Genomic DNA, 57,671 nt, shown 5'->3' on the forward strand with positions numbered 1-57,671 from the left:
CGATCTGCTCCCTTCTCCCTTGAGGGAGAAGGGCTGGGGATGAGGGTGGTGGGTGTGGCACAGTCTCGACTAAATCAAGAATACCGTCCATCACACCCTGTATATTTTTAAAAACCTCATGGCTCCATAGCCGCAAAACTCGATATCCACAGCTTTCCAAATGAATGCAAGTGTCTCATTTCCCCAACCGGCTTTTTTGCGTAATGCTTTCAATGCAATATTTTCAGGATCATTTAACACACCAAAATGAGACTAAAATGAGCTGGAAACATCATTATTCACTTTGCTGTATCCATCGATTAGTTAATAAAAACAGACAGACGGATAAACCAATTAAGTACCGTATGTTAATGTATTTAATCAGGCCGTGCCACACCCACCACCCTCATCCCCAGCCCTTCTCCCTCAAGGGAGAAGGGAGCAGAACGTACCACGGATTAACTTCAGTTCAAATTAAGATGGGACAGCCCTGACGGCCACAGTTTTGTTTATATATTGAACTTTTCATTAGTCTGAGGTGCTTTGTTGATAAAGAGGGATTGTATCTGGCTGCGAGCTCTTTCATAATTCACCAAAAATTTCCTGGTGAACACGTCATGACCGCTTTAATTCTCGATGGAAAACTCGCTGCTGCAAAAATAAAGGAATCGGTGCGTGAAACAAGCCGTTCACTGAACAAAGAGCTGGGTCTCGCTGTTGTGCTGGTGGGCCAGGATCCGGCCTCTGAGATTTACGTGGCCAATAAACGCAAGGCCTGCCAGGAAGTGGGTATCGTTTCGCATGCTTTTGATTTGCCGGAATCGACCAGCGAGCAGGAGCTGCTTACGCTGATTGATCAATTGAATCAGGATGAAGCCATTCACGGCATACTGGTGCAACTGCCTCTGCCGGCCGCCATGAATGCCAGCCGGGTCATTGAACGCATTTCACCGCAAAAAGACGTCGATGGCTTCCATCCGTATAACCTCGGTCGACTGGCGCAGCGTTCACCTTTGCTGCGCCCCTGTACGCCCTATGGAATCATGCATCTGCTGAATTTTTATAACCTGGATGTGCGCGGCATGCATGCGGTTGTTGTTGGGGCCTCTAATATTGTCGGCAGGCCAATGGCGTTTGAGTTTCTGCTCGCTGGCGCTACGGTTACGATTTGCCATCGCTTCACACAAAAGCTGGAACAGCACGTTCGCATGGCGGATATCGTAGTGTCGGCAACCGGTGTCCGTGATGTTGTATCGGCAGACTGGCTGCAGAGTGGGCAAATCGTTATTGATGTAGGAATGCACCGCCAGAAAAACGGCAGACTGCACGGCGACATCGATTTCGATAAGGCCAGGCAGAAAGTAGCCTGGATAACGCCCGTACCCGGCGGTGTCGGCCCCATGACCATTGCTACCCTGCTGCAAAACACCTGTTTCGCAGCAGGTCTGGGTCAGGACGTTTTTTAACGGTCCAGCTCATCCCAGTCAAACTCGCCGTCCAGTTCATCCATGTCTTCCTTCATGCGCTTTCTTTCCAGCCTGTCTTCCAGCATCTTGCGAATACGACGCTTGTGACTCAGGTCTTCCTTGTCAGACTCCATCGGCATATCAGAAAAAAAATGAGCGTCATCATACTCTTTGTGCAGGCTCATGAACGTCTCCATTTGATGGTTACCTGATTCAAGTATAGTGCAGATTATATTAAGGATTTATTAAGCGGATAATTTGTATATAATAAATACATACATTTCAAATTTTGGTGTATAATGCCGGCACCTTGTCCGGAGACCGCAATGCCAAAATTAACCAAAACTCATATACTGCTTTCTAAATACCGTGAAATTTTAATCAGCGGTCTGGCCAGCGATAACGATCTAATCGCTCTGCTTCAGATTGATAATTTTACAAAATCACCCGGTATGTTGGATATTTCGGCACCGATCAGCGATAGCAATCACAACAAAATTGACGCAATGATTGACTTTGTTGAGGCAGTGACCGAGCTGATGCCATTTGAGGCTCAGCACAGGCTCACAGGAAGACTGCTCCGTCTATCCGTCAATACAACGTCCTCTTTGTTTATGCAGAAAGCGAGTCTTGAAAAAGTTTTTTTATATCACGAACTGGCGACCAACCCTACTCTGGCCGGAGATCATTTTGACTCCGAGCCGTTTACCAGCATGTATCCCAAACCTGAGGACAGAGCCGCGTTCACATCCAGTATGATTGCCCGGGCCCAGGAATATTTCAAATTAACCACAGCACAGACTTCGTCTCCGGCCTCCAGCAGCCATGCAGTAGCAAAACGTCCTCTTGCTCTGCTGGATGTGGATCATACCTTGTTGTTTGATAAAAGACTAAACACTGATCTACTCGATTCGCTGAAAAATCATGATATAAAGGATGTCTACCTGTTTACCGATATGGTGTTTCAATCAGGCTGTATAAACGATCGAAAGGCACTGATCACTACGCTTCAGGAAATGGGGTTTAGCGTTCATGGCACTATCAGCACCAGTGATCTTTTCTGGAAAGCCATGGATGATGACCTTGTCGCATTCATCTACCGCAAACTGCATGAAGTGAAAGTAAGCTTTCGTTCCGCGATATTTGCCGAGCACTTTGCACAAATGAAAATCGAACGCCCAATAATAGAAACACTGCTGGCCTCAGGCACTTTAAGTGGAACGCTTGGTCATGCCTTCCCTGAGGCCTGTCTGGCTGATGAGGCGTGCGCCATGTCGGCCTACCCTAAAAGCTATGTCATCAAATTTCTCGCGGAAATGATTCAAAGCCAACGCGCCCTCGTTGATCCCAAAGGACTGATGTTCGAACTTTTTTTAAACCATATACCCGAGTGGGTCGGCAGCCTGGTGATTGCCGATGACAAACCCAAGGTATTTGAATCCATTGAGCAATACCTGGCGTCTGCTACGTCAACAACTGGCCGTCGCCCCACCAGTCTGCCGATCACGAATATCCATGTAACCGATCTCTCCATGGGACTGGAACACTATAATCGTCTACTGCAAAATGAATACAGACTCATCAGTCAGGACATAGAGAGCCTGGAGCTGCCGCATGCCGGCCCATCTTCAAGCTTTCCCAGCTCACATTCATCCTCCATGTCCTCATTATCCTCAAGCCCGGTTTACGCTCACGTGGCGAGGATTTCTCCCCAAAATCCGCAGTTCCGTGACTCGTTGCTGGAGGCACTGAAGCCTCAGGCGTCAGGCTCCCGAATTTCATCATTCTTTTCTTCCCGTATCAGCAGAGCAAAAACCCTGTTCGAGCGCCTGAGTCAGGCATCTTCGGATGATTTAATTCCAATACTCCAGCAACATTTCCGAGCCAACAAAAAAATAGAGACAGAGTCTCCCGAGCACAGGCTGTTGAGAACCATACAATCGTCTGGGCTGCTGAAAGATTCGGACTGGCAGGCACTTGATCTGGACATACATGAAAACCGCCAGCTGTTTCGTGGCGCATTTCTGGACTATTCCAGCCAGCACGTGAGCGCCATGTCCGGCTTGAAATAACCCGCTCTTGCCACCCTCCCCAGCAAAGGCATCGACAGCCTGTCACTCAGGCTCTGAATATTTTCATCCAGAGCCTGCATATCAGGATCAAGGCAATTAGCAATCCAGCCAAGGCAGGGGATATTCTGCATACGCAGGACAGCATCAGTTAACAAGGCATGATTAATACAGCCGAGCCGGATCCCAACAACAAGAATAACCGGCATGGCTGTCATGGCGAGCAGATCAAGCCAGGTTTCACTCTCATTCAAGGGAACCATTAATCCACCCGCCCCTTCAATCAACACGCAGTCGTAACCAGAGAAGTGCTCGTCGTTGCAAAATTCAGCCACCTCACTCGCTGACAGTCGTTCTCCTCGACGTTGAGCGGCGAGATGAGGAGAGATGGGGTCTGCATAAAGCCAGGCGTTAATAGCGGGAGACGATTGGGGGTTGTGTTTTCGCAGACGCTCTATATCATCATTGATCCATTGTCCCTGCCTCTCAACGGCGCCGCTGGCGACCGGCTTAAGGGCTAATGCACGTTTGCCTGACTGATGCAGGTAATCCAAAAGCTGACAGCACACATACGTTTTTCCGCAATCGGTATCGGTACCAGTAATAAAAATACCCGTCATGCCCGGCTCTCACAGGGAATGAAGCGCTCAAGCTCTTTAATGAATTTTTTCTGATGCGTCATAAATGGCATGTGAGCGGCCTTTGGAAAGGAAACATAATTAAAATGCGGGTAGCGACTTTGCATATTCGTCATGGTTGCTTTCGGTGTGATTGTATCCAGATGACCGAACATGTAACAAACCGGTATATTCAGCTTGTGCAGCGCTTCGCGCAGATCCCATTCTGCCAATACGTCCAGCCCCGCTTTTAGCCCCTCTGCCGAGGGCAGGTAGTCCGGATTTGACTGAGGAGTCTGGTGCTGTGACTGCATGGCTATGAATTTTGCCCGGACGGAAACCGGATCGCGTTTCAATTCACGAAAAACCATGTTTAACAGGCGTTGATCAACACCCGGCCAGTTGTCATCGCGAGTGAACCGGGGTGATGAAGCAATGTTGATCAGATGGGTGACGCGTGCTGAGGTTTCAAGCGCAAGACGCGTGGCATATAGCCCACCCAGAGACCAGCCGGCAATGGCAAACTGCTGCGGTAAATGCTCAAGGATACGGGCCTTAAACGCAGCCCAGGACATCACCGGACTTTGACCAAAGCCCGGAAGATCAACCGCGACTACCGTGTAGCGCCTTGCAATCTCTCGTGTGAGGGATTCCCAAATCAACTGATCAAAACCCCAGCCATGAAATAAAACCAATGGATATCCAGTACCTGTGATATTAATCTTCATCGCTACACCTGCTTCTACGAGGGCGTGCCTTGCCTTATGAGCCTGCCATGTCATAACGGCAATAACCTTGCAGTTTCATCCAATAACCGGTCGATATCCTCCACCTGATGATGTGAATTCAATACGACACGTAAGCCTGTATCAACACGGGATAAGGTTGGTACTCTTATAGCCTGGCACAAGATCCCCTGTTTTCCCAATTTATTGGACAAATTTTGTGCTTTATGTGGGCAACCAAGGCGCAGCTGCTGTATCGGGCTGTTCGACGGGCGAAAAGGCAAGGCCCGCAGCGACACAGCGCCCTGAAAATAAGCCACCAGGCCGGCCAGTTTTTGACGTGCCTCATCGGCCTGGATCAGTAAATACAGACTCTCGAGCAAACCATGACTCATCGCCGGGCTGATGGCAGTTGAATAAATACAGGAGCGCGCGTTTTGGTACAGGGCATCAACCCAGTCAGCCTGCCCCACCACGGCCGCCCCCTGTCCACCGAGTGCCTTGCCAAAAGCAATCATGCGCAAAGGAACCTGGGTCTGTGATAATCCATAATGAGCCACAGCCCCCATGCCGCCGGGACCGATAACTCCAAAGGCATGCGCCTCATCCACTACAAAGGGCAGGCCATGCGAAGCACACAAGCGACCTAATTCAGCGAGGTCCGGTTGCTGCCCGCTCATGCTGAAAATACCCTCCGTGATTAAGAGGCTGGCCGGCGTGCCCTGACTGAGCTTTTTCTGCAAATCCTCGTGATCATTATGGAGATAACGGCAAAAGCCGGCCTTTGCGAGAGACAGTCCATCATAAATGGATGCATGCACCGCTTTGTCTACGATAAAATGGCAGCCTAAGCGCGCCAGCGTCGTAACAATGGCCAGATTGGCGGCATAACCAGAAGAAAACAGCAGGGCTTTGTCCGTTTGCAACTGTCGGGCCAGTTCCTGTTCCAGCTCCTGATGAATGGGCTGATAACCGCTGACGAGCATCGAGCCGCCGCTGCCGCTGTCGTAACGCGCAAACCCCTGTTGATAGGCGCGTTTCACCCGGGCATCCCGGCGCAAAGACAAATAATCGTTGCTGCTGAAATCGAGAGGATAATCGGTGGATGTGACTATCACCCGCTGGCGATACAGGCCCTTGTGTTTTCGCTCGCTTATCTGCTGCTGAATCAGTTCAGAAATCATGCCGGTAAAGCTTCCAGTCCCAGTTTGTCAAAGAGGCTTTTATCTTTTTCGCGCTGCGGATTTTCCTCAGTCAACAGCCTGTCGCCCGCAAAGACGGAATTGGCTCCTGCGAAATAGCACAGTGCCTGGAGCTCGTCACTCATTTCCGTACGACCGGCGGTGAGGCGAATCACGCTGCCAGGCATCAGCAGGCGCGCCGTAGCGATTGTTCTTACCAGTTCCAGACCGTCGACCTGAGGTGCGTTGGCCAGTGGCGTTCCCGGCACAGGAATCAGACGGTTGATTGGCACACTCTCGGGCGGTACCGGCAGATTGGCGAGCGTCAGTAAAAACTCTATGCGATCCTCACGGCTTTCTCCCAGGCCCAAAATGCCGCCACAGCACACATTAATGCCGGCTTCGCGAACATGAGCCAGCGTGTCGAGACGATCAGTGAATTTTCGGGTGCTGACCACTTTATCGTAATACGACGGCGAGGTATCGATATTATGATTGTAATAATCCAGTCCGGCTTCCTTTAACTGCTGAGCCTGATTGGCATCAAGCATGCCCAGGGTCATGCAGGTTTCCAGCCCCATCGCCTTGACCCCTGCGATCATGGCATTTATCTCCGGCATGGCATTCTCCGGCGGGCATCGCCACGCGGCGCCCATGCAGAAACGTGTCGCACCACCGTCTTTGGCCTCCTGAGCCTTAATCAACACGTTCTCAACGGACATCAAACGCTCTTTCTGAACGTGGGTTTTATGATGCCCGCTCTGTGAGCAATAACCGCAATCCTCCGGACAGGCGCCGGTTTTGATGCTCAGCAAGGTAGCAATCTGCAGGCGGTTCGCCGCGTGATGCTCGCGATGTATCGTGTGCGCCTGGTAAATCAGGTCATTGAAGGGCTGCGAATAAATAGCCGCAACCTCGTCCTGCGTCCAGGTGGATGCGTTTTTTTTCATGGTTCATCTCGTAGGAAAAAAGTGATTTACATGATAGAGTGCCTGCCATTCTTGTCAACCTTAAAATTTAACATGGTTAACAACCACGCTGTCATTGAAAAAGATTTACGTCATATCTGGCATCCCTGCACGCAGATGAAGGATTTTGAACAATGCCCGCCCATCATCGTGTATCAGGCCCAGGGAAGTTACCTGGAAACCTGTCGTGGCTCTTTGATTGATGCGCAATCCAGCTGGTGGTGCAAATCGCTGGGTCATGGTCATCCGGCTGTTCTCGCTGCCATTAAGGCGCAGCTTGATTCGTTTGAACACGTCATTGCCGCCAATACTACGCATCCGGCCATGGCCTCTCTGGGAGAAAAGCTGGCGGAGATCTGCGGTCGGGAGCATGCCTTTTTCGCCAGCGATGGATCCAGCGCCGTAGAAATTGCCATGAAGCTCGCTCTGCAGGCGAAGCAGATACAAGGCCAGACAGAGCGCCGGGACTTTATCGCTTTAAAAAACGGCTACCATGGCGAAACACTGGGCACCCTCAGCGTCAGTGATCTTGGCCTGTATAAGAAGCCCTGGGAAGGGTTTGGGGTAAACTGCCATATGTTAGAGGATATCCCCTTGGTCAGTGGCCCCCAGGATCCCCTGTGGACAAACGCCGAAGGACACTGGCAACGCATATTGCCAGCGCTTGAGCAGCTCAAATCGCGTGTCTGCGCATTGATTCTGGAACCTCTGGTGCAGGGAGCAGGCGGCATGCGGTGCTACAGTGCTGACTTTCTGTACCGGCTGGCTGCCTGGGCCAAAAGCAACGACATATACCTTATTGCCGATGAAATCATGACAGGGATGGGGCGAACCGGAACCTGGCTGGCCTGTCAGCACGCTGGCGTTGAAGCCGATTTGATCTGCCTGTCCAAAGGTCTGACCTCAGGAACCATACCCCTGAGCTGCGTCATGATCGATCAGTCAATCTATTCGCTGTTTTATGACGACTACAGCAAAGGTAAATCCTTCCTGCATTCGCATACACACAGCGGTAACTCACTGGCTATCAGTGCTGCACTGGCTACGATTACGGCCATGCAGACTGAAAGCATCAATCAACAGGCTGCCGAACTGGGTCTGTTCATGCTGGAACAGTTTCAGGCGATAGCCAGAAGCTGCGGAAAACTAAGCAACATCCGCAGCCTCGGCGCCATGGTTGCCGCAGATATGGTGGATTCCGGTCGCCCTCGGACGGATTTTGCCTTTTATCAGGAAGCACTGAAACAGGGCGCTCTGATTCGCCCCCTGGGAAATACGCTGTATTGGCTGCCTCCTTTGAATACCGACACAAAAACGATTGTTAAATTGGCGGAAATCACCCTAAACTCTATACATGCTGTGTACCAATAAAAAGCACCCATGATAAACAGGCTGCAATCAGAACATGTGCGACTGAAAAACAAATTCGGGATTGGCTGGCTGGCCTTTACCCTGATATTTTTGTTTGGGATGATTTTTTTTGGCTGGAAACATTTTCAACTGCAAAAACTTCAGCTTTTTCAACAGCATGCCAATTATCTTGCCTTTAAAATCGATGGATTGATCGAGCATATTCTGGAAACTGGCCAATCACTGCCCTATTACAAAAGCAGTAACGGAACCTGCGAAGACGAACTGTTTGACAAACTGGGCAGTACTGTCTTTAATCACACCGACATTTCCGGAATTGTTATCAGCGACGATAAAAACAAAGTTTTGTGTGCCTCGCCTGAAATAAATACTCCCCTGCCCCCGCCTGGCGATGCCAGCCCGGTTCTTCTCGGCCCCATGAAAATGTCTCAGGGCAGCAACGAGGTCTTTCTTCTGCAACAGCGGCTGGGACAATACCATGTCGGCATCTATTTAATCAGGCCTCTGATTGAAGAGTATATGCGTAAACACAGTACCGGCATCGATTCGGCCGGACTTTATGACAACAGCACAAGGAAGATGCTGGTACAGACTGGCAGGCCTGTCAGCACCAACAGACTGTCTGACAGAGAGTCGGTTATCACACTGCCCCTGCAGAACCTCGACAATTTATCGCTGGTGGTACGCAGTCATCCGCTGGGTTTTATGAAACAGCTCATTGGCACAATTGCCATGATGACCATTCCTTTTCTGCTGTTGTCATGGGCTTTTTATTTGTGGTGCAGCCGCCTGATCAATCGTCGCTTTTCCCTCCAGTTTGCCTTGAAAAACGCCATGAAAAATGGCGAATTTCAACCCACCTATCAAGCGATTCGTGACGAATTACAGCAACGCTTCTGTGGTGCCGAGGTCTTAATCCGCTGGCATACCAGCCAGAACGAAGTGATTATGCCGGATTATTTCATTGGTGAAGCAGAAAAAACCGGACTTATTGTTCCGATGATGCTGCAGTTAATCGAAAAATCCTTTGAAGAATGCCAGCAGCTCCTGCAAACCAGACCTTACATGTACCTGGCATTCAACCTCTCGCCCTGCCATTTTCGCGATGCGCATTTTTTTGCAACGTTTTATGATCTGTGTTCGCGATTTCACATACAGCCTGAGCAGGTCATGCTGGAGTTGACGGAACGCGAACTCTTTAACGAACAGGACGAGGCTGTAGTAGAAAAAATGAACGAGCTTCGTCAACGCGGCTATCTGCTGGCCATTGATGATTTTGGTACGGGACAATCCAACATACATTACCTGCAGCATTTTCCATTTAACTACCTGAAAATTGATAAATTGTTTATCAGCTCTATTGGCACAGGGGCTATCACCGAAACACTGAATCACTCCATCATCAACATGGCACGTTCCCTGCAGCTTAAAATCATTGCCGAAGGAGTGGAAACACAGACTCAGCTTGATTACCTGCGCAGCAACCAGGTTTTTCTCATTCAAGGCTGGTATTATACGCGGGCACTGCCTTATGATGCCTTCGCAAGATTAATGTGAAGAGATACGAACATTGGCATGAGTTAAAATTGGTTGAATTGTCAACCGCCCCTGGTAAAAGGAGCCTACTGTGAATCGATATATGACATGCTGTTGTCTTGCTCTGGCGTTAATCAGTACCTCTTCCGCAGCGCGTGACGACTGGCAATGCCGCTCACACGATGGGCTGAACAAGGAGTGGACAGGTCGCAGCGACTACGAGCGCGCAGCACTCAACAAGGCCTTTGACGCCTGCCGGAAAGCCAGTGACGATCCGGCTTCCTGCAAGGTTGCGAAGGTAGACTGCGAATTTTTTGTCAATGGCCAGACAACGCAGGCCATGTGGCAGTGCGTTGCCATGGATCAAATGGCTAAGGTCTGGCCCAGTAATCCCTACCCACAACGTGACGATGCGGCTATTGCTGCCAGAGAATACTGCCAGTCCAAAAGTGGTTATCCTGATACCTGTTACACCAATCTGATGACCTGTAAAAATCTTAATGAGCGGGAGTAAAGCATGTTTAGCGTTGGACTGACCGGTAACCTTGCCAGTGGTAAATCAACAGCGATTAAGTGCTTTGAATCGCTGGGCATACCCGTGGTCAGCGCCGATGTTATCGCCAGGGATTTAACCGCACCAGGTCAGCCGGCGCTTGCGGCCATTCAACAGCACCTGGGTGATGCCTGTATTCTCGACTCCGGTCAACTGAACCGCGCAGCAGTCAGGGAACTCATTTTTACAGAACCCAGGCAGCGTATCTGGCTGGAAGGCCTGCTGCATCCTCTGATTAAAGATGAAATAAAGCGGCAGATTCAAAACAGCCAGGGTCCATACTGTGTTGTTGAAATACCGTTATTAAAGGACCGCCAGTCCTATCCTTATTTAAACCGCATCCTTGTGATTCTGGCCGAAAAGGAACAGCAGATAGCCCGGGTCATGGCCCGCGATCATTGCAGCAAAGAGCAGGCGCAGGCCATTCTTGCGACACAGCCAGACGATCAGGCCCGTCGGGAACTGGCCGACGATCTGATTATAAACCGTGGTTCTATAAGGCAATTAGAGCAGCAGATTAAAATTTTACATACAAACTATTTACATTTGGCCGCTGAAAACGAATCATAGAATCACGGATATTATTAAGGATTGCGCCATGGACCATATCACCACCAGTCTGCATATCATTTTTCCAATCATCAATCTCTTTCTTTTAATCATCGGCATCAAAAAACAAGGTAATAAATGGGTTATTGCGGCACTGTGGCTGAGCCTCGGCGCTATTCTTATCCATTATCAGACCGCAGGCGGAGAAATTCTTGGCAGTTATTTTGACTACAAGGAAAGCTTTCTTTACAGTGCCAGCCTGTTGATCATTCTGGTCGCGGTGGTTTATCTGCTGCGAGGCTTTACCCGGGAGCATCCTTCCCGTGGCCTGCGCACCCTCATCTCCCTTATGCTGGCGATCATGACAACCGGCGTGGTTCTGCTCCTGGCTAATCTATGGATCAACGCTCGATTTATTGAAAACAGAATGCCTGGCAGCCCTGTCCTGCAGGTCGGTACCTTTCAAAAACTGGATTACTGTCATTATCAGTACCTGTTTTACACGGTTAACAAAGCCGGCCAGGCCGCCTATCTCTGTCCCAATTATTATGGTCTGCTGCCCTCCGTTGGTACCCTCGAAAGCGTTCCGGATTACGTCCTGAGACTCTTGCCGGCTGATGTTCAAAAGCAGGTACAAATCAAAAAAAACTGATTATCAAATCATAACGGAGAAAATATTAAATGGATCTTAAAAAAGCTCTGATGTGCGTCCCTCTGCTGCTTGGGATTGGACTGGATAACTCACTGGCCTGTTCGCGCGTGCTACGCGTGGATCAGGACAATGCGGTCATGGTCGGTCGAACCATGGACTGGAAAGAAGACATGAAAACCAATCTGGTCGTCTACCCCCGTGGCATGAAGCGCAGCGGTGGCATGGACAGCAACCCAGTGCAATGGACATCGCTTTATGGCAGTCTTGTGGCAACAGTTTATGAACACATCAGCAGCGACGGCATGAACGAAGCCGGACTGGGCGCGCACATGCTCTGGCTGAAGGAAGCCGATTTCGGCACGCGGGATCCAAAGACGCCAGGTCTGTCCGTTGCATTGTGGGTACAATATTACCTTGATAATTTTAAAACAGTGGCCGATGCGGTGCGTTTCAGTGAGTCGGGACAAATGCAGCTGACGCCTATGTTCCACCCCGGCACCAAACGCTGGATCAATGTTCACCTGGCGCTCGAGGATGAATCCGGCGACTCCGCAATACTCGAATACGTGGATGGCAAACTCAAGGTGTATCACGACAAAAAATATCTGACGCTGACCAACGACCCATCCTACGACAGACAAATCGTGAATCTGAGCAGCTACCAGGCCTTTGGCGGCGACAAACCTCTTCCGGGAACCAACAGTCCATCGGATCGTTTCGTACGGGCAACCTATTACGTGGGCACCCTGCCCAAAGCCAGTTCGGCCAAAGAGGAAATGACTCAGATGCTGAGTATTCTGAATAATGTGTCGCAACCCTATTCTACGCCCTCGGAACTCAACCCCTACGACGCAAAAACGATCTGGCGCGTTGTAACCGATTTAACAGACAGGACATATTACTACCAGTCCATGGATTCGCAGAATCTGCTCATGGTCAGTCTGGAGAGGTTTAATCTCGCTCCCAATGCGCCGGTTATGCAGCTGGATCTGGTTCGTCATCCTGAATACACCGGTGATGTGTCTGATAAATTTGAACCGCTGGAGATGAAAGCCACGGCCTGATTCCGTGACGGGATCAGGCTCTCCCTTCGAACCGCGACCGTCAGGAAGCGGTTGGGTCAGATTGCTTGTACACAGAAAAGGTTTTTTGATAGTATGTTGATTCCGTTCCTTGCCTTATATTCTATGCCCAGAATTCTACTTTGCCTGCTATTGTGTTGTTGCGGACCTTTGTTTGCCATGGCTCCTAAACTCAATTGGGACAAGGCTGTAGAACACGCCATCAAAAAATACGGCCTGCGTACCGAGCCGGAATTAATCAAATTCTTTGCCAACGCTCAAGTCGCCTACCCACCCAAAGACATAGCGCTGCTGGCCTTTAAAAAAGAACGTAAGGTCGAGTTATGGGCTAAAAATGATAATCAGTCCTGGCGTTATATTCACAGCTATCCCTTAACAGCCATGAGCGGGCGTCTTGGCCCCAAGCTGAAAGAGCGCGATGGTCAGATTCCGGAAGGAATTTACCGCCTGACAACCTTTAATCCGTTCAGCTCCATGCACCTGTCCATGATGATTGACTACCCCAACCATTATGATCGACTGCAGGCCAGTAAAGATGGCCGCAAGCAACTGGGTAATAATATTTTTCTGCATGGCAAGGATATGTCGGTCGGCTGTCTGGCGGTTGGCGACCGGGCTATTGATCAGTTGTTTCTGCTGGCAAGGCGCGTTGGTCTGAGCCATGTGAAGGTTATTATCTCCCCCAACGATTTACGCAAGGAAAAACCAGCCACATCTAACTTTGCGCAACCACGCTGGCTGCCGGATCTTTATAAGCAGATAAACGAAGCACTGAATCAGTTTCCAAGTCATCACATCACCGCCTGACCGTCACGAGAGATCCCCCGGATTACGGCTTCGCCTAATCCGGGCTACATTTTCGTGGAACACAGCCATCGTAGCCCGGATTAGGCGAAGCCGTAATCCGGGAATCACACTTTATTCGTGCTCGGGTGCAACCACAAAAATGCCCGGGGCATTACGAAGGTATTCGTTGTAATCCATGCCATAGCCAAATATGTAGTGATCATCAACGCGCAGGCCAACAAAGTCCGCTTCGGCGAGACCGCCTTCGTCGCGGGTATGATACTTATCGACCAGAACCGCACTCAGCACCTCTGCGGCACCCATCTTTTTCACGTCATCAATTATGGCAGCCAGCGTTAACCCACCATCAAGAATGTCATCAACAATCAATACGGTACGATTGGTTAAATCCTGCGTTGGCCTCGCCTTCCAGACCAGTTCACCCGCGCGGATATCGCCTTTATAGCGCGTGGCATGGATATAACCGACTTCCAGGGGAAAATCGAGTCGTGGCAGCAGATTACCCATAGGCACCAGACCACCAATCATTACGCACAACAGGACAGGATTTTTGTCCTGCAGTTTTTCGTGGATCTGACTGGCCATTCTATCCAGAGCAGCCTCCACTTCCTGCGTAGTAAACAGACAACGCGATTTTTCGTAAACCTCTTCTATATTATGTGGAATTGACATGAAATTTCCTGAATAATGAATATTACAACGTTTCCCTATCGCCTGTCCGGAACCGGAAACATCGACACCTTACCATCATCCTTTGACTTGTCCCTGATCTTGCCGGCGCCTTCTTTACTCACCTCGTCAATACGATATACGGAATGCATGGGAATAAACGTGCGTTTAACGTGCTTAAATTCTGTTTTTAAACGCTCTTCTGAAGGATCCACAACAAGGGACGTATTTTCTCCAAAAACAAATTCTTCAACTTCCAGAAAACCAAACATCTCACTTTCGCACACCTTGCGCGCAAAAAGCTCGTAGATGCTTTCCTGATTGGCAAACGTCACACGATAGATCATTTTTCCTGACATGGGTCTTACCGAAAATAAAGTTGCGCATAGTATAACTCATTCTGCCTGAAGAGGTTCATACTGCTCATCAAAAATCCGTTTTTTTTCTATTTTCTGGCATGCAGTCCAGGACTGGCAGCCTGCAACACGGGAATATGGTATTTTTCACGCCTCCTCAAGGGGGGAACAAGAATCCCGCATTCCTGATATTTTTGTAGCACAAGGCAAAAAAATCCCGCCGGCATTGGCGAAATCATGCGGCCAATGACATTAAAAATTTCCATTTTTTTTATCAGCGCAGCTGATGAAAAGGGGGGGATATAATAGAAGCCAGACAGCGAGGCTTGAACGTAGCCCCGTTGCAGCATGGCGCGCTTGACCGAAAAAACAGAATGCAAAGCCCCTCGTTCCTCACCAAAACAGGTTCTTCGCGCGTATCGAAGCCAGCAACCCCAAAGGCTGAACGGATTAATACCCAGATAGACCATATAACCGCCTGGCTTGAGGATACGATCAATCTCGCCCAGCGGATTTTTTTCGTGGGTGAAGGCGTTGAGGGTCAAGGGCGCTATCACACAGTCTACGCTGTGGCAGGCTATCGGCAATTGCATAAACGAAGAAAGCAGATGACTGGCCGGAGAGCCACCAGGTGTCACCAGCGTTTTATGTACATATCTCAGTGAGCGAAACAGTTCATTATGCCCACAACTGCCCAGCTGCACGAGGGTATCGCCATACAAGAGCGATTTCAGAGGGGACACTTCCGCCAGAAAAGCATGTGCCACACGTCTACCCTGTTCTGAAACAAACCATTCGTCCAAAGCATGGAACATGGATTTTTGTTGTGCAATTGGCAAAATAGTGACCTGAATTTAAAATTACTCTCCTTTTTTAACATAGAGATGCGCCCGACAGCAAGCGGTTCCGCACTCCGGGAGCGGTATATCGTGCACTCAACCCAATTATTGTCTATAGTATCCATCATGTAAGGATAATTTTGCGTAGCCAGGCCATGGCCAATACTGAAGTACAACATCTACAAGGCATTGCCCAGCTGATGGTGCATGAAAATCTGATGGACAAAGCCAAGGCACTGGAATACCAGGCCCTGGCACAATCAAACAAACAGACTCTGTTGCAGTACCTTGTTGAAAACCATGTGCTTGATGCCGAACGTCTAGCGTTGATTATTGCTCATAATTTTGGTGTTCCCCTGATTGATCTGGACAGCATCGATCCGGGCAGCATACCCATTTCCCTGGTCAACCAAAAGCTGATTGGCCGCCATTCGATAGTTCCGCTTTACTCGCGCGGCAATCATTTGTTTCTGGCTACTGACGATCCCAGTAACCAGGCCGCCTTAAAGGAAATTCAGTTTCATACCGGTCTGAACACCAGCCCCATCGTAGTTGAAACCAACAAGCTGACCAGATTGATTGACAAACTGATGCACGAGCAGGAAAGCCAGGGGCTCAGTGATTATGTTGAGGGATCTTCTGACCTGGAAGGTCTGGAAATCAGCAGCGAAGAAGAGGAAAGCGATACCGCCAGCGCCTCCAGCGATGACGCCCCCGTGGTAAAATTTGTCAACAAAATCCTCGTCGATGCGATCAAGCGCGGGGTTTCAGACATACACTTCGAACCCTATGAACGCGAATATCGCATCCGGTATCGCCAGGATGGTATCCTCGACGAAATTGCGGCGCCACCTGTCAGCCTGTCCAGCCGTATTACCTCACGTATCAAAATCATGTCCAACCTGGACATCTCTGAACGCCGCGTTCCACAGGATGGTCGCTTCAAGTTAAAACTATCGAAAAGCCGCAACATCGACTTCCGCGTCAGCACATGCCCCACGGTGGGGGGTGAAAAAGTGGTCATGCGTATCCTCGATCCGGGTTCGACCCGGCTGGGTATCGAGGCCCTGGGTTTTTCGCCCATGCAGCAAGAGCATTTTTTACACTGCATCCAGAAGCCGCAAGGCATGATTTTAGTAACCGGGCCAACAGGAAGTGGTAAAACGGTAACGCTGTATACTGCCCTGAATATTCTGAATACGGAAGAAGTCAATATTTCCACCGCTGAAGATCCGGTTGAAATCAAGGTTCCCGGCATCAATCAGGTAAACATCAACCCCAAAGCCGGCCTGACGTTTTCAGGTACCCTGCGCTCTTTTTTACGTCAGGATCCTGATATCATCATGGTGGGAGAGATAAGGGATCTGGAAACGGCTGAGATTTCTGTTAAAGCTGCGCAGACAGGGCATCTGGTATTATCGACCCTGCACACCAACAGTGCCGCAGAAACTCTGACCCGTCTGATCAATATGGGCGTTCCTTCATTTAACATTGCCAGCTCAGTCAGCCTGATCATCGCTCAGCGTCTGACCCGTAAGCTCTGTGATAACTGCAAGACTGTTCACACGGAAGTGACCCCTCAAAGCCTGATTGAGCTTGGCTTTACCGAAGAAGAGTCTCAAAGCATCAAGCTATATAAAGCCGTTGGCTGCAATCACTGTACACAGGGATATCGCGGACGTATCGGACTATTTGAGGTCATGCTGATTTCCAAAACCATTGGCCAGATGATTATGTCAGGCAGCAACTCTCTCGACATTCTGAAACAGGCACAGGCCGAGGGAATGCTGACTATTTATCAATCAGGTCTTGTGAAGGTCAAGGAAGGCGTTACCACCATGGAGGAAGTCAATCGGGTAACCGTTGAATAGCGATTATGAGCAACGACAATAAAAATAAAAAAACGCTGTTCTTCGAATGGCAGGGTGTGAACCAGTCCGGCGAAAAAATAAATGGCGTAATCGAAGCGGCAAGCCTCGTAACAGCAAAGGTCAGTCTGCGTAAAAAAGGCATTACCGTTAATAAAGTCATCAAAAAGCGCACCTCCCTTTTCAGCAAGAGCAAAAAAATAAAATCGCAGGACATTACCTCGTTCAGCCGGCAGCTGGCAACCATGCTGCAAGCCGGTCTTCCCTTGATTCAGTCATTTGATATTGTCGCGAAGGGTCAGAAAAATGAGAGTATGCAGCGCCTGATTGAGGCGGTTAAGAAGGATGTTGAGTCAGGCCTGACTCTTGGCGAAGCTCTGGCAAAACATCCCACCTGTTTTAACGATTTATTCTGCAACCTTGTCGATGCTGGCGAAAAATCAGGCTCGCTGGACATCATGCTGGACAAAGTTGCAACCTATAAGGAAAAAATTGAAACCATCAAAAAGAAAATCAAAAAAGCGCTGACCTATCCTACCGCCGTGATGGTCATTGCTTTTCTGGTTACAGCGGGCCTGCTGATTTTCGTCGTGCCTCAGTTTGAAGCCCTGTTCAAGGGCTTTGGTGCCGATCTTCCAGCGCTGACGCGAGTAGTGGTTGATATGTCAAAGGTTTTTCAATCCTACTGGTATCTTATTTTCGGCATTCTGGGCGGCCTGATATACAGCTTCATCTACGCGAAAAACCACTCTCCTTCATTTGCACGAAAAATTGATATGGCCATGCTGAAATCACCGGTGATAGGCAGTATTCTCGAAAAGGCCGCCATTGCCCGCTTCTCCCGCACCCTCTCCATTACCTTCGCGGCCGGTCTGCCTCTGGTTGAGGCCCTGCAATCGGTATCGGGTGCCACGGGTAACATCATTTATGCCAGGGCCACTGACAGCATACGCGAAGAAGTATCCAACGGTCTGCAAATGCAGCAGGCAATGGATAACACAAAACTGTTCCCCAACATGGTTATCCAGATGGTAGCCATCGGTGAAGAATCCGGTACGCTGGAAAAAATGCTCAGTAAGATTGCCGATTTCTACGAAGAGGAGGTGGACAATGCCGTGGATGCCTTAAGCAGTCTTATTGAACCCATTATCATGTCTATTCTGGGTATTCTGGTTGGCGGCCTGGTTGTCGCCATGTATCTTCCCATTTTCAAACTAGGTTCGGTGGTATGATTGATCCTCTTATCTTTGAAATGAACAGCGGTCTTTTTTATGTGGCCGTAGCCATTCTCTCTCTGGCTGTTGGCAGCCTGCTCAATGTGGTGATTTATCGCCTGCCAATCATGCTGCATGCCGAAATGGCTCAGGAGTGCCACAGCCTGCTTAATCTGGGAGAGGCGTCAACCAGCAAGGTTAATCTGTTTTTTCCACGCTCATTTTGTCCATCGTGTAAAAACACGCTTAAAGTCTGGCATAACATTCCAATACTGAGTTATCTACTGCTGCGTGGTCGCTGCCAATACTGCAGGCATCCCGTCTCGCTGCGCTACCCACTCATTGAGGCCTTGACCTGCGCTTTATCCGTCTTTGCCTGCTGGCACTTTGGCTTCCATCTGACTCTTGTCTTTGCGCTGCTGTTTATCTGGCTTATCATTCCCCTGATATTTATTGATATTGATCAGCAGTTACTGCCAGACTGCCTGACCTTGAGTCTGTTGTGGCTGGGACTGATTGCCAATACCCAGAGCCTGTTTACCAGCCTTCCCAATGGCGTGTTGTCAGCGGCAGGGGCGTGGTTGAGTCTGTGGCTGCTGATTAAACTGTTCTATCTGCTGACCGGTAAAATTGGGATGGGAAATGGCGATTTTAAACTGTTTGCCGCGTTTGGTGCGTGGTTTGGCTGGACCCTGCTGCCGCTGATATTGCTCTTTTCTTCGTTAACAGGAGCCATTTTCGGTTTGATTTACCTAAAAGCGCAAAACAAATCAAAGGACACGCCCATGCCCTTTGGTCCGTTTCTGTGTCTGGCTGGCCTGGTGTCTCTGTTTTATGGCCCTCAGATCCTGCATTGGTATTTAGGGCGACTGGCTTAAACGCCCTTCTCCCGATGCTTGACCAGAGCCGAGAAAAACTCTGGCTTGTTCAGGCCGATGGAGGCAAATATCTGAGGAACCTTGTCCCAGCTGTTTTCCTGACCAATGCTGGCAACCACCAGATCGAAACCTTTGTCTTTATCCACGTCGAGCCCCCAGCCATTGATATAGCAGAGGCCATGCAGACGTCTGGCCAGCACATGCCCCAGGGTCTCGGCGCGCGTCAGGTAAGCCAGTGCCTCGGCATACAGCATGGCCGCCTGTTTTTCATTACTGGCGCTCGCCAGCAGTGCTTCATTTTCAAGCCCTTCACGAAAGCGCGCTTCCTCCAGCAGGCTTTTGCCTAAGTTGTAATTGGCCTCAGCCGAATCAATACTGGCAGCGGCGCGCCAGCATTCCTTAACGGCGATATCGGCATAAGGGTATTTTTTGTTTTTTCGCAGCGAATGATAAATGCTGGCCAGAGCCATATACAACGATACTTCTTTTGCCAGTATCTCGTCCGAAGGCTGATTGTGCTGCCGTGTCTGTTTCATGGACTTCAGCTTTTTCACCAGCGCTCTCATCTGCAGGCGTTTAAATAGCATGATGACTACCTCTAAAGTGTTATGGAAAAGAACCATTCAGCAAAAAACATGGCTGCTATCACGAAACCAATCAGCAGGAACATTTTCATGATAAGGCCCAGGGACTCCTCTCCGCTGTCCATAGCCGCTTCCTCTGGCTCTTCCTGCTCGGTTTCGTCCATATTGTCTGACTTGTCCAGTGTATTGGTAATTATATACGTAATTAGCGCTGCCAGCAGGCCTGGTATGAAAAAAACAAAAAAAATCAGCCAGATAGCCTGGGATTGCGTGTAGTTGTAATAATCCTTCAGCCACTCACGCCAGTCACTGATAAATTCTGGAACGTCATAATGAATATTCCACACCAGATAAGGGAGGATATAGATGGAAAAGGCCAGCAGCAACAGCGCCAGAACCAGAGAGATCATGCAGATAATGAATAAGGTATTACTTTGCCGATTGTTTTCTTCACGCATCGTTCAATGACCTCGTCTTGCGCTGATGTAATGGGGTATAGTATGGTACGGTATGGCCTGTTGGCCAAACACATAACCAGACGCATAAGCTGCTCTGTACTGGACAAAACTCCGGCCTGTCATTCCCGCGCAGGGAGGACAAATAATATAAAGATTAAAAAAATATCCAGTACAGAGCATAAGCTGTTGATCAACATAGCAGAAGCTCAGCAACTTTCCAAGCGTTCAACACAGAGGCACACTATGAAACGTCGCGTATTTATGATTTCAGATGGGACAGGGATTACGGCCGAAAACCTCGGCAACAGCCTGACCACGCAGTTCGAAAACATTGAATTTGAAAAAACCACCCTGCCCTATATCGATACCCGGCAAAAAGCCGAAGCCGTTGTTGAGCAATTGAATAAATCGTATAAGGAGACGGGCGTAAAACCCCTGGTGTTCATGACCTTGATTAATTCGGAAGTGGCGGCAACGATTCGCGATTCACATGCCAGTGCCTTTGATCTTTTTAATACCTTTCTGGGCCCGCTGGAAGCTGAACTGGGGGTCAAATCCTCTTATACTGTCGGGCGGACACACGGAGTGGCTGACAATAAAGCCTATACCAACCGCATAGAAGCGGTTGATTACGCTCTGATGCACGATGATGGTGTCCAGATTCGCGGGTATGATAAGGCCGACATTATTCTGATTGGGGTATCCCGCTGTGGAAAAACACCCAGTTGCCTGTACATGGCTCTGCATTTTGGCGTCATGGCAGCCAATTACCCTTTTACCGAAGATGATTTGACTTCTTTTCGCCTGCCTGAGCTGCTGCGGCCTTACAAAAGCAAGCTGTTCGGCCTGACCATTGATCCGGAGCGATTGCAGCACATCCGTACCGAACGGCGCCCCAACAGTCAGTATGCCTCGGCTGAGCAATGCCGTATGGAAGTGGCAGAAGTTGAATCCATGTACCGTCATGAAAACATCCCCTATTTAAATTCAACCCGGTTTTCGATTGAAGAAATCGCAACGAAAATACTGTCGACCGCCGGTATCAAGCGTAGATTTTAATGCCCTCCGTGTGTAGACCGTATTAATGATTCGATTCGGTCTACATAGCGCAACAACGCACCCTTGTTTGATTCCAGCACCGACATTGCCTGTTCGATAAGACGCGTGCGCCGGGCCTCATCCCTGTGCAAGGCATCAATCTGATTTACCAGATCAGAGGCATCGTCCACCATGACAATGGCATCAGCCGCTATTAAATCACGTACGATCGCCTTGAAATTATGCACCTTCGGTCCAGTCAGTACAGGCACGCGCATGGCAATCGCTTCCAGCATATTGTGACCGCCAACCGGCACAAAACTGCCGCCAAGAAAGGCATAATCGCTAAGCGAATAAAAACCCAGTAACTCGCCCATGCAATCAAGAATAATCACGTCACAGTCTTTTGTCATGCTGTCTGCTTCGCTGCGTTTTCCTGTGCTGAAACCGAGAGCCTGTGCCAGGTTAAACACAGTCTGAAACCGCTCGGGATGTCGAGGAGCAATCAAAATCAGCACGCCGGGCATACGACGCTGCAGCTCCTTTGCCTGCATCAATACCTGAGCTTCCTCATCCTCATGCGTGCTGGCCAGGATCACAACCGGCCGCTCGGCTCCCCATGTGGCCTTAATCAGGCTGTATTTTTCACGATCGATATCATGAGTGTTTAAATCAAATTTTACGTTTCCCGCGACCTGAACGATCTCAGACCTGGCGCCAATACTTATGAATCGTTCTGCATCGACAGTGCTTTGAGTGAGAATGGCGTGAAAATCATTCAAAACCGGCTTGATGAGCCAGCTTAGCCTGCGATATCCACGGCAGGAGCGCTCAGAAAGGCGCGCGTTTACCAGCAGCATGGGCACGTTATTTTGTTTGGATTCGCGAATAAGGTTTGGCCATAATTCGGTTTCCATAATCACGGCGACCCGCATTTGATTCATCTTAAAAAAACGTCGAACCACATCGGGCAGGTCATAGGGTAAATGACGATGCATTACCCGACTCGAGAACTGAACCTGAACGCGCCCGGCACCTGTAGCAGTTGTTGTGGTGACTAATAAACGATACTGTTTAGCCAGCAAAGCCTCTATCAACGGTGTGGCGGCAATCACCTCCCCCAGAGAAACGGCATGAACCCAGACATCATAGTCCTTAGCATCCGCGCCATCGAGACAAAAACGCTCCGCGATACGCTCACGGTAAGCGGGTGACGCCAGCCCCTTCCACCATAAACGCAGCAGAATCAGAGGACTCAGAATATAGAGAAGAAAGGAATAAATCTGGCGCATGCTACCTCAGATGATCACAGTCTGGATCAACATGAATCGTTAGTAATCAAGTCATATGATACCAGAAGTTAAAACAAAAAATTCACTCATGATGATTTTACAGTATACTTTACTAAATACATTACTGTTACCGAACTCAGCGGACCCCGAATGAACCTTCGTCAATTCTTTACCACCAACCAATGGTGGGGAAAACTAATCGGTTGTTGTCTCGGCTATCTTATGACGCGCTCTCCGATTGGCGCGTTGGTGGGGATACTGATTGGTAACGCCTTTGATCGCGGTCTGGCTAATCATTTCTCACAACTGCATGGCTCCTATTACGATGAAAAGCGCGAGCTGGTACAAAAGATTTTTTTTGAAGCGACCTTCTCGGTCATGGGGCATGTGGCCAAGGCAGATGGCAGGGTAACAGAAAACGAAATCCAGATGGCTCGCCAGATGATGAATGAGCTGCGCCTCACACGTGAACAGAAACAACTGGCCAAGGCGTATTTCAGTGCCGGTAAAGCGGCTGACTTTGATCTGTCAGGTCTGTTGAATCTGTTGCAGAATGCCTGTCGCAACAACCCCGACCTGCTTAAGCTTTTTATGGATATCCAATATCGTTACGCTCAGGTTGACGGGCTTTCTGCCAATAAGGTACGCCTGCTCGATACCATATTTCGTACCATGGGCTTCGCACCACTGCATCAGCAATACCGCTACCATGAGGATTTTCATAACACGTATGAAAGAAAGCAGGAATCTCAGGGCCAGACTAACGCACAAAATACAAGCTATGGCCTTGCCCAGGCCTATGCCCTGCTTGAAGTTAATCCGGCAGCGAGCAAACAAGAGGTCAAACGCGCCTGGCGTAAGATGATCAGCAAAAATCATCCCGACAAACTGATTGCCCAGGGACTACCGGAAAAAATGATCAAACTGGCTAATGACAAAACTCAGAAAATCACCAAAGCCTACGAAGATATCTGCGCGGCCAAAGGCTGGTAATCACGGTTTTATTATTCGGCCGGTTCCAGCCCACCTGCTTTCAACAGGTCATGTACCTGATGAGCCACCACGTCATGAGTCACTGTTGTGACATGCACTGGATCAAAAAACAGATAACCCTGGCAGGCATCATCAAGATTTCGTTGTCCACGTTTAGCCGCCATTTTCACTAACATGGTCTTTGATGGCTCATCCAGGCTGACATCGTAGCAGGTATCCTGGGTATTGCTGAGCCCAAATTTTTCTGGGGTAGAAAAAATACCGTCAAAAGAAGTAAAAACATCATACTGAAACCATTGAACACCCGGTGTACGCTCTTTCATATCCTGAATCAAATCAGCCAGCGCTGCATTATGGTTCAGAGACAGGGCTGTCAGACGCTCTACGGAATCAAAATCACGGGCTGCGGGTGTTTTGCCTAAATCCGGCAGATTCAAGACAAGGATATGTCTGGCACCCATGTCCAGCAGACGCTGCAGCTCAATCCGGGTTCCACCAATAACATCGCGGACACTGGCTTCATCATCTTCGGGCATGGCGAGGTAGTTATTGGCACCAATCCATACCACAAACAGCGTATTCGGATCAGCCTTGTTTTCATGTGACAGGGCATATACATCTACTTCGTGATGCAGAGAAAACAGCACGTCCTCGTCAACATCCATTGAAACACCGGCACCACCAAATGCGTAATCCAGCAGATGTCTGCTGCCATTCTGTGGGAACATCAGATCAGCAAGACGCTCAATCCAGACCGGGCCATTGCTGAAATGCCCTTCAAAGTAAGGCGGTGACTGCGGCACGCGATGCTGCATGTATTCATAGAGATTGCCATTATCGGACAGGCTGTCACCAAAAACAGCAATGGTATTGATGGGACTGGCAGCAACAGCGGACGAAAATAACAGGGAAAGCAGGCTTGTTTTTAATTTCATGAAACACCTTGGTCAACGTCGATACGACTAAGCGCGGGATTATAGTCTCTGCGGCTGCTCTGGATCAATGAAAATGTCCAGAATAGCAGTTTACAGCCCCCCCTTCCGAACCCTGACCATCAGGGAGCGGAAATTTGCAGATTGCATCCATGAACCATAGAGCATATTCTCATAGTCAAACCACAAAGAATAAGGATGTTTGTATGACCCCATTCCAACAGTTGTTTGTAAGAACCTTTTACGGCAGGCTTCTGTCGCTTGCCCGGGACAGCAAAGGCATTGAAGACGCAAAAAAGAACTACCAGAGCATTGCCTGCCAGGACAATCCGGGACGATACCAGGGGAAACAGACTTTTGGGATGACTGGCTGGCCAGATGAACCGGCCACGCTGTTGACCGCTCTGGTCGCAGAAGCATTAGCCCGAACCTGCGAGCACTACGTCCGTCTGCATGAACATATGCACGCCGTTGACGTAGCAAAAAGTGTTGAATTGATTAAAAGCGATATTATACCAAACACCCTGTTGCCAAAAATAAGACCCGCTCACTTGGTTGAGGATCTGTGCCGGGCGCTTACGAGCGACACTCGCGCCGAAAAGCCAGCAAGGACATCCATAAGCCACTTTAGCCTGTTTGGAGGTTTTGCCTTATTGGCAATTACCGCTGCCACGGCATTTGTGTGTCGAGAGTATTCAGGCCCTGGAGCCTGACGTGTTGCTCAGCGCATCACATACTCGCCCCGCGCATGATTAGCCTTCCCCGCACGTCATTTGTCTTCCCCGCGCAGGCGGGGAACCACGGCAAAGCAGGCTCGGAGCTGGCCTGGATTTTTTGTCCAGTACAGAGGATTAGCCGATGACGGTAAGCTTAAGTTGTCGACCACATACCCACGCTTTGTGCAGGCCCTGGAATACTTCTTTCGACAGGCCTTTTGGCAGTTTAACCGTAGAATGATCATCGTGGATTTTAAGCCCGGTAATGAAGCGGCTTTGCAGGCCGGCCTCATTGGCAATAGCGCCAACGATATTACCTGGTTTCACGCCGTGCACACGGCCAACATCAAGACGGAACAGTTCCTGCTGTGAATCGTCACGAAAGCCTTTTGGTGACGCATCGTCGCGGAAAGGCTTTTTATCGCGGTCAAAAGCAGGCCGTGCGCGATCAAAGGTTCCCTTGGCTGATTTGAAATCACCGCCGCGGGCGCCGTCACGAGCCGGGCGTGCCGGTGTTTTCATGGCTGGCATTTCACGTTTCCAGGGCATGTCTTTGTTCATCAGCAAAGCCAGTGCCGCCGCTGCGTCAAGCGCAGAAACCTCTGGATTCTGTTTCAGATACTCTTCGACAATATGGCGATAAGACGGCAGATTCTCATGTTGCAGACGGGCATTGATATCCGCCATGAACCGTTGCTGACGGGCAACCTGAATCATATGATCATTGGGAATCACAACCTTTTCAATCTGCTGACGCGTATGGCGTTCAATGGTGTTCAGAATACGCGATTCACGAGGGGTAATAAACAGGATGGTCACGCCACTGCGACCAGCGCGGCCAGTACGGCCAATACGGTGAACGTAGGTTTCGCAGTCGTGGGGAACGTCGTAATTGATGACGTGTGTCACACGCTCAACATCGAGGCCGCGCGCAGCCACGTCGGTGGCAACCAGCACATCAATTGCGCCCTGACGAAACTGAGCAATAACGCGCTCACGCAGAGTCTGGGTGATGTCGCCATGGATAGCCATCGCACGATGCCCGTGCTGTTGTAACAGCTCAGCCACCTCTTCCGCGCTGGTTTTGGTGCGAACAAATACAATAACCCCCTGTGCTTCTTCCACAGCCAGCGTTCTCAGCAGAGCATCCGGTTTCTGGAATGGGGAGGCAAACAGAAAACGCTGTTCAATGGCTTTGACTGTCGCCGTTTCTGATTTGATTTGCACAGAAACAGGATCCGTCAGGTAGCTGTTGGCAATCTGGCGGATTCTTGAAGGCATGGTGGCAGAGAACAAGGCGATTTGCTTCTCGGCAGGCAGCTTGGAGAGGATCATTTCAACGTCTTCGATAAAGCCCATGCGCAGCATTTCATCGGCTTCGTCAATCACAAAGGTTTTCAGGCTGTCGAGCTTCAGAGTACCGCGATCGATGTGATCGAGGATTCGGCCAGGCGTTCCGACCACAATCTGAGCGCCTTCGCGCAACTGCTTCAACTGCCGGGCGTAATCCTGGCCGCCGCAGAGAATGGATACGGTGGTTCCACGCTGATGCACGCTTAAGGCTTCAAACTGTGAGGCCACCTGAATGGCCAGCTCGCGCGTTGGCGCAATAACCAGCACTTGAGTCGCCTTGGACTGGGGATTTAATTTATGCAAAACAGGCAGCGCAAAGGCAGCGGTTTTCCCGGTGCCGGTTTGTGCCTGAGCAATGACATCGCGACCGTCTAATAAATAAGGGATTGTTTGAGCCTGCACGGGAGAGGGTTTTTCAAACTTCATATCCGAGAGCGCTTTGAGTAAAACATCCGATAATTCCAGGTCTGCGAAGCATGTCAATTCTTGTGTCATATGGTTTCCAATAAGATAAAGCGTAACCCGAAAGGGGTTAAGTAATGTAAAATCTGCTCACTATAGTAACAAAAAAATGAGAGTGATGCACGAACTTTTGTGATTTATCTGAATTTTTTATTCGGCAGCAGAGTGCTCCCTTCTCCCTGTGTTCAGGGAGAAGGGCTGGGGATAAGGGTGAGGCTGACTGATAATTGGGAGCCATAAGTCTGCCCCGGTTTTCTTAAACCCGCATAAATAAAAAGCCGCTCGCCCTTCGATGCACGGGTTTATCTGAATGAAAGGCGCTACCCCTTTTCTCTGATCAGGACGTAATACCCGGCCTGATTCCCAGAGCCAGGGGCAATTGATCTGCGATGGCGGTGCCTATGCTCTTACTCACACGCTCAAACATGCTTTCCTTGTAGGTATAATCAGTCATTTTCTCAAGCCTGATAACATCACGCGCCAGTTGACCCGTGCTGGCAAACCCATCAATCAGACCACGTTCCTTCGCCTGAGTTCCCGTCCAGAACAGGCCCGAGAAAGTCTGGTCGTCCACCTTGAGGCGATCACCCCGCCCCAGCTTCACTTTAGCAATAAACTGCTGATGAATATCATCCAGCATAACCTGCAGCAACTGCTCCTGCGCCGGTTCTACCGGAGAAAACGGATCCAGAAAGCCCTTATTGACTCCGGCGGTCTGCAGACGCCGTGTGATACCCAGTTTTTGCAGGCTGTCGACAAAACCAAAGCCGTTGTATAAGACGCCGATGGATCCAACCAGACTGGATTCATTGGCATAGATATCATCGGCTGCGGCAGCAACGTAATAGGCCGCGGATGCGCAGATGTCGACGCATACAGCATGAACTTTAATCGCCGGATAGGTTTTACGATAATACTGCAGAGCATTATACATGTAATCTGCCTGAACCGGGCTGCCGCCAGGGCTGTTAATACGGATAATCAGCGCCTGCAGACCAGAGCTTTTATAGGCATTATCCAGGCTTTTAACAAAATTGTTTGCGCCCGCAGCCTGACTGTCGAAGATGGCGCCGCTCACGTCAATTAAGCCGATATGCTTCGCTTTTTTTGCATCCAGATCGCGGTCAGATAAGGTCATTGCCTTGAAAAAAATGAATATCAGCAATAAGATAAATAATATCCGGCTTACCCAGCGCCAGCGTCTTTTTCGTCTTTGCTCCTGCATAAAGTCAAAGACCAGCTGGTTTAACAGCGCCTGGGAGTCTTCTGGTGAAGTATTCATTGTTAAGGTTACTTGTATTTCACAAAGGTGCCCCCATTTTACGTCAGGTGGTCAGTAAATCAAATTGTATTTAATGTCATTAAACGAGGTCATGCCATGCGTATGGACAAGCTAACTTCAAAATTTCAAATGGCGCTTGCGGATGCACAATCCCTGGCACTGGGACGCGATAACAGCTTTATCGAACCCGAACACGTAATCAAGGCCCTGATTGATCAGCAGGGTGGAACGTGCCGCCCCTTGCTGACCAAGGCCGGCGTCAACATCACCCAGTTGCGCACGCTCCTGGATCAGGCTCTGGACAAACTGCCAACCGTTACTGGAACCGGAGGCGACGTTCACATATCCAATGCCCTGAATCGTTTGCTCAACCTGACAGACAAACTGGCACAGCAGCGCAAAGACGCCTTTATCTCCAGCGAGCTGTTCCTGCTGGCGGCCATCAGCGAAGAAGGCGGTATAAGCCAGCTGCTCAAAAAAGCCGGTGCCGATAAAAAGGCAATTGAAAAAGCGATAGACGACGTTCGCGGCGGAGAGAGCATCAACGATGCCAATGCCGAAGAACAGCGACAGGCTCTTGAAAAATACACCATCGATCTGACTGAGCGCGCCGAGCAGGGCAAACTGGATCCGGTGATTGGCCGTGACGATGAAATCCGCCGCACCATTCAGGTATTACAGCGCCGTACCAAAAACAATCCGGTTCTGATTGGAGAGCCTGGTGTTGGTAAAACCGCCATTGTCGAAGGACTGGCGCAACGTATCATAAACGGTGAAGTACCCGAAGGCCTGAAAAACAAGCGCCTGCTTTCTCTGGATATGGGTGCGTTAATTGCTGGCGCGAAATTCCGCGGTGAATTCGAGGAGCGATTGAAAGCGGTACTGAACGACCTGAGCAAGCAGGAAGGTCAGATCATCCTCTTTATTGATGAACTGCATACCATGGTTGGCGCCGGAAAGGCTGAAGGCGCGATGGATGCCGGTAACATGCTCAAACCGGCTCTTGCCCGTGGAGAACTTCACTGCATCGGCGCAACCACGCTGGATGAATACCGTCAGTACATTGAAAAAGACGCAGCTCTTGAGCGCCGTTTTCAAAAAGTACTGGTTGATGAACCAACAGTTGAAGACACCATTGCTATTCTGCGTGGCTTGAAAGAACGCTATGAAGTGCATCACGGGGTAGAAATCACTGATCCGGCCATCATTGCAGCTGCCACCCTCTCTCATCGCTATATCAGCGACAGACAGCTGCCCGATAAGGCCATTGATCTGATTGACGAGGCCGGCAGTCTGATTCGCATGGAAATTGACTCCAAACCCGAAAGTATGGACAGACTGGAAAGACGGCTGATTCAGCTCAAAATGGAACGCGAAGCCCTGAAAAAGGAAAGCGATGAAGCGTCGAAAAAACGCCTGCAGGATCTACAGCACAGCATCGAGGAACTGGAAAAAAACTACCACGATCTGGAAGAAATCTGGAAATCCGAAAAAGCCAGCCTCCAGGGGGCTACTCAAATCAAGGAATCTCTTGAACAGGCCAAAGCCGAGTTTGACACGGCCCGCCGTGCCGGCGATCTCGGACGCATGTCGGAACTGCAGTACGGCCGGATTCCCGAGCTGGAGAAACAGTTACTGCATGTCCTCGAAGCAGAAAGTCAGGACAACCGTCTGGTACGCAACAAGGTAACCGAGGAGGAAATTGCCGATGTCGTTTCAAAATGGACCGGCATTCCTGTTGCAAAAATGCTGGAAGGTGAAAAAGACAAACTGATGCACATGGAAGAAGAGCTGCACAAGCGTCTGATTGGTCAGAACGAAGCCGTGGACGTGGTCTCCAACGCAATTCGCCGTTCGCGTGCCGGTCTGTCTGATCCCAATCGCCCTATTGGTTCCTTCCTGTTTCTTGGCCCCACAGGCGTTGGTAAAACCGAACTATGTAAGGCTCTGGCATCGTTTATGTTTGACACCAGTGAGGCTATGATTCGTATCGACATGTCTGAATTTATGGAAAAACACTCCGTAGCCAGACTGATAGGTGCCCCTCCAGGCTATGTCGGTTATGAAGAAGGCGGATACCTGACCGAAGCCGTGCGCCGTAAGCCCTACTCCGTTATTCTGCTTGACGAAGTGGAAAAAGCCCACGCAGACGTGTTCAATATTCTGCTGCAGGTGATGGATGATGGACGACTTACCGATGGCCAGGGCCGTACCGTTGACTTCCGCAACACGGTCATCGTCATGACATCCAATCTGGGCTCACATTTGATTCAGGATATGGCGTCTAAAGTGACTTACGATCAGATGAAAGAAGCGGTGATGGGCATTGTTGCACAGCATTTCCGTCCGGAATTTATCAACCGCATCGATGATACGGTGGTATTCCACCCCCTGGATAAAGAGCAGATTGCTACTATCGCGGGCATTCAGATTGAATACCTGCAAAAACGTCTGCAACAGCAGGATATTGGCCTGATTGTGGAGCCCGAAGCACTGTCGCATCTGGGAGAAGCCGGTTTTGATCCCGTGTATGGAGCAAGGCCTTTGAAACGGGTGATTCAGCAGCAGCTGGAAAATCCTCTGGCTCAGGCATTGCTGACAGGAAAATTCAAATCAGGCGATACGATTGATGTAACCTTTAAGGATGGAGAACTGAAGTTCAGCTAAACAGGCTCCCTAATGTGCAGCAGTTTGGGCCTTGGCCCAATGGCACTACCTTAAGGATAAAATCCTATCCTCCAACGTCCCGCGACTTGTTCGCGGGATCCAGAAATCTACGCACAGAGCAAGATTCATGGATCCCGCGAACAAGTCGCGGGACGTAGGATTGGTAAATTTTTATCCAAAATTACTTAAGGTAGTGCCATTAGGCCTTGACTCAACCCAGTAGTTTAATAAGGTTTCACGATCACAGTCGTTCCGACATCCATAAAGTCTTCATTCAGCCATTTAGCAGCACTGGGCAATACCCGTACGCAACCATGACTGGCGTTGTAGTTGGGCACTTCGTAAGCCGCGTGAATGGAGTATCCGCCTGAAAAGTGCATGCAGTACGGCATTTTCGCACCGCCGCCCGTTTCGATTGGGTAAATGCTCGATGTACAGTCAGGGCCTTTTTTCGAGTAGACGCGGAAGGTACCGGTTACGGTTCGGCAAGGGCGACCTACGTCCTCACAGAAATCCTTACCACCTGATGCGCTACCGGTTTTTACCCGGTTGCCTTGAGCATCATAAGCTGCCCAGGCTGTAGCTTTCGGATCAAACACAAACACTTTGCGACCGGTCGCTTCGCGCTGCGCTGGGAAATAATTACTCCCTTTGTTATCCGAGCTCATGCTTGCCGTGTAATGTGTATAACCGGCATCGTCCACAACAGCCACTGAACGATCCATTGACGCGCAAGCGGCCGTCAACAGGCAAAGCGGTCCGACTATCAGTTGCTTTTTCATGACATTTTCTCCCTGTTTTTCTTTAGTATCGGGAGAATTGGGAATAGGTTTAGCCTTTTTGATAAATATTTTTAACTTTCTGTTTTTTTTATGCGCTTTATGATTAGCTCAGGGAGCATCGCAAGAACCGCCAGGCGCAGCTGCTCATCGCTGCATTCAAAGCATCCCCCCATGGCCGGCATGGCTCCGATACCCTCCTGGCTGTGTTGCAGCAGAGTGTCCAGCCCCTGTTTCATCCTTGGCTCCCAATCGCTCAACTGACCAATTTTAGGCGCACCAAGTTCGATTTTTGGATTGGAAGCGTGGCAATTGGCACAAAATAACTGCACAATCTGCATCCCTTCATCCGATTTGCCACGAATGCTGTCTAATATTTGCTGGGGATTATGGCTGGCAGCATGGGATATTGTCGCCAGACCGATACCTGAAAGCAGGAGTAATTGCTTAAACATGAATACCCCGAAAAAAAAGATGACATTTTATTTACACTGTGATATAGCTAGACATAACTTGTTAACCACAGGGCGGGACGATAATGAGTGAAGTCGAAGAGCGTATGATAATCGAAGTCAGGCGTAAACGGCAACAAACAAGACGTCAATCGCCAGCGCCAGAACAACAATCATTTAATCCTGAACAGTTTGGCTTGAATTTAAAATCGCTTGCCGCATTGAAAAAAGCCGTTTTGGAAGCCCCCTCACTGGACCTGCTGCGCATTGAGCAATTCAGACAGGAGATTGCCTCCGGTTCCTATCAGATATCCAGTGCTGGCATAGCAGCAAAAATTCTGGCCTAGACTGGACACAGGCAAAGGATTATCTATCCTGCCATCCACAATCCAGATACGCCATCCCAATCCAGGCTCACGTCTATTAAAAATATTCTTAACCAGACGACCATCCCCTGGAAACTGCAAAATGAATATTTTTTTAATTTTCCCTTAAGGCTTGACTGTTACAATAATTCCCTTTTAACAAACACCATGGAATTGTTATGGCTTCAAGTTCACACGGCACCCAGCAACAGATATATCGGGAAATAGTTAAGAGGCAGGTAATTGGGCATCTGGAAAGCCTTGCAAACGAACTGGTTTATCCAGAAGAAAAAGAAATGATTGATCTTATTAGTCGGTATAAAGCAGATGACCAGAAGACGCCAGAGGAATTGCTTGAATTACTTGACGCAATTTTTTACCGGCCTCGAGTGAAGCTTTCCCAGATAAAAACCAAAATCCAGGATACAATTCGCACTGCGGAAAACACTCTGGCAGCCGAAAAAGCCGCCCCTGGTAGCTCCATTGTACCTGGCTGTCTGGTGCGATTGCCTGATGAACCAAAATCCAATTGTTCTTTTCTTTTTAATCCTGATAAAGATGCAATCATCCAGCAGCTGGGCAGCCAGTTCCTTGCAGGAAATTATCAGCATGAGAGGACATTTATTGACATAGCCCGCGCCTACAGATCCCAGACAGAAACGGCTGTTTCGCAGTTATGCGATGAAAGCATGCGGCTCATAGCCCAACGCAACTCCTCATCTGCCATGGTTTTGCGCGCGCTCTTATATCAACAGGCCCTGGGTGGCGAACAAAACTACCCTGCCGCTATTGCGCTTTTAGAAAAGGCTATAACACTCGAAAACACAAACGCCATGACACTCAGGGCTCTAATGCATAAACGCGCTCAAGGAGGCCTGCAGGACTATCCCGCGGCTATTGCTCTGTTAGAGCGGGCGATCGCTCTCGGAAACACAAACGCCATGACACTCAGGGCTGATATGCATAAACGCGCTCCAGGAGGCCTACGGAACTATCCCGCAGCTATTGATCTGTTAGAGCGGGCCATTGCACTCAAAAATGCAGACGCGATGACTCTCAGGGCTCATATGCATACACACACTCGAGATGGCTCACGGAACTATGCCGCAGCTATTACTCTGTTAGAGCAGGCCATAGCACTCGGAGATGCAAACGCCATGAATATCAGGGCTGTGATGCATTTTGTTGCCCGGGGTGGCGAACGCAACTATCCAGCCGCGATTGTCCTTTATGAGCGGGCCATAACACTCGGACATAAAGGAGCCATGTTTAATCGGGCTTTGATGCATACAAGAGCCGAAGGTGGCGAACGCAACTATCCCGCCGCGATTGCCCTTTATGAGCGGGCCATAACGCTCGGACATAAAGGAGCAATGATATTCAGGGCTTCTATGCACAAACACGGTCAGGGTGGTAACAGAGATCTGGCAGCAGCAATCCGCCTGTATCAGCTTGCTGAACAGAATGGCAGTGTTGTGGCTAAGGCAAAACTTCATAAGCTGATCGCTGACAACGGGCACGACATCGCAACACCTCCTCATGTTGAGGTTGTCGATCCACGCGAACGCGATACAGCGTTTATCAACCAGCTGTTTTATGATTTAACTGGCAATACCTGCAACTCCATCTCTGGGGACAGGAGAAGTTTCAACATTGAAATAGCAATACCAAGGGCCAGGCTGGCTGAACTAACGTCCCAGCTAGTGCTTTCAGGCGCTACACTGCAAGGTAAAGGGCCTGTAACAGGTGATACAAAAATCATATGTATTTCCAATATTGGTTACGACCAGCTGGTATCACTGACTCAGCCTGTCAGTTTGTTGACACCAAATCGTCCGCATGCGCCGCTCAGCGCCACAAAATCGATGGCTGCCTCCAGTACACCCGATCAAGAAACAGCCGACAGTTTATCAAATAACCTGCTGGTGCATTCAATATTTCGTCCCGAGGCTGAAAAAGCGTCAAGGCCGGAGCGTGAAAAGCATCACGACTGCTCCAGCGCCGATTCACCACATTATCCTATGTAGGGAAATAATCAAAATGATCAGGGGCTGCTGGCCAGGGCTGCCCATCTTAATTTGAACTGAAGTTAATCAGTTGAGACGCTCTGCTCCCTTCTCCCTTGAGGGAGAAGGGCTGGGGATGAGGGTGGTGGGTGTGGTACAGTCTCGAGTAAATTAAGAATGCCGTCCATCACTCCCTGTATATTTTTAAAAACCTCATGGTTCCATATTCGCAAAACTCGATATCCACAGCTTTCCAAATATTTGGTTCGTAGCAAAACATAGTCTCTCCAGCTTTCAGCTCCACAAATTGAACCAGAGAGCACAACAAACAAAATTTCGGACAGTGGATATAATTTAGACCGCTCAATACGTGGATCATTTAACACGCCAAAATGAGACTCAAATGAGCTGGAAACATCCTTATTCACTTTGCTGTATCCATCGATTAGTTAATAAAAATAGACGGATAAACCAATCAAGTACCGTATTTCAATGTATTTATTCAGGCCGTGCCACCCCCACTACCCTCATCCCCAGCCCTTCTCCCTCAAGGGAGAAGGGAGCAGATCGTGCCAACTGATTAACTTCAGCTCAAATTAAGATGGGACAGCCCTGGGCTGCCGGCAACTCAACGCCCCTTCCCTCGAACGCGGAATCACCCAAATAGAATGATTGGGTCGTCCCCACACAGATGGGGACAACAATAAACTCAGACTTCCTTAGAAGAGTTCAGCATCCAGCGCGCTTTCTCATGTGCGGCGATTCGCTCACCCAGCAAGGTCACAGTGCCTTCATCATTGTGTTCCTGTGCCAGCTTTAAAGACACATTCAAATCCTTCACCAGTGTTCCATGATCATCCGCCAGCTCGCTGACCATCTGGTTAGCCGTACAGCTGGAGTCACCATCCTTAATGCGCTTCATCTGATCAAACTGTTTAAAGGTTGCTGGAGCACGTCCCCCGATAATCAGTATTCGTTCGGCTATGTCGTCAACCGCCTGGGCGAGCTCTGTGTATTGCGTTTCGAATAAGCTGTGCAGCGATTTAAACTGGGAGCCTTTGACATGCCAGTGGTAGTTTTGGGTTTTTAAATACAGCGCGTAGGTATCAGCCAGTAGAATCGATAATTTATTGAATACATCGCTCATGGTGTCTCTCCTTGATAATCATCTGGTTTAATCATAGTCGATAAAACAAAATTTCGTTATTTTTTGCGCGCCAAAACAAGCGTACGTCGCAGCAATTGGGTGTATATGGGTTGATTTTTTGCCATTTGCGTTACCATGGTCGCCGTCAGGCAGCTGACCATCAATGGCAGGATTAAATTGTAATTGCGGGTCATTTCAACCACCAGCACAATGCCGGTTAAAGGGGAACGAATAGCCGCTGAAAACAAGGCGCCCATGCCGGCAACAGCAAACATGGTGGGCTCGATACCCAGCCAGGGTGCCACATCGTTCACAAAGTAAAAGCACACCATCCCAAGCAAGGTACCCAGAGCCAGCATGGGTGCGAAAATACCGCCAGGCACCCCCGTCGCGTAACACAGCATGGTCACCACAAATCGAAACAGCAGAACGGCACTCAACTCGGTCAGCGCTGGCGGCAACGCCAGAAACTTCTCAATAATCTCATAACCGCCACCCACCAGATATGGATTGTAGTAGGCAAGAATCCCAACCAGTGCCCCGATGGCCAGTACATACAACACGCGCTCACGCAGGCTGAATCGATCCGTTATCTGCAGCCAGAAAACCAGCGTCTGATTAAAAAGCAGACCCGCCGCCCCCACCACCAGACCAAAAAGGAAAAAAAACCACAGAGACTCTACGCCCGGCTCATTAAATACCGCCAGAGGAATAGCCGGTGCCGATCCAATTAACAGGTAGGTTGTGATGGTGGCCATCACGCAGCAGATGGCCACCATTTTAAAATTGGTGAAACTGAAATTGAACTCATTGCGCATTTCCTCAATCACAAACAGTACACCAGCCAGCGGCGCATTAAACGCTGTAGCGAGACCCGCCGCGGCTCCCGCCGCAATCAGGGTATCGCGACGACGACGCTTCAGTGGAAAAAACTCAGCCAGCATCCCGCCCAGATTAGCCCCCATCTGAATGGTCGGCCCTTCCCGCCCGGCTACCATTTTAGCACTGAGCGCCAGTACGCCGCCGAAGAACTTGACGGGCAGTAAACGGCGCCAATACAGGGTGCGTTTGTGCAATAACACCCCTTCAATTTCCTGAACACCGCTGCCGGCAGCCTCAGGTGCCAGATAACGCACCATCAGCCAGGCCAGCAGGACCATGCTCATCGACAGTGCAGTCGCCACCAGAGCGCCGACGTGATGCAGGGCTGCAAGCTGAACAAGCTGACTGATACCCTTATTGACCCAGGCAATCACCAGCTGAAAGCAGGAACCGGCAAGTCCAGTCAACAATCCCAGTACAATAGACAACCCGTAAATCAGCAATAATCTTTCACGCATCGTCAGAACACTCCCTGTTCCTGTCAGGATGGCAAGGCTGCCATCAGATTATCAATGATTCTCTGTCCGGCCTGTCTGGACAGAGATAAAATGGTCTCAGGATGAAACTGCACCGCAGAAACGGGCAGGGTCCTGTGTGAAACGGCCATGATAATGCCATCCTCACTCCGCGCCGTCACCTGCAGTGACGCTGGAAAATCCTTTTCCCTGGCAAACAGTGAGTGATAACGCCCTGCTGTAAACTGCTCACCCAGTCCATCAAACAATGGTGCGTGATTTTGCACATGAATCGTGGACGCTTTGCCGTGCATGGGGTAAGGCAGCACGTCAAGGCTGCCGCCGAAATATTCAACCATGCCCTGCAGGCCGAGACAGACCCCAAACAGTGGGATATTCCGCTGTAAGACCGAGTCTATTGTCGCAGACAGATTGAAATCCTTTGGCCGGCCGGGGCCGGGCGATAAAACCACCAGATCGTAATGCTCTTTTTCAAGGCGGGCGATGGCATGCTCACTGCGGATGGTATGCACGGTAGCGCCTGTCTGCCGCAGGTAGTTTGCCAGGGTATGCACGAAGGAGTCCTGATGATCAACCAGCAAAACCATTTTTTCCTTACCAGGCTGCCTGCGTTCGACAGATTGGCCGCTAAGGTCAGCTTTCGGTTGCAACAGCTCAATAAATGCCGAGGCCTTCAACCGTGTTTCTGCTTCTTCGGCTTCGGGGACAGAGTCGTATAACAGAGTCGCTCCAACACGAATTTCGGCAATGCCTTCCTGTATGCGCATGGTTCGCAGCACAAGACCCGTATTCAAATGGCCGTTAAAACCGAACCAGCCCACAGCACCGGCATACCATCGGCGCGGCGATTTTTCGTGTTTTTCGATGAAATTCATTGCCCACAGCTTCGGCGCGCCTGTCACGGTGACTACCCACATATGCGTAAGAAAGGCATCCACAGCATCAAATTCAGGGCGCAGAGTACCCTGAACATGGTCAACGGTGTGAATTAAACGCGAGTATATTTCAATTTGCCGCCGTCCAACGACCGTGACGCTGCCTGCCTCACAAATCCGGGATTTATCATTTCTGTCTACATCCGTGCACATGGTCAGCTCCGACGCTTCCTTTTCGGAATCGAGCAGTATCTGAATATTCTGAGCGTCTTCGATGGCATCGACACCGCGTTTGATGGTACCGGAAATTGGGCAGCTTTCTACCACGTTGCCCTGTACTTTCACATACATTTCAGGCGATGCACCGACCAGATATTCGCCCTCACCCAGATTAATAAAAAAGCCATAAGGAGAAGGATTTTTCTCGCGCATCATGCGAAACATGGCTGAAGGCGGTTGCGGACAATGAGCATAGAATGTCTGACTGGGTACCACTTCAAACAAATCTCCGCAGGCAAAGCGCTCTTTAGCCGTATTGACAAGGGCTGCATACTCGCCCTCTTCGTGATCGCAGAATTTTTCGGGCCTCTGCGTTGGCGTGTAGGCCCTCCATTCACCTTCGCGCGGCAGCGACTGCGTGCTGCGCCCCTGAAACTGAAAGTTGTAACGACGAACAAAGGCTTCCTCTTTGCGATGATTGACGATGTAGATTTCATCTGGCAGATACAGCACCATGTCGCGTTGACTGGTATCGCGCTCCTTGCAGCGCGCCAGCTTTTCAAACTGAAAAATAAGATCGTAGCCGAAGGAACCGTACAGCCCAAGATAAGGTTCGTCAGGCGATTTAAACAAGGCCAGCAGCATTCGAATGACAGTAAACACCGAGGGTTGATGGCTGCGCTCTTCTTCCGTGAAAATCTGATCAGATGCGTTAACACCCAGGCAACAGTGCTGAGCATCCTCTGACAGAATCGTGAGCTTATCCGATGCCTCCAAAGCCGGGCGGATGATAGCCAGTAACTCCTCACCGCGTTGATTCAGCGCCTGCAGGCTGATGTCGTCATGGCGGCAGACCACGGCCAGCGGAGGGTTGTAAAAGCCGATATCCCAACAGGTGTAACGCCCAGGGTATTCAAAACTCGATGCAAACAAGGCTCCTCGATGGGAGTCCAGTTTGTCCAGTAAGGGCTCGATGGCGTTTTCATAGGTCAGTGCCAGCTGTTCGAATTCAACGTGCACGCCCCCTTCGGTTTTCACTTGTTGCAACATAACAGCTCTCTAAGTCAGGTAAAAAATGATGAATTCATTCTATATGGGATATGTGAGCGGCGCCAGCGCTAAACGAGTCGCCAGTCGTTTGCCCGGGCTTTACTTTAGCTGCTTCTCAGCGTGGGTTATCTTGCTGTTTTTGTGTATAATCGCCTTCTTTCAACTGCGAGACTGCTCATGACCATCAGCGCACACGAATTGCATGCCATTGCTCAACTGGCCTATCTCGAATCCGGCCCGGACGATATGGCTGCCCTGACCCACGAAATTGGTTCCATTATGGATTTTGTCGACCAGTTGCAAAACGTCGACACTCAGGGTGTCATGCCCTTGCTGCACCCTATGCATCTTCATCAGCGTCTGCGCCCTGACGAGCTCAGCGACGAAGAAGACTGCCTGCAGCAGCTGGCCGCCATTGCGCCGGATTTTGATGAGGGCCTGTACTGGGTGCCTCAGGTTATGGAAACAGGGAACTGATATGCTGCCGACCTTACGTGAACTGACTCATGCCTTGCAGCAAAAACAACTGTCCAGCGTTGAGCTGACGCAGCATTATCTCGCACGCATCCAGAAACACAGCGTCCTGAACGCGTTTATCAGCCTGGACGAAGAGCATGCACTGGCTCAGGCCAGCCTGGCCGATCAAAGGATTCTCAAAGGAGAAGCCCGCGCATTGACCGGCGTGCCAATGGCTCACAAGGATTTATTCTGCACGGAACGCATGCCCACGACCTGCGCGTCAAAAATGCTGGCCGGCTTTACGTCCCCTTTTCAGGCAACGGTGGTTGAACGTCTCGCTCAAGAGGGCGCGATAACGCTTGGCAAAACCAACATGGACGAATTTGCAATGGGATCAAGTAACGAAAACAGTTATTTTGGTCCTGTGAAAAACCCATGGGATCTGACGCGCGTGCCGGGTGGTTCATCGGGCGGCTCGGCGGCGGCTGTCGCCGCCGGACTGATTCCCTTTGCTACCGGCTCGGACACCGGCGGTTCGGTTCGACAGCCGGCGGCTTTCTGCGGTATTTCCGGAATCAAGCCCACCTATGGTCTGCTGTCACGCTTTGGCATGGTGGCTTATGCGTCCAGCCTTGATCAGGCAGGTCCGCTGGCCCGCAGTGCGGATGATTTGGCTCTGATTCTGCAAAGCATGGCAGGATTTGATCCCCGCGATTCCACTTCGATTGATCAGCCTGTACCCGATTATTCCGCCAGCCTGAACCAATCCCTGAAAGGATTACGCATCGGCCTGCCCTCCTGCTTTTTTGATGACGACGTTGATCCGGCCATACAACAGCTTATTCAGGCGGCAGTTGACAGTCTGGTTCAGGCAGGTGCGGTCCTTGTTAATATGGATTTGTCTCTGCAACGCCTCTGGGTACCCTGTTATTACGTGATAGCCTGTGCGGAGGCCTCATCGAATTTATCACGTTACGATGGCCTGCGCTTTGGTTACCGCAGCAAACGTCAGGACTCCATCAAAACACTGATCACCGCATCGCGCTCTGAAGCGTTTGGCGCCGAGGTCAAGCGTCGTATTTTGACGGGTACGCATGTACTGTCGTCTGGCTACTACGATGCTTATTACGTTCAGGCACTTAAAATACGGCGGTTAATTCAGGAGGAACTGCTTGCAGCCTTTAATCAGGTGGATGTTATTCTGGGTCCCACCACCCCCACAACGGCGTTTCGAATCGGCGAGCCCCTGAACAATCCCGTACAGGCTTACCTGGCTGATGTGTTCACGGTTGCAGCCAATCTGGCTGGCCTGCCCGCGCTGTCCATCCCAGCAGGCTTCAGCGAAGGACTGCCTGTCGGCATGCAGTTAATGGGTAAGCCATTTTCTGAAGCCCGTCTGCTTAATGTGGCGCATCAGTATCAACAACTCACTAACTGGCATCAGGCCAGACCAGACGAGGTTTAAATCATGGCATGGGATACCGTAATTGGTCTTGAGGTTCACGCTCAGCTGAGCACCCGATCAAAATTATTTTCCGCCGCATCCACTGAATTTGGCAGAGCGCCCAATTCGCACACCTCCTACATTGACGCCGGTTTTCCAGGAACCCTGCCGGTTTTAAACCGGGAGGCAGTACGCATGGCGATTCAGTTTGGTCTGGCCATTCAGGCCGGGATAAACAGCGATTCTTATTTTGAGCGTAAAAATTATTTTTACCCGGATCTACCCAAAGGCTATCAAATCAGCCAGTTCCAGCGCCCAATTGTCGGTAAGGGCGAGCTCAGTTTTGATATGCCGTCGGGTCAGCGCAAAACAGTCAGCATCGTGCGTGCGCACCTCGAGGAGGATGCGGGTAAATCATTGCACGATCAGCGCATGGGCATGACCGGGGTGGATCTCAACCGCGCGGGAACGCCTTTGCTGGAGATTGTCACAGCTCCCTGCCTGTATTCAGCCGATGAAGTGATTCACTATCTTCGGGAGTTGCGGCAGTTGCTGCGCTTTCTGGGCATCTGTGACGGCAATATGCAGGAAGGTTCGTTTCGCTGCGATGTGAATATTTCTCTGAAACCTGCCGGTTCCAGCACACTTGGGGTGCGCACAGAGTTGAAAAATCTCAATTCATTTCGTTTTATAGAGAAAGCCATCGCCTTTGAGCAGGCGCGACACCAGGATATCCTCGAACAAAACCGTCAGCCTGTTCAGGAAACGCGGCTGTTTTGCACCGTCACCGAAACCACTCAAAGCATGCGCAGCAAAGAGAATGAACACGATTATCGTTATTTTCCTGATCCGGATCTGTTACCCATAGCCATATCCGCTGAAGACATTGCCAGAGTAAGGGCCAGCATGCCCCCGCTTCCCGCTGAAATCAGAAGCAGCCTGTGCGAAGACACCCGCCTGCTGGACGATGATGTCCTGTTCCTTCTATCAGAGCCCGCTGTGTATCATTTTTTCCTTAAGGTTCAGGCGCACAGCCAGGCTGATAATAAGACCATTGTTAACTGGATGAAAGGCCTGTACACCGCGGCTCTGAATGAGTCTGGTTTGAGCTTTGAAGCCGCACCACTGCCAGCTGAGCTGCTCGGTTCGCTGCTCAATCATGTGCACAGCAAAACCCTGTCTAACGCCAGTGCGAAACAGATTTTCACCCGACTCTGGGCAGGCGAGCGCAATCTCGATGAGCTGGTCAATCAGGAAAATGCCGGCAAAATTCAGGATTCCGATCAACTGTCAGCCCTGATTCAGTCCTTGATCCAACAGTATCCGCAGCAGGCCGAAGAGTACCGACAGGGTAAAGAGAAACTGCTGGCGTTTTTTGTTGGTCAGGTTATGAAGGCCAGCAAGGGACAGGCAAACCCGGAAGTGCTCAGCGAGCTTCTGAAACAGGCTCTGATATAAAACTCTTCAGCCCAATCACGGCTCGTGAGCATACCGAGCCGTGATCGTCAGGGAGCGGAAACCCTACCCTCCCGCCAGCAAAACCATCCGCCATATACCTGCCTGAAACTTCCCCTCCCTCATGGTCGCGGTTGGGATCGGGCAATGCACCTGAGAACAACAATATAACAGACAGCTCACAGACTATATTGAAATAGCATCAGAAAGACTATATATTATACATAAGGCTCATTTTTTCAACTGAGGCAAGTATGAGCAGCAGTAGCACAGAATTAAAGCGCCTGACTTCAACTGATGTAAATATCGCTTTTGATGCGTTATTTGGTACTCAATTGCCTGACATTAATTTTGAAAACCAAGGAATAGATGTAGCCATCGCCACAGTGGACAATGTTTCCAGATTTGTTTATCGGACTCAAAAATATCCTGGATTTTTATTACAATACTGGGCTAAACAATCAGGTGAAGATAAACTGATTATAGTTACCTCTCCTTATGCTGACCTCTCTGTATCCCAAAAGGGAACATTTGCCTATTTGCTTAATGAAGAGGACATCAAATCAATCTTAGCCTCTCAGCAAACCCTTCATCCCACCAAAACCATCCATTTAATCGCACCAAGAATCGAGGCTTCTATCAGGGAGGATCATATTGTTATCGACTATTCCATATCCCCTCCAAACCAAGTGGATGAGGATGGATTTACTTTATTATCTAATAATAAAAAATCACGACTCATCATTGACAGTAAATCATACCCTCCTCTGTTTGTACCATACCCAGACATAGAACGCCTGTGTTTAGGCAATCAATCACTGACAAACTCGACAGATTGTGGGCTACATGTTATCCACACCGTTCCCAGACTGATAAGCCTGATTGAAAATAATCAAGAGATAACGCCCGATGCCTTGCCAGCATCCGCATTAATACCGGAAATTACAATAGATAGATTAAGAGAATTGCAGGCAGGTTACCAAAGGCGCGTAGAAAACAACGAAAATCATCGATATACGACGCTTGGGATATTTAAAGGCGGAGTCAGGCCGTCAGTTAAATTATCTGCAGTGAATAAATTAATTAAAAATATACAGGAAAATCAGGATGATGTGCTCAAAGAGCTGGATGCTAGAGAGAGAGAAGCCGTAAAACAAGGCACATTATCAAAAATCGTTAACCGATATCTGAGTCATCGACCAGCCCCCTATTCCGCCCAGCCAGTCCAACCATAGTCACGGTTCGGAAATCTTGCCCCTCTGTATTGGACGATTTTTTAATCTTTATATTATTTGTCCTCTCAGTACACCACTTATCCTCCCCGCGCAGGCGGGGACTTCCAGTTAGCCTTAAGTTTTGCTTGACAGTCTAAGACCCCTACGTACCGCGGCTTGTCCGCGGTACGTAGGCAGTGCGAAAAGTAAAGAAAAACTTAAGGCTAATTGGAAGGGCGGGGATCCATGGTTAAATCAGGCACGAAACCAGCTCCACGATAGTTTCCCGCCTGCGCGGGAACGACAGACCAGCGTTTTGTTCAGTACAGAGTATTGCTCAATGCCCACCGGAAGCGCTTAATGTTTATTTAATAATCTCTTGATACAATTCATCCCTAATGCCAACCATTGCAATCCGCCAAAGAGGATCATCATGCCATTAACCATTCCGCGCCCAGGTCGTTCCATGCAACCCTTTTTTGAAGAAGTACAAAATCGACTGTCTGATTATTATGGCTTTCGCCTGTTTTCGTCTGAGCTTGAACCTCGAGCGAATAAAGACATCGTGAGAGCTATCGTAAACGATATGAGCAGGGGTGTTTTAACCGATATATCCTCCGTGCTTCAACGGCTTCGTCAGGCCCCCTTGAATGCCGACCCCACTATCCAGAGATATACCGGCGAGATAATAAACGGGTTAAGGACTTATTTACTCCGGACTGACAGGCATGGAAAAAATGTCCTGATGCTTGCTGCTCCAGAATATTATCATGAGCCTGGCGCCGTTCATCAGATTCTTGCCGCGATGGAAAACCTGGATCCCGAAGACCGGTATGCCATTCTAAATCACGCATCTGGTGGCGGCGAAAATGCCCTGATGCTTGCAGCAATCCATCCACCCACGGCCGAAGCGATTCTTACTTCCATGACCAACTTGAGTCCCGAGCAGCAATTTGAGATTCTAAGGCGAACCACTATGGAGTTGAATATCAGCGCAATGATGATTGCCGCTAGACGAAGGGCTGCGCACCTTATCCCTTTTATAACAGCCATGCAGAATTTGAGCCTTGAGCAAAAATTTGCTTTATTATCTCAATCCAGCAATTATGAAAACATTCTGATGATCGCCGTGGCAAATAGTCCTGAGGCCGTAGCCCTGATTCTGGCAGCCATGCAGGATTTAAGTCCCGATCAAAAACAGGATTTAAGTCGCGATCTAAAATATGCCTTATTATCTCAAAACAGTTTTTTTGGTAAAAATGCTCTGATAATCGCAGCGGAAAATAATCCTGAGGCCGTAGCCCCGATTCTGGCAGCCATGCAGGATTTAAGCCCCGATCAAAACGATGCGATCATATCCCAGATCTACAGAAGTCGAATTAACGGCCACCCAGAGAATGTTCTGCTGACTGTCTCCGAAAACAGCCCGGCACAGGTGCCTGTAATTCTTAACATCATGCGTGATTTCAGCCCAGAACAAAAGCTGACTGTTTTACGTGAGATTAATTGGGAAGGCTTTAATGCCCTGATGATTGCCATATTCTCAAACCCAGAAAACGCGGCCCCAATTCTTGAGACCATGGAAGATTTAAACTCTGACCAAAAATATGCTGTCTTATCTCAGCAATCCGTCAGAGGTAACAATGCCCTGATGATTGCCGTGCTTTACCGTCCTGAGACGATAGCCCCGCTTCTTGCGGCCATGCAGAATTTAAGTCCCGAGCAGAAATATGAGATTTTAAGGCAGACTTCAAACAAGGGTAACAATCCCCTGATGATGGCTGCGCGCTCCCACCCAGATGCCGTTGCCCCGCTTCTTGCGGTCATGCAGGATTTAAGTCCCGATCAGAAATATGAGATTTTAAGGCAGACTTCAAACATTGGTAACAATGCCCTGATGCTGGCTGCGCGCTCCCACCCAGATGCCGTTGCACAGCTTCTTGCGGTCATGCAGGCTTTAAGCCCTGCGCAAAAGCAGACAATCATGCTTACAGAAAACGAGACGGACGAAAATGCACTGGAAATTGCGCGTGCTCATCAAAACACACAGCAACGTGGAGCTCACTCTGCCTTTGAATTGATTGCCAGGTTCATGGAAGAAATGTACACAGAGCCTGCTGAAGCCGTTGACTTGTATGACGCGCCTCCCAAGGCAGGACAGGCCTCCGTACCCGCTGCTGGAACTCCTCAACGGAGCCCTGCATCTTCATCCTCATCTTCATCTCCCGCTGCATTAGGTCTTTTCAGCCAGGGTGCCCGCTCCTTCCATTCAGAGCAGTCGGATATACAAAGGCTTACCGGGCTGGATGGGTGGCGTATTGCTGGCGATAGTCTGACGCTGTCACTGCCCCGCGAAAATATGATGGAACTTCTTGGACGCTTACTTCAATTTGAAGGCTTAGAATTTTCATACAAAGATGATAAGGAAACGGGGTGCACCATTTCGGTTAAGATAGACAGCGTTTCTCAACTCGACCTTAGACCCGAAAATCAGCGTCACCCTGCGCCAGTCCCAACAGACAGAGCTTCTCAGTCGACAAATTCAACCTCAACCAGACCCGAACAGGAGAAGGCAGACGACGAGGAGCCAGACGCGGGATATAAGCACCAGTAATCGCAATATCGTCCCCGCGACCCGGGGGCTTCCAGTCCCGGATTACGCTGACGCTAATCCGGACTACGCGTCTACCCGGAAATCTATCAAGGGTCTATCCCGAATTATAAGGACAGAGATGAGGATGCTTCCGATTCTGGCTCTACTGCACTACTCCCCTGATCCAAAGCCCTTGATACCTGCAACAACAGCTCTGCCTTAAATCGTTCGATCCCTCCCCAGGCGCGACAGTTAACCGCAGCATTCGGAACGGCTTTCAGAACCCAATCCAACGCTGTTAAAGCAAGCTTGCGGTTTTGATTATCGAGGAGGTTGTCGCCCTTTGATTTAATGGCGAAGTTCAGTGTATCTGCAAAGTACGCAGGAAGTCGGTCAGCCATGTTCAGGGAGACAACGTAGGCTCCCAGGAGGGCGAATTGATAATATGTACTCAAGTACGATTTGATACTCGCTATCATAAGCTCAATCTCGGTCTCGGGGGTCAATACGGTTTCGGGAGCAATGATGGCGGTCATCAACGCGAGTGCGTCCGGATCGGGTCTGGTTGCGGCCAGGCTGGCGACAAGCTGTTTCTTGTCCATTGCCCCTGCTTCATCACGATCTTTACGCAGTACAGGAACCCACGCATCACAGGCAGCCTCAACCAGCTGTTCACATTTTTCCAGCAGAGGCGGAATGGACTTGATAAACTGAATATAAAGCTCACATTGCCGCTCATGATCTGGCATGCGGCTTTCTGTCTGAGTAATCAACGTGTCAAGATCAGGTAAATAGGTAGGGTTGTCCTTGATATACGAATAGCCCTCTTTAACTCGCCCTGAATTTAAGTAACTCTGATAAGCCGTACAGGTTGAAATAATCGTGCGAAAATCAAGAGCGTCTTTGTTTTCAACCTTGAGCAGGCGCAGCAGAAGGTTTTGGAGGGCGCTGTTATCCTCGGCCCTTCCCCATAAGGGTTTTATCAATTTGCCACTGTAGTTGTTGTCAATCCGCAGCAAGCGGTAAATAATGCTTCCCAGGATAATCTGCTGGGCGCGATTTTCCCATTCCCTGCTGTCTATCACTTTAGTGTTCAAGGTCTCTTCCGTCGTTTGTTTGATACAGGCAATCTGCGCCAGCCTGGTTGAATCGGGTTTTTTGGATGAAAAAAAACCCAGCTTAGACCGGACGGCTGTTTCGTATTCGGTTTTAAGATCGTTGATTTTGGGAATTTTTTTGGCTGCGTTTTCTTTTTGCCCGAGAATGCCAATACACAAATCATCCAGTGACGGGGGGACGAAGCGCTTGCTGAACGATGCAAAATAAGTATCCAGTTCCTCCGTTGCTTTAACCAAATACTCCATTTCCAATGGCTGATAGGGCATCACAATCTCCTTATAAAACGCCTGCATGACTTCCTGTTACACACACCACCCTCCAGGGGTCATCACGGATCTGCTCGCTCAAAATATCCAGAAACGCTTTGTCAGTCAAATGTGCTATTCTTTTTTATAGCAACATGTTAAACAATTTGCAATGCCATTTGCCGCTGCCAGGCTCAGCCTATGGTAGCGCATCCATTAACTGCTGATGTATTCCGTCAAACCCGCGGTTACTCATCACAAGAATGGCATCACCGGCTTTGGCCTCCTGACACAGCGCGTTGACAATAGCGCCTGTATCCGGGAACAGAGTCCAGGGACAGGTCCAGTGCATGGCTGTTTCGCTCAGGTCAAACTGCTGTGGGCTTAGTATAAATGCCGCATCCACGTTGGCCAGCGCGCTTGCCATGCTGTCTTTGTGAACGCCGGATCGCATGGTATAAGAAGCAAACTCGAGCACTACAAATATGCGCTGATGCCGACCACTTTGACGCAGCGCCTGTATGGTTTTGGCAATAGCGGTTGGATGATGAGCAAAATCGTCGTATACGGTGATGCCCTTCCTGTCCGACTTCACCTCAAGGCGTCGTTTGACGGGCTGAAAAGATGTCAGGGCATCGGCTGCTGCCTGAGCAGACAATCCGCTGTGAGTGCTGGCGGCAATTGCTGCAAGTCCGTTTTCGACATTAAAGCGGCCAATTAAAGACCAGTTGACCTCCGCCACAGGCTTATCATGCTGCCAGACCCTGAACGACTGACCGCTCTCCTCCAGCAGTTCAGCACGCCAGCTCGCCTGACCATCAAAGGCCATGTCCTCCAATCTGGAAAACAGTCCGCGGGCCACTACCTGATTCAGTGCGGCCTCATCCCGTGGTTTTATGATCACGCCCTTGCCTGGAATGGTTTTCAGATAATAGTGAAACTGCTGCTGAATAGCCTCCAGATTGGCATAGATATCGGCATGATCAAACTCCAGATTATTTAAGATGGCCACTTCGGGACGGTAGTGCATCAATTTGGGCCGCTTATCAAAATAAGCACTGTCATACTCATCGGCCTCGATGACAAACCAGTCGCCGGAACCCAGACAGGCGCTGGTATTAAAATTGGGTGCGACACCGCCAATCAAAAAACCAGGATTTAAACCAGCCTCGCTCAGGATATGGGCCAGCATCGACGTTGTGGTGGTTTTACCGTGCGTTCCTGCGACCGCCATCACCCGATAACGAGGCAGAATATTTTCAGCCAGCCATTGCGGGCCAGAGGTGTAGTTTTTTCCGGCATTCAGCACGGCTTCGAGTACCGGCATTCCCCGTTTAATGGCATTACCGATAATCACGCAATCGGCACGCAATGCCTGGCTGGAATCCTCATAGCCTTCGGTCCATTCAATTCCCTTGGCCTTCAGCAGATCACTGACGGGAGGATAACAATTGGCGTCACAGCCGGTGACGGTGTGACCGGCATCGCGGGCCAGCAAGGCCATGGCACTCATGAACGTACCGCTTATTCCCAAAATATGTAAGTGCATAGGACTCCCTCTTGTTATGGCTGGGTCATTTATTTTTCTTTTGGATTATGCTCACCTGTTCTACCACCGGCTGGCGCCAGGGGCCTGTGACTCTGTAGGTATAACCACTGACCTTTTGCATGCCCTGATTAATGATTTTGCTGGCTATCCAGGTGGCAACGCCCGCAATCGGGCCACCGGCTATGGTGGCAACAATAGGCAGACTGGCGGTGACATGCGGAGATATGTGCAGATTCAGATCATACAGCTGTCTGGCAATGTCCAGGCTTCCCTTCATGCTGGCGTAGGCTATGGGGCCATCAATGAAGCTGTCGGAGGTGCTCATTAACCCCTTGGCGATGGAAAAACTACCCTTAAACTGATCAAAGCTGTAGCCCTTGTGCGATAAATCACTGAAATCAAGCTTCAAACGCCTTGGAATGGTCTGCAGACTCAGGATGCTTAACAGCTTGCCAAGCCCGAGTTTTTCCTCCGTTTCCGGACTTAAACTGGTAATGCGTCCGTTTTTGAAGAGTATCTGAGTCTGTCCGGAAAGACTGGCCAGAGCAAAGTCCTGGAAAGCCCCAGGCCAGCTGCCCTGGAGTTGAATGCTGCCAGTCTCCGCTTCGACCACAGGACTTATTTTCAATTGCTCAAGGCTTTTGGCCAGGTGATTGATTGTTAAGCCAGCATCCAGCTTCGTTTCGTTAATCGCCTGATCCCGCGTCCACTGGCCTGAAGCTGAAAGCTGATAATAGGGTGTGGTAATTTTACAGCTGTCGAGACGCCATACATGCGGCAAACGCGACATCTTAACCTGTGCCCTGCCGAGAGTCAGATCGTTGTATTGCAACGACTGAACCGACAAATCAAGCGCTGGCATGTCTTCAGGCATCAGAGACGACAGCGCCGCCTTTTGATCTCGGCCACCAGGCTTCGTCTCCTGCCTGACCAGATGCAGGCGTTCGAAACTGCCATTGACGGAATGATTGTCGAGATCATAACGAAACACGCCTTTGACCAGTGCCTGGTTCACTTCAATTGCCCAGAGGTTATCCTTTATCTGTGATGCCTTAATCGCCATATCACGATAAGTCTGACCGCCGATTCTGGCCTGGCGTAATATCAGGCCAATAAAATGCACAGAGTTTTTCAGCGACAGACCGTCAGTGCCTCCGGATAACCTGGCAGCAACGGCCAGCCATTGCTGTAAATCAAACTGCGCCAGCTCGCCGACAATCTGTAATCCGTCCTGCTGCTGACGCAGCGCATTTTCACTGCCAAGGCGAATTTCTCCTTTCTGCAGCTGAAGCTGACCTTTCGGGGCCGTGAACCATAAGTCTCCGTTCATTCGGTCATCGTAGTCCACGCGGATACGCATGGCTTTTTCCGGGTTGAAATCCACATCAACCTTTAAGGGGGCAGCCTTGCCCGCCTGTTTACCAAAAGGCGGTGGCAAATCGATAGCGACCTCTTTCAGAGAGCTGTTGACCGTGACGCGATCCAGATCGTTGGGCTCATCAGTCAGCGTCAGCAGGGCAGATAACCAGAAATCGCCGCGGACCAGGTCTAGAAAGGGCAAATTCAGTTGCTTGCGCAGCGTGTCGATAGCCACCCTGCCTTTTATTTTTACCTGAGTGGCTGGCTTTGCGTTTCTCAGGGATTGAATCAACAGGGTGACGGGATAATCCATAAACACAGCGTTCAGGCTGCTGTCGAGAATACCCGCCTGATCAAACTGCAGGGAGCCATTGAGCCTGTTTAAGGGAATAGTGCCCAGAGCATGCTTCACGCTAAGCTGGTTATTTTCAAAGGACACATCCCCCAGCGCCAGGACATCATCATTTTCAGGATACAGCGGCGCTTCCAGTTTCAAATCCAGCTCCAAAGGCCCTTTCATCTGAATCATAGCCAGAGCCGATAATTTTTTAGCCAGTGGAGAGGAGAGAATATAGGCAAGAGCATATTGGGTTTTGGTTTTAATTTTGGAATGAAACAGCAGCGTTTCGTGATTGAGCCCAAGGTCGGTTATACGGATATTACCATTGGTTAATACCGTTCCCTGTAAATTGGCATGGCTGATGGACGCCTCAAACTGACGTTTATCGACCCGTACCCAGGACTCTATTCCCTGGGCCATTGGCCAGCCAGGTGCAAAAATCAGATCCACACCCTGTGCCCAGGCCTTGATCCAGAACTCACCCGCAGCCTTATCAAATGGAAAATCCTGCCCCAGACCTTTGGCACGAATCTCTGCACTCAGGTTATCAATGGACTTCACATCCTGTTTTAACCAGGCTTCCAGCTTGGGCTTTAGATGACCCGACGGTATCCACGCCAGCCATTTCCCGGCATTCTTCGCAGAGACCTGGGCCGAGATGTCCATTTGACCGACACTGTCATGGGTTAAATCGTCCAGCGATACCCTGGCCGTAAGCAATAAATCAGGATTTTTTATCACCAGGTGATCCATGGCCAGATGCGTACCCTGCCCCATCTTTTTGAAGTCTACGGATGTGTTCACCACCGACAGAGTGACCGGCGCTTTGATGCCGTTAGTCAGGGTAAGATCTTCGCTGTCAAGAGCAAGGCGCGAGCTGTCGGGCGACCAGTGAACAGCACCAGATAGATTTTCTACACCCGGCAGAGAGGCCTGAGCCTGCCAGCCCACTTGACTGAATCCGGTGAGCAGATCAACTGGCAGCCCTTTGTCGAGTATGATTTGTGTATCGCTCAGGCTACCGTGTGGCGCCAGCAAGGACAGACGTATCTGTTGATCATCCGTCAGCCAGGGGCTGAAAACATGGCGTATGCTGTACAGTGAATCGAGCAGCACGTGTTCGACATAGATATTGTATCGCTGTGGAACCTGCTGATATTCGATCTGAAGCCTGTTTTCTGGCCATTTGAAGTTCCCCAGCTTTAATTTTATGTGATCGGCGGTCAGTTTCCATCCATTATTCTGAGCCATCCAATCGAGGTTACCCCTGAACCACGGCAGTGACATGCTCAGTCCGCTGATGCTGTCCTGCCACACTGCCTTCTGAACGGCAAGCTGGCTTTGTGCGCTCTGAACCTGCCCGTTCAAAACACTCAGCCATAGCTGAATATCGGTCTTACCGTCGCTGAATTCGAAACGGTTTTGCGGAAAAAAATGCTGCCACTGCGTGATACGTGCGTGCCTGACTGCCACGTAAATATCGCCGCCTGCCTTATTCAGGGCGGAGGGATCTAGCGCCATGTCTGCCAGCAGTCTGAAGGTGGTAGCGGGTTTCTGATCGAGGAAGGCCCGGCCTTTGATCCGATAGCGCCCAGATTGCCTGAGAACCGCCAAATCCAGCCGTTTGAGTGGGAGCAGACTGCCATCCTGCCAATACACTTTGCCTGACACATTACGAATCAAAATCTTTTGCTGTGCCAGAATCCAGGCCGATAGAGCTGACCACGACGTTGAATCGTAGGAGGAGTCCACGTCTGGCGCGCGCTTGATGCCATCAATATGCCACTGGTTATTGTCATGCCGCAGGGTCAGATTAATGCCATCGACATATAAAATGCCGGGTTGAATCTGCCAGTGCCACAGGGATTGGAACAGATCAATCCCCACCAGCAGTCTGTTCAGCCTGATCTCGTTACCGTTAGAGCTGGATACGGTAATATCCTGCAGCTTGATGACCGGCTCAAACCAATACCAGCTCGTTTCCATGGAGCGGATGTTAACGGATTGCCCAAGCAGGGTTGATAAATGCTGCTCCACTTCCGACTTGTATTGTCTGGCCCAGGGTGTGAGCGCGCGAAACAGGCTCGATATAATGGCCAGGCAAATTACCACAGCGGCAAGGAAAAACCAAAAGCGGCGCAGCAGGCGGGTCACGAGTAAGAACCTTGAGTTAACTTAGACAAGGTAACCCTCTTCACGCATTTTGGCCAGCTTGTAACGCAGTGTACGTTCACTGACACCGAGGGCGGCAGCCACCTGGTGACGGTTTCCGTTGTAGTTTTCAAGTGTCTGCTGTATCACATCAAACTCATGTCGCTGCAAATGATTAATATCTCCCCGCAGCGCCACAGGCGCGGCTGGGGTACCGGGCAGTTCGGTCAACTGCAGGTGATCCGGGTCGATAATACCCTGGGTCTGCAGCACCAGTGCGCGCTGAATCACATTATCCAGCTCGCGTGCATTGCCGGGCCATGGATAGTGTAACAGAACCTCGGTCGCTTCATCACTTAAAACCGGAATCACCGGTTGCGTTGTGTCACAGCGCCGACGAATCAGATAATTGGCAAGAGGAATAATATCACAGACCCGTTCCCGCAGGGGCAACCAATGCAGAGGAAATATGTTCAGGCGGTAATACAGATCTTCCCGAAAACGCCCGGCTTTCACTTCGTCCATTAGCTGACGGTTACTGGTGGCCAACACCCGCACATCAAGGCTAATCAGTTTGTTGGCACCGATTCGCTCTACTTCCTTTTCCTGCAGTACCCGCAGCAGCTTGGCCTGCAGACTCAGACTCATTTCGCTCACTTCATCCAGCAGCAGGGTTCCACCCTGGGCCTGTTCAAATTTTCCGGCTGTCGATTTGTAGGCACCCGTGAACGCGCCTTTTTCATAACCAAACAAGGTAGCTTCCAGCATCTGCTCTGGAATGGCGGCACAGTTGATTGCAATAAAGGGTGCATCGCGTCGTGGAGAATGGTCGTGGATATAATGAGCAAGAACCTCTTTACCCGTTCCACTTTCACCGCTGATCATCACGCCGACATCCGAGCGCGCTACGCGTAAGGCCATGCTCAGGAGTGCCTGGCTTTTAGGATCAGCCGCGACTGGCGAGCGGCCGTCTGCCTCTGCGGAGGGCTTGATGAATCGATTGATTTTTTCCGTCAGCACGCCGGCACTGAAGGGTTTCTGTATATAATCGACGGCGCCATGCTGTATGGCCGATACAGCATCCTCGATGGAGCCGTAAGCAGTCATTAAAATTACAGGAACCCCAGGGTTGCGCCTCTGCACTTCCGTCAGCAGGCGCTGACCGTCCATACGATCCATGCGCACATCGCTCAGGATAATGGCCGGGCTGTGGCGCTCCAGCATGGCCAGCGCTTCGCGGCCATCGCGGGCAGTTAAATACGAATGCCCCGCCAGACTCATAGTCTCGGCCAGCGCTTCGCGCAATACGGAATCATCTTCAACAATTAAGACATCATTCATTTATAAATCCTTTTATTCAGCCAGCGTTATTGTGACACAACAACCCTTTCCAACTGCAGACTCCAGCTTCGTTTTACCACCGTGGGCCTTCACCACCGCATTCACAACCGCGAGCCCAAGGCCTGTACCCTGAGCGCGTGTTGTAAAAAATGGGGAAAAGGCCTGGGATTTTACGTCATCCGTCATTCCACAGCCATCATCCCTGACCTGGATCATCAACGTCTCGTTATTGATGTAGGCCAGTCTTATATTGATATGCTTTGCTCCCGCCTGCAAGGCATTATTGAGCAGGTTTAAAACAGCGCCGTTAAGTGATTCTTCGTGCAGCTCATAGGGCAGCGCGGGTAAGGTGTTTTCAATCGTTAAAATACTGTCTGTGGCACAGACCAGCGAGCGCGCTCGGGATACTAGTTTTTCGCCCCAGAACAGCAGGTTGATCGATGAGGGCTCAATGGGTTCGCCACGGGCGAAGGTCAGCAGGTCTTGAATCTGTTGCTCAATGCTGGCATGACATTCCTGAATTTTGCTGATCCAGGATTCGCTGCGCTGCCTGTCATACGAAGGGTTACACAACATTTCGGTATAAAGAATAGCGGAAGACAAAGGCGTACGGATCTGGTGTGCCAGCTGTGCCGTCATTCTGCCGAGGGATGCGAGGCGATCCTGATTGGCTCGCGCGTCTTCGTAATCACGGGTGGTGGTTAAATCGGTCAGGGTTACCAGTTCGCCCGGCAGCCTGTCGAGCGAGGAAATGGCCACACTGACACGGCGGCCATCAACCAGAGAAACCTCATGTCCATCGTCTTCTCGAGGCGAAAAGGCCTGGTTGATGACATCCAGCCAGCGAGCACCGCTGAGTCGAACTTTTAAGAGGCTGGCCGCAGCTTCGTTAAACCAGACAATCACACCACGCGCGTTAATAACCACGAGCCCACAGGGCATACGGGCAAAAATTTCGTACTCAACGGAGTCAGTCTGTGTTGAAAATGGATTAGCTGTCAGTTCACTGCAAGACATTGTGGCTTATCATGGAATACATGGCTTCACTGTAACAAAGTTTCGGTAAAATTTAAATTAAATCAAGATGATTGCGGATGAGCACTCAGGGCTACGGTCTGACACAAAACAGACTCCCTTCTCCCTGTGTTCAGGGAGAAGGGAGCGACACGGTGTAAACATTGAACATCGTAACTACGGCCTGACACAAAACAGGCTCCCTTCTCCCTGGTTAAGGGAGAAGGGTTGGGGATGAGGGTTGTTTCATCAGATAAACCGGAACATCGACGCGAGCATGGTTTTTTATTTATGTGGATTTCATAATAAGGCTCCCAGTTATCAGTCAGCCTCACCCTCATCCCCAGCCCTTCTCCCTGAACACAGGGAGAAGGGAGCCGTTCGGTGTGAACATTGAATATCAGCGCTACCGTCTGGTATGAAACAGCCCCCCTTCTCCCTGAACACAGGGAGAAGGAAGCCGTCCGGTGTGAAACACGTTTCTTGATTCACTCCTTATCTTTATCCAGCCCCCGCAAAAAAGCGAGTTTATCGGCTATTTTGCGCTCAAGGCCTCTGTCTACCGGCTGATACCAGCCTGGCTCGTCCATCCCCTCAGGTAAATAGGTTTCGCCGGCGGCGTAGGCATGTTCTTCATCGTGGGCGTATCGGTATCCTTTGCCATGTCCCAGCCGGCTCATTAATTTCGTTGGTGCGTTACGCAAATGCATGGGAACGTCACGTGATTTATCCTGTTTCACAAAAGCCCGCGCTTTATTGTAAGCCATATAGCCAGCGTTACTTTTCGCTGCTACGGCCATATATATCACAGCCTGAGCCAGAGCCAGTTCCCCTTCTGGTGAGCCCAGACGATCAAAAGTTTCTGCCGCATCATTTGCCAGTTGAATCGCACGCGGATCAGCAAGACCAATATCCTCCCAGGCCATGCGGATAATGCGCCGGGCCAGATAATGTCCATCTGTTCCACCATCAAGCATACGGGTCAGCCAGTACAGAGCCGCATCGGGATGCGATCCGCGCACGGACTTATGCAAAGCCGATATCTGGTCGTAAAAGTTGTCTCCACCCTTATCAAAACGGTGCCGTGTGGCTGCTGACAGCACCTGCTTCAGGTTATCAAGGCTGATATTTTTTATCTGCTGAACCTCAGCGGCCACAGCCAGTTGCTCCAGTAAGTTCAGCAGGCGTCTGGCATCCCCGTCAGCCAGATCAATCAATCCCTTAATGGCATCGTCTTCCAGCGTCAGCTGAGGGTAATACCGCTGGCATGCACGTATGACCAGCTCCCTTAACTCATCATCAGTGAGGGCATGCAACACATAAACCTGAGCCCGGGACAATAAGGCTGAGTTGACTTCAAATGAGGGATTCTCGGTTGTAGCACCGATAATGGTCAGCAGACCTGATTCGGTAAAGGGCAATAAAGCATCCTGCTGAGATTTATTAAAACGGTGGATTTCATCGATGAACAGAATCGTTTGCCGTTGCAGCCTGGCGTTGAGCTCTGCCTGCTCCACTGCTGCCCGAATGTCTTTTACACCCGCGAGAACAGCTGAAAGCGCAATCCATTCACAATCAAAAGCCGTTGCACTGAGGCGGGCCAGTGTTGTTTTGCCAACGCCAGGCGGCCCCCAGAAAATCATGGAATGAGGTTTCCCGGACTCAAACACCAGGCGCAGTGGACGCCCTTCGGCCAGCAAATGGCCCTGGCCAATCACATCTTCCCAGCGGGTTGGCCTCATGCGCTCCGCAAGTGGCGCGTCATTGCTCGACAATGTCCACTCCTTTGGGCGGTTTAAACTGGAATAAACGCGCGGCCAGCGTGGGATTGGTTTTTACCTTGCTCAAGCTGACAATGGTGTGTTGACCCAGCTGATCAAAAAACTCGATGCGATCCAGCGCGTCTCCTTTAAAGCTGAGAACAACCCGCTGATAATTTTCCTTGCTGGATTTGGCTCGCAGTTCAAAGCCAGCTCTGTCA

Annotated in this window: 51 protein-coding genes (1 of these 51 running past the window's edge); 23 read left to right on the plus strand and 28 right to left on the minus strand. The window is 50.0% G+C overall.

Going from position 1 to position 57,671, the window contains the following annotated elements; all coding sequences use genetic code 11:
• Nucleotides 1-160 (minus strand): DUF559 domain-containing protein (locus ACQUTA_RS09675; protein WP_444988110.1); only part of this gene is annotated, 160 nt, incomplete at its 3' end.
• Between the two features lie 436 nt (nucleotides 161-596).
• On the opposite strand from ACQUTA_RS09675, the gene folD reads away from it, so the two are divergent.
• On the plus strand, nucleotides 597-1,445 hold the full coding sequence (gene folD, locus ACQUTA_RS09680) for a bifunctional methylenetetrahydrofolate dehydrogenase/methenyltetrahydrofolate cyclohydrolase FolD (RefSeq protein ID WP_444988036.1): 849 nt from the start codon (nucleotides 597-599) through the stop codon (nucleotides 1,443-1,445).
• On the opposite strand, the gene ACQUTA_RS09685 is transcribed toward folD, so the two are convergent.
• Entirely contained in the window at nucleotides 1,442-1,630 is a 189-nt protein-coding gene (locus ACQUTA_RS09685; RefSeq protein WP_444988037.1) for a hypothetical protein, read from the minus strand. The genes folD and ACQUTA_RS09685 overlap by 4 nt on opposite strands.
• Nucleotides 1,631-1,771: 141 nt before the next feature.
• Between ACQUTA_RS09685 and ACQUTA_RS09690 the strand changes: the two genes are divergently transcribed.
• On the plus strand, nucleotides 1,772-3,517 hold the full coding sequence (locus ACQUTA_RS09690; protein WP_444988038.1) for a hypothetical protein: 1,746 nt from the start codon (nucleotides 1,772-1,774) through the stop codon (nucleotides 3,515-3,517).
• On the opposite strand, the gene bioD is transcribed toward ACQUTA_RS09690, so the two are convergent.
• The 4 genes from bioD to bioB are packed head-to-tail and all read right to left on the minus strand — an operon-like array spanning nucleotide 3,475 to nucleotide 6,987.
• A complete protein-coding gene (gene bioD, locus ACQUTA_RS09695) occupies nucleotides 3,475-4,134 on the minus strand; it encodes a dethiobiotin synthase (protein ID WP_444988039.1) in 660 nt (219 codons plus the stop codon). The genes ACQUTA_RS09690 and bioD overlap by 43 nt on opposite strands.
• Nucleotides 4,131-4,913 (minus strand): alpha/beta fold hydrolase, encoded by a 783-nt coding sequence (locus ACQUTA_RS09700; RefSeq protein ID WP_444988040.1) that lies wholly within the window; start codon nucleotides 4,911-4,913, stop codon nucleotides 4,131-4,133. Before ACQUTA_RS09700 ends, bioD begins: the two co-directional genes overlap by 4 nt.
• Nucleotides 4,910-6,040, minus strand: coding sequence for an aminotransferase class I/II-fold pyridoxal phosphate-dependent enzyme (locus tag ACQUTA_RS09705; protein WP_444988041.1), 1,131 nt, complete (start codon nucleotides 6,038-6,040; stop codon nucleotides 4,910-4,912). Before ACQUTA_RS09705 ends, ACQUTA_RS09700 begins: the two co-directional genes overlap by 4 nt.
• Entirely contained in the window at nucleotides 6,037-6,987 is a 951-nt protein-coding gene (gene bioB / locus ACQUTA_RS09710) for a biotin synthase BioB (protein ID WP_444988042.1), read from the minus strand. Before bioB ends, ACQUTA_RS09705 begins: the two co-directional genes overlap by 4 nt.
• A 72-nt stretch (nucleotides 6,988-7,059) precedes the next feature.
• Here bioB and bioA point away from each other — a divergent pair, with 72 nt between their 5' ends.
• The 7 genes from bioA (at nucleotide 7,060) to ACQUTA_RS09745 (ending at nucleotide 13,555) form a co-directional block, all read left to right on the plus strand.
• Complete coding sequence (gene bioA, locus ACQUTA_RS09715; RefSeq protein ID WP_444988111.1) at nucleotides 7,060-8,376, plus strand: adenosylmethionine--8-amino-7-oxononanoate transaminase; 1,317 nt, start codon at nucleotides 7,060-7,062, stop codon at nucleotides 8,374-8,376.
• A gap of 9 nt (nucleotides 8,377-8,385) precedes the next feature.
• The gene (locus ACQUTA_RS09720; protein WP_444988043.1) at nucleotides 8,386-9,933 is read left to right on the plus strand and encodes an EAL domain-containing protein; all 1,548 of its coding nucleotides are present in this window, start codon (nucleotides 8,386-8,388) and stop codon (nucleotides 9,931-9,933) included.
• Between the two features lie 70 nt (nucleotides 9,934-10,003).
• Entirely contained in the window at nucleotides 10,004-10,426 is a 423-nt protein-coding gene (locus tag ACQUTA_RS09725; RefSeq protein ID WP_444988044.1) for a hypothetical protein, read from the plus strand.
• A gap of 3 nt (nucleotides 10,427-10,429) precedes the next feature.
• On the plus strand, nucleotides 10,430-11,035 hold the full coding sequence (gene coaE / locus ACQUTA_RS09730; RefSeq protein ID WP_444988045.1) for a dephospho-CoA kinase: 606 nt from the start codon (nucleotides 10,430-10,432) through the stop codon (nucleotides 11,033-11,035).
• A gap of 28 nt (nucleotides 11,036-11,063) precedes the next feature.
• The gene (locus tag ACQUTA_RS09735; RefSeq protein WP_444988046.1) at nucleotides 11,064-11,666 is read left to right on the plus strand and encodes a type I secretion system protein LssZ; all 603 of its coding nucleotides are present in this window, start codon (nucleotides 11,064-11,066) and stop codon (nucleotides 11,664-11,666) included.
• Nucleotides 11,667-11,695: 29 nt separating this feature from the next.
• Nucleotides 11,696-12,730 (plus strand): linear amide C-N hydrolase, encoded by a 1,035-nt coding sequence (locus tag ACQUTA_RS09740; RefSeq protein WP_444988047.1) that lies wholly within the window; start codon nucleotides 11,696-11,698, stop codon nucleotides 12,728-12,730.
• A 177-nt stretch (nucleotides 12,731-12,907) separates the two neighbouring features.
• On the plus strand, nucleotides 12,908-13,555 hold the full coding sequence (locus ACQUTA_RS09745) for a L,D-transpeptidase family protein (protein WP_444988048.1): 648 nt from the start codon (nucleotides 12,908-12,910) through the stop codon (nucleotides 13,553-13,555).
• Between the two features lie 111 nt (nucleotides 13,556-13,666).
• On the opposite strand, the gene ACQUTA_RS09750 is transcribed toward ACQUTA_RS09745, so the two are convergent.
• The 3 genes from ACQUTA_RS09750 to ACQUTA_RS09760 form a co-directional block, all read right to left on the minus strand.
• Nucleotides 13,667-14,227 carry a hypoxanthine-guanine phosphoribosyltransferase gene (locus tag ACQUTA_RS09750; protein WP_444988049.1) on the minus strand — a complete coding sequence of 187 codons (561 nt, stop codon included), beginning with the start codon at nucleotides 14,225-14,227 and terminating at the stop codon, nucleotides 13,667-13,669.
• A gap of 35 nt (nucleotides 14,228-14,262) precedes the next feature.
• Entirely contained in the window at nucleotides 14,263-14,583 is a 321-nt protein-coding gene (locus ACQUTA_RS09755) for a DUF1820 family protein (RefSeq protein WP_444988050.1), read from the minus strand.
• Between the two features lie 86 nt (nucleotides 14,584-14,669).
• Nucleotides 14,670-15,419: a class I SAM-dependent methyltransferase gene (locus tag ACQUTA_RS09760; protein ID WP_444988051.1), complete on the minus strand. Its 750-nt coding sequence runs from the start codon at nucleotides 15,417-15,419 to the stop codon at nucleotides 14,670-14,672.
• 155 nt (nucleotides 15,420-15,574) lie between these two features.
• On the opposite strand from ACQUTA_RS09760, the gene pilB reads away from it, so the two are divergent.
• From pilB to ACQUTA_RS09775, 3 genes are read left to right on the plus strand one after another with little or no spacing between them, the layout of a single operon-like run.
• Nucleotides 15,575-17,290, plus strand: coding sequence for a type IV-A pilus assembly ATPase PilB (pilB, locus tag ACQUTA_RS09765; RefSeq protein WP_444988112.1), 1,716 nt, complete (start codon nucleotides 15,575-15,577; stop codon nucleotides 17,288-17,290).
• Nucleotides 17,291-17,295: 5 nt separating this feature from the next.
• Nucleotides 17,296-18,519 carry a type II secretion system F family protein gene (locus ACQUTA_RS09770; protein ID WP_444988052.1) on the plus strand — a complete coding sequence of 408 codons (1,224 nt, stop codon included), beginning with the start codon at nucleotides 17,296-17,298 and terminating at the stop codon, nucleotides 18,517-18,519.
• Nucleotides 18,516-19,379, plus strand: coding sequence for a prepilin peptidase (locus ACQUTA_RS09775; RefSeq protein WP_444988053.1), 864 nt, complete (start codon nucleotides 18,516-18,518; stop codon nucleotides 19,377-19,379). The genes ACQUTA_RS09770 and ACQUTA_RS09775 overlap by 4 nt, the downstream gene beginning before the upstream one ends.
• Here ACQUTA_RS09775 and ACQUTA_RS09780 read toward each other — a convergent pair.
• Both ACQUTA_RS09780 and ACQUTA_RS09785 read right to left on the minus strand, forming a co-directional pair.
• A complete protein-coding gene (locus ACQUTA_RS09780) occupies nucleotides 19,376-19,969 on the minus strand; it encodes a hypothetical protein (protein ID WP_444988113.1) in 594 nt (197 codons plus the stop codon). The genes ACQUTA_RS09775 and ACQUTA_RS09780 overlap by 4 nt on opposite strands.
• 8 nt (nucleotides 19,970-19,977) lie before the next feature.
• Complete coding sequence (locus tag ACQUTA_RS09785; protein WP_444988054.1) at nucleotides 19,978-20,421, minus strand: hypothetical protein; 444 nt, start codon at nucleotides 20,419-20,421, stop codon at nucleotides 19,978-19,980.
• 243 nt (nucleotides 20,422-20,664) lie between these two features.
• Here ACQUTA_RS09785 and ppsR point away from each other — a divergent pair, with 243 nt between their 5' ends.
• Nucleotides 20,665-21,480 (plus strand): posphoenolpyruvate synthetase regulatory kinase/phosphorylase PpsR, encoded by an 816-nt coding sequence (ppsR, locus tag ACQUTA_RS09790; RefSeq protein ID WP_444988055.1) that lies wholly within the window; start codon nucleotides 20,665-20,667, stop codon nucleotides 21,478-21,480.
• On the opposite strand, the gene waaA is transcribed toward ppsR, so the two are convergent.
• Nucleotides 21,477-22,751, minus strand: a complete 1,275-nt coding sequence (gene waaA, locus ACQUTA_RS09795; protein WP_444988056.1) for a lipid IV(A) 3-deoxy-D-manno-octulosonic acid transferase — start codon at nucleotides 22,749-22,751, stop codon at nucleotides 21,477-21,479. The genes ppsR and waaA overlap by 4 nt on opposite strands.
• A 150-nt stretch (nucleotides 22,752-22,901) precedes the next feature.
• Between waaA and djlA the strand changes: the two genes are divergently transcribed.
• Entirely contained in the window at nucleotides 22,902-23,744 is an 843-nt protein-coding gene (djlA, locus tag ACQUTA_RS09800; protein ID WP_444988057.1) for a co-chaperone DjlA, read from the plus strand.
• Nucleotides 23,745-23,755: 11 nt separating this feature from the next.
• Here the strand turns inward: djlA and ACQUTA_RS09805 are convergent, their stop codons facing one another.
• A complete protein-coding gene (locus tag ACQUTA_RS09805; RefSeq protein ID WP_444988058.1) occupies nucleotides 23,756-24,679 on the minus strand; it encodes an SGNH/GDSL hydrolase family protein in 924 nt (307 codons plus the stop codon).
• A 203-nt stretch (nucleotides 24,680-24,882) separates the two neighbouring features.
• Here ACQUTA_RS09805 and ACQUTA_RS09810 point away from each other — a divergent pair, with 203 nt between their 5' ends.
• The gene (locus tag ACQUTA_RS09810; protein WP_444988059.1) at nucleotides 24,883-25,389 is read left to right on the plus strand and encodes a hypothetical protein; all 507 of its coding nucleotides are present in this window, start codon (nucleotides 24,883-24,885) and stop codon (nucleotides 25,387-25,389) included.
• Nucleotides 25,390-25,527: 138 nt separating this feature from the next.
• Here ACQUTA_RS09810 and ACQUTA_RS09815 read toward each other — a convergent pair whose 3' ends face one another.
• Nucleotides 25,528-27,240, minus strand: coding sequence for a DEAD/DEAH box helicase (locus tag ACQUTA_RS09815; RefSeq protein WP_444988060.1), 1,713 nt, complete (start codon nucleotides 27,238-27,240; stop codon nucleotides 25,528-25,530).
• A gap of 304 nt (nucleotides 27,241-27,544) precedes the next feature.
• Nucleotides 27,545-28,345: a S49 family peptidase gene (locus ACQUTA_RS09820; RefSeq protein ID WP_444988114.1), complete on the minus strand. Its 801-nt coding sequence runs from the start codon at nucleotides 28,343-28,345 to the stop codon at nucleotides 27,545-27,547.
• A 240-nt stretch (nucleotides 28,346-28,585) separates the two neighbouring features.
• On the opposite strand from ACQUTA_RS09820, the gene clpB reads away from it, so the two are divergent.
• A complete protein-coding gene (gene clpB / locus ACQUTA_RS09825; RefSeq protein ID WP_444988061.1) occupies nucleotides 28,586-31,156 on the plus strand; it encodes an ATP-dependent chaperone ClpB in 2,571 nt (856 codons plus the stop codon).
• A 224-nt stretch (nucleotides 31,157-31,380) separates the two neighbouring features.
• On the opposite strand, the gene ACQUTA_RS09830 is transcribed toward clpB, so the two are convergent.
• Both ACQUTA_RS09830 and ACQUTA_RS09835 read right to left on the minus strand, forming a co-directional pair.
• Nucleotides 31,381-31,938: a L,D-transpeptidase gene (locus tag ACQUTA_RS09830; protein WP_444988062.1), complete on the minus strand. Its 558-nt coding sequence runs from the start codon at nucleotides 31,936-31,938 to the stop codon at nucleotides 31,381-31,383.
• A gap of 71 nt (nucleotides 31,939-32,009) precedes the next feature.
• Nucleotides 32,010-32,390, minus strand: coding sequence for a c-type cytochrome (locus tag ACQUTA_RS09835; protein ID WP_444988063.1), 381 nt, complete (start codon nucleotides 32,388-32,390; stop codon nucleotides 32,010-32,012).
• Between the two features lie 83 nt (nucleotides 32,391-32,473).
• Between ACQUTA_RS09835 and ACQUTA_RS09840 the strand changes: the two genes are divergently transcribed.
• The gene (locus ACQUTA_RS09840) at nucleotides 32,474-32,734 is read left to right on the plus strand and encodes a flagellar biosynthesis anti-sigma factor FlgM (protein ID WP_444988064.1); all 261 of its coding nucleotides are present in this window, start codon (nucleotides 32,474-32,476) and stop codon (nucleotides 32,732-32,734) included.
• A 197-nt stretch (nucleotides 32,735-32,931) separates the two neighbouring features.
• Entirely contained in the window at nucleotides 32,932-34,779 is a 1,848-nt protein-coding gene (locus tag ACQUTA_RS09845) for a tetratricopeptide repeat protein (RefSeq protein WP_444988065.1), read from the plus strand.
• Between the two features lie 62 nt (nucleotides 34,780-34,841).
• Here ACQUTA_RS09845 and ACQUTA_RS09850 read toward each other — a convergent pair whose 3' ends face one another.
• From ACQUTA_RS09850 to ACQUTA_RS09865, 4 genes are all read right to left on the minus strand, one after another.
• Nucleotides 34,842-35,186: a transposase family protein gene (locus ACQUTA_RS09850; protein WP_444988066.1), complete on the minus strand. Its 345-nt coding sequence runs from the start codon at nucleotides 35,184-35,186 to the stop codon at nucleotides 34,842-34,844.
• Between the two features lie 281 nt (nucleotides 35,187-35,467).
• A complete protein-coding gene (locus ACQUTA_RS09855) occupies nucleotides 35,468-35,905 on the minus strand; it encodes a Dps family protein (protein WP_444988067.1) in 438 nt (145 codons plus the stop codon).
• 56 nt (nucleotides 35,906-35,961) lie between these two features.
• Nucleotides 35,962-37,245, minus strand: coding sequence for a H(+)/Cl(-) exchange transporter ClcA (clcA, locus tag ACQUTA_RS09860; RefSeq protein WP_444988068.1), 1,284 nt, complete (start codon nucleotides 37,243-37,245; stop codon nucleotides 35,962-35,964).
• A gap of 23 nt (nucleotides 37,246-37,268) precedes the next feature.
• Nucleotides 37,269-39,407: an anthranilate synthase component I gene (locus ACQUTA_RS09865; protein ID WP_444988069.1), complete on the minus strand. Its 2,139-nt coding sequence runs from the start codon at nucleotides 39,405-39,407 to the stop codon at nucleotides 37,269-37,271.
• A 177-nt stretch (nucleotides 39,408-39,584) separates the two neighbouring features.
• Here ACQUTA_RS09865 and gatC point away from each other — a divergent pair, with 177 nt between their 5' ends.
• The 5 genes from gatC (at nucleotide 39,585) to ACQUTA_RS09890 (ending at nucleotide 46,593) form a co-directional block, all read left to right on the plus strand.
• Nucleotides 39,585-39,884 carry an Asp-tRNA(Asn)/Glu-tRNA(Gln) amidotransferase subunit GatC gene (gene gatC / locus ACQUTA_RS09870; protein WP_444988070.1) on the plus strand — a complete coding sequence of 100 codons (300 nt, stop codon included), beginning with the start codon at nucleotides 39,585-39,587 and terminating at the stop codon, nucleotides 39,882-39,884.
• A gap of 1 nt (nucleotide 39,885) precedes the next feature.
• A complete protein-coding gene (gene gatA, locus ACQUTA_RS09875) occupies nucleotides 39,886-41,331 on the plus strand; it encodes an Asp-tRNA(Asn)/Glu-tRNA(Gln) amidotransferase subunit GatA (protein ID WP_444988071.1) in 1,446 nt (481 codons plus the stop codon).
• 3 nt (nucleotides 41,332-41,334) lie between these two features.
• Nucleotides 41,335-42,768 (plus strand): Asp-tRNA(Asn)/Glu-tRNA(Gln) amidotransferase subunit GatB, encoded by a 1,434-nt coding sequence (gatB, locus tag ACQUTA_RS09880; RefSeq protein ID WP_444988072.1) that lies wholly within the window; start codon nucleotides 41,335-41,337, stop codon nucleotides 42,766-42,768.
• 251 nt (nucleotides 42,769-43,019) lie between these two features.
• Nucleotides 43,020-44,000, plus strand: coding sequence for a hypothetical protein (locus ACQUTA_RS09885; RefSeq protein ID WP_444988073.1), 981 nt, complete (start codon nucleotides 43,020-43,022; stop codon nucleotides 43,998-44,000).
• Nucleotides 44,001-44,412: 412 nt separating this feature from the next.
• Nucleotides 44,413-46,593 carry an ankyrin repeat domain-containing protein gene (locus ACQUTA_RS09890; protein ID WP_444988074.1) on the plus strand — a complete coding sequence of 727 codons (2,181 nt, stop codon included), beginning with the start codon at nucleotides 44,413-44,415 and terminating at the stop codon, nucleotides 46,591-46,593.
• Between the two features lie 104 nt (nucleotides 46,594-46,697).
• On the opposite strand, the gene ACQUTA_RS09895 is transcribed toward ACQUTA_RS09890, so the two are convergent.
• From ACQUTA_RS09895 to lolA, 7 genes are all read right to left on the minus strand, one after another.
• On the minus strand, nucleotides 46,698-47,957 hold the full coding sequence (locus tag ACQUTA_RS09895) for a hypothetical protein (RefSeq protein ID WP_444988075.1): 1,260 nt from the start codon (nucleotides 47,955-47,957) through the stop codon (nucleotides 46,698-46,700).
• Between the two features lie 178 nt (nucleotides 47,958-48,135).
• Entirely contained in the window at nucleotides 48,136-49,485 is a 1,350-nt protein-coding gene (gene mpl, locus ACQUTA_RS09900) for a UDP-N-acetylmuramate:L-alanyl-gamma-D-glutamyl-meso-diaminopimelate ligase (RefSeq protein WP_444988076.1), read from the minus strand.
• A gap of 25 nt (nucleotides 49,486-49,510) precedes the next feature.
• The gene (locus ACQUTA_RS09905; RefSeq protein WP_444988077.1) at nucleotides 49,511-53,338 is read right to left on the minus strand and encodes a YhdP family protein; all 3,828 of its coding nucleotides are present in this window, start codon (nucleotides 53,336-53,338) and stop codon (nucleotides 49,511-49,513) included.
• A 21-nt stretch (nucleotides 53,339-53,359) separates the two neighbouring features.
• On the minus strand, nucleotides 53,360-54,676 hold the full coding sequence (locus tag ACQUTA_RS09910) for a sigma-54-dependent transcriptional regulator (RefSeq protein WP_444988078.1): 1,317 nt from the start codon (nucleotides 54,674-54,676) through the stop codon (nucleotides 53,360-53,362).
• Nucleotides 54,677-54,688: 12 nt separating this feature from the next.
• A complete protein-coding gene (locus ACQUTA_RS09915) occupies nucleotides 54,689-55,693 on the minus strand; it encodes a sensor histidine kinase (RefSeq protein WP_444988079.1) in 1,005 nt (334 codons plus the stop codon).
• A 485-nt stretch (nucleotides 55,694-56,178) separates the two neighbouring features.
• A complete protein-coding gene (locus ACQUTA_RS09920; RefSeq protein WP_444988115.1) occupies nucleotides 56,179-57,432 on the minus strand; it encodes a replication-associated recombination protein A in 1,254 nt (417 codons plus the stop codon).
• Nucleotides 57,433-57,451: 19 nt separating this feature from the next.
• Nucleotides 57,452-57,671: the final stretch of an outer membrane lipoprotein periplasmic chaperone LolA gene (lolA, locus tag ACQUTA_RS09925; RefSeq protein ID WP_444988080.1), read on the minus strand. It continues 389 nt past the right edge of the window; the window shows 220 of its 609 coding nt (coding positions 390-609); the start codon falls outside the window, past its right edge — the gene reads right to left on this strand; the stop codon is at nucleotides 57,452-57,454.

It is taken from the genome of Legionella navarrensis (assembly GCF_052527415.1).

Excerpts from the sequence above, each read along its gene's own strand:
- ACQUTA_RS09745 (WP_444988048.1), top strand. The coding sequence starts at position 12,908 with ATGGCTCCTAAACTCAATTGGGACAAGGCTGTAGAACACGCCATCAAA.
- ACQUTA_RS09865 (WP_444988069.1), bottom strand. The coding sequence starts at position 39,407 with ATGTTGCAACAAGTGAAAACCGAAGGGGGCGTGCACGTTGAATTCGAA.
- ACQUTA_RS09915 (WP_444988079.1), bottom strand. The coding sequence starts at position 55,693 with ATGTCTTGCAGTGAACTGACAGCTAATCCATTTTCAACACAGACTGAC.
- ACQUTA_RS09910 (WP_444988078.1), bottom strand. The coding sequence starts at position 54,676 with ATGAATGATGTCTTAATTGTTGAAGATGATTCCGTATTGCGCGAAGCG.
- ACQUTA_RS09845 (WP_444988065.1), top strand. The coding sequence starts at position 32,932 with ATGGCTTCAAGTTCACACGGCACCCAGCAACAGATATATCGGGAAATA.
- bioB (WP_444988042.1), bottom strand. The coding sequence starts at position 6,987 with ATGAAAAAAAACGCATCCACCTGGACGCAGGACGAGGTTGCGGCTATT.
- mpl (WP_444988076.1), bottom strand. The coding sequence starts at position 49,485 with ATGCACTTACATATTTTGGGAATAAGCGGTACGTTCATGAGTGCCATG.
- ACQUTA_RS09920 (WP_444988115.1), bottom strand. The coding sequence starts at position 57,432 with ATGAGGCCAACCCGCTGGGAAGATGTGATTGGCCAGGGCCATTTGCTG.
- gatA (WP_444988071.1), top strand. The coding sequence starts at position 39,886 with ATGCTGCCGACCTTACGTGAACTGACTCATGCCTTGCAGCAAAAACAA.
- ACQUTA_RS09775 (WP_444988053.1), top strand. The coding sequence starts at position 18,516 with ATGATTGATCCTCTTATCTTTGAAATGAACAGCGGTCTTTTTTATGTG.
- bioD (WP_444988039.1), bottom strand. The coding sequence starts at position 4,134 with ATGACGGGTATTTTTATTACTGGTACCGATACCGATTGCGGAAAAACG.
- ACQUTA_RS09820 (WP_444988114.1), bottom strand. The coding sequence starts at position 28,345 with ATGACCTTATCTGACCGCGATCTGGATGCAAAAAAAGCGAAGCATATC.
- ACQUTA_RS09810 (WP_444988059.1), top strand. The coding sequence starts at position 24,883 with ATGACCCCATTCCAACAGTTGTTTGTAAGAACCTTTTACGGCAGGCTT.
- djlA (WP_444988057.1), top strand. The coding sequence starts at position 22,902 with ATGAACCTTCGTCAATTCTTTACCACCAACCAATGGTGGGGAAAACTA.
- gatB (WP_444988072.1), top strand. The coding sequence starts at position 41,335 with ATGGCATGGGATACCGTAATTGGTCTTGAGGTTCACGCTCAGCTGAGC.
- ACQUTA_RS09895 (WP_444988075.1), bottom strand. The coding sequence starts at position 47,957 with ATGCCCTATCAGCCATTGGAAATGGAGTATTTGGTTAAAGCAACGGAG.
- ACQUTA_RS09735 (WP_444988046.1), top strand. The coding sequence starts at position 11,064 with ATGGACCATATCACCACCAGTCTGCATATCATTTTTCCAATCATCAAT.
- bioA (WP_444988111.1), top strand. The coding sequence starts at position 7,060 with ATGGTTAACAACCACGCTGTCATTGAAAAAGATTTACGTCATATCTGG.
- ACQUTA_RS09890 (WP_444988074.1), top strand. The coding sequence starts at position 44,413 with ATGCCATTAACCATTCCGCGCCCAGGTCGTTCCATGCAACCCTTTTTT.
- ACQUTA_RS09700 (WP_444988040.1), bottom strand. The coding sequence starts at position 4,913 with ATGACATGGCAGGCTCATAAGGCAAGGCACGCCCTCGTAGAAGCAGGT.
- ACQUTA_RS09685 (WP_444988037.1), bottom strand. The coding sequence starts at position 1,630 with ATGAGCCTGCACAAAGAGTATGATGACGCTCATTTTTTTTCTGATATG.
- ACQUTA_RS09755 (WP_444988050.1), bottom strand. The coding sequence starts at position 14,583 with ATGTCAGGAAAAATGATCTATCGTGTGACGTTTGCCAATCAGGAAAGC.
- folD (WP_444988036.1), top strand. The coding sequence starts at position 597 with ATGACCGCTTTAATTCTCGATGGAAAACTCGCTGCTGCAAAAATAAAG.
- ACQUTA_RS09835 (WP_444988063.1), bottom strand. The coding sequence starts at position 32,390 with ATGTTTAAGCAATTACTCCTGCTTTCAGGTATCGGTCTGGCGACAATA.
- ACQUTA_RS09740 (WP_444988047.1), top strand. The coding sequence starts at position 11,696 with ATGGATCTTAAAAAAGCTCTGATGTGCGTCCCTCTGCTGCTTGGGATT.
- ACQUTA_RS09750 (WP_444988049.1), bottom strand. The coding sequence starts at position 14,227 with ATGTCAATTCCACATAATATAGAAGAGGTTTACGAAAAATCGCGTTGT.
- ACQUTA_RS09830 (WP_444988062.1), bottom strand. The coding sequence starts at position 31,938 with ATGAAAAAGCAACTGATAGTCGGACCGCTTTGCCTGTTGACGGCCGCT.
- waaA (WP_444988056.1), bottom strand. The coding sequence starts at position 22,751 with ATGCGCCAGATTTATTCCTTTCTTCTCTATATTCTGAGTCCTCTGATT.
- coaE (WP_444988045.1), top strand. The coding sequence starts at position 10,430 with ATGTTTAGCGTTGGACTGACCGGTAACCTTGCCAGTGGTAAATCAACA.
- ppsR (WP_444988055.1), top strand. The coding sequence starts at position 20,665 with ATGAAACGTCGCGTATTTATGATTTCAGATGGGACAGGGATTACGGCC.
- ACQUTA_RS09705 (WP_444988041.1), bottom strand. The coding sequence starts at position 6,040 with ATGATTTCTGAACTGATTCAGCAGCAGATAAGCGAGCGAAAACACAAG.
- ACQUTA_RS09720 (WP_444988043.1), top strand. The coding sequence starts at position 8,386 with ATGATAAACAGGCTGCAATCAGAACATGTGCGACTGAAAAACAAATTC.
- ACQUTA_RS09690 (WP_444988038.1), top strand. The coding sequence starts at position 1,772 with ATGCCAAAATTAACCAAAACTCATATACTGCTTTCTAAATACCGTGAA.
- pilB (WP_444988112.1), top strand. The coding sequence starts at position 15,575 with ATGGCCAATACTGAAGTACAACATCTACAAGGCATTGCCCAGCTGATG.
- ACQUTA_RS09770 (WP_444988052.1), top strand. The coding sequence starts at position 17,296 with ATGAGCAACGACAATAAAAATAAAAAAACGCTGTTCTTCGAATGGCAG.
- ACQUTA_RS09785 (WP_444988054.1), bottom strand. The coding sequence starts at position 20,421 with ATGCGTGAAGAAAACAATCGGCAAAGTAATACCTTATTCATTATCTGC.
- clcA (WP_444988068.1), bottom strand. The coding sequence starts at position 37,245 with ATGCGTGAAAGATTATTGCTGATTTACGGGTTGTCTATTGTACTGGGA.
- ACQUTA_RS09805 (WP_444988058.1), bottom strand. The coding sequence starts at position 24,679 with ATGAAATTAAAAACAAGCCTGCTTTCCCTGTTATTTTCGTCCGCTGTT.
- ACQUTA_RS09815 (WP_444988060.1), bottom strand. The coding sequence starts at position 27,240 with ATGACACAAGAATTGACATGCTTCGCAGACCTGGAATTATCGGATGTT.
- ACQUTA_RS09840 (WP_444988064.1), top strand. The coding sequence starts at position 32,474 with ATGAGTGAAGTCGAAGAGCGTATGATAATCGAAGTCAGGCGTAAACGG.
- gatC (WP_444988070.1), top strand. The coding sequence starts at position 39,585 with ATGACCATCAGCGCACACGAATTGCATGCCATTGCTCAACTGGCCTAT.
- ACQUTA_RS09855 (WP_444988067.1), bottom strand. The coding sequence starts at position 35,905 with ATGAGCGATGTATTCAATAAATTATCGATTCTACTGGCTGATACCTAC.
- clpB (WP_444988061.1), top strand. The coding sequence starts at position 28,586 with ATGCGTATGGACAAGCTAACTTCAAAATTTCAAATGGCGCTTGCGGAT.
- ACQUTA_RS09885 (WP_444988073.1), top strand. The coding sequence starts at position 43,020 with ATGAGCAGCAGTAGCACAGAATTAAAGCGCCTGACTTCAACTGATGTA.